56 protein-coding genes, 1 CRISPR repeat array and 1 riboswitch are annotated in these 57,531 nt (G+C 53.6%); of the genes, 32 read left to right on the top strand and 24 right to left on the bottom strand.

Annotation, left to right across the window (positions count from 1 at the left end; all coding sequences use genetic code 11):
- Positions 1-189 precede the first annotated feature (189 nt).
- Entirely contained in the window at positions 190-999 is an 810-nt protein-coding gene (locus K0B01_06655) for an inositol monophosphatase (GenBank protein ID MBW6485815.1), read from the top strand.
- 13 nt (positions 1,000-1,012) lie between these two features.
- Here the strand turns inward: K0B01_06655 and K0B01_06650 are convergent, their stop codons facing one another.
- The gene (locus K0B01_06650; protein ID MBW6485814.1) at positions 1,013-1,765 is read right to left on the bottom strand and encodes a hypothetical protein; all 753 of its coding nucleotides are present in this window, start codon (positions 1,763-1,765) and stop codon (positions 1,013-1,015) included.
- A 197-nt stretch (positions 1,766-1,962) separates the two neighbouring features.
- On the opposite strand from K0B01_06650, the gene K0B01_06645 reads away from it, so the two are divergent.
- From K0B01_06645 to K0B01_06575, 15 genes are all read left to right on the top strand, one after another.
- On the top strand, positions 1,963-2,934 hold the full coding sequence (locus K0B01_06645; protein ID MBW6485813.1) for a YafY family transcriptional regulator: 972 nt from the start codon (positions 1,963-1,965) through the stop codon (positions 2,932-2,934).
- Positions 2,935-3,037: 103 nt separating this feature from the next.
- The gene (locus K0B01_06640; GenBank protein ID MBW6485812.1) at positions 3,038-4,408 is read left to right on the top strand and encodes a helix-turn-helix domain-containing protein; all 1,371 of its coding nucleotides are present in this window, start codon (positions 3,038-3,040) and stop codon (positions 4,406-4,408) included.
- Between the two features lie 134 nt (positions 4,409-4,542).
- The gene (locus tag K0B01_06635) at positions 4,543-5,832 is read left to right on the top strand and encodes a transposase (GenBank protein ID MBW6485811.1); all 1,290 of its coding nucleotides are present in this window, start codon (positions 4,543-4,545) and stop codon (positions 5,830-5,832) included.
- A 156-nt stretch (positions 5,833-5,988) separates the two neighbouring features.
- Entirely contained in the window at positions 5,989-6,531 is a 543-nt protein-coding gene (locus K0B01_06630; GenBank protein ID MBW6485810.1) for a virulence RhuM family protein, read from the top strand.
- Positions 6,425-6,748 (top strand): virulence RhuM family protein, encoded by a 324-nt coding sequence (locus K0B01_06625; protein MBW6485809.1) that lies wholly within the window; start codon positions 6,425-6,427, stop codon positions 6,746-6,748. The genes K0B01_06630 and K0B01_06625 overlap by 107 nt, the downstream gene beginning before the upstream one ends.
- A gap of 65 nt (positions 6,749-6,813) precedes the next feature.
- Entirely contained in the window at positions 6,814-7,641 is an 828-nt protein-coding gene (locus K0B01_06620; GenBank protein MBW6485808.1) for a Bro-N domain-containing protein, read from the top strand.
- On the top strand, positions 7,638-9,962 hold the full coding sequence (gene cas3 / locus K0B01_06615) for a CRISPR-associated helicase Cas3' (GenBank protein ID MBW6485807.1): 2,325 nt from the start codon (positions 7,638-7,640) through the stop codon (positions 9,960-9,962). The genes K0B01_06620 and cas3 overlap by 4 nt, the downstream gene beginning before the upstream one ends.
- A gap of 79 nt (positions 9,963-10,041) precedes the next feature.
- Positions 10,042-10,746 carry a type I-C CRISPR-associated protein Cas5c gene (cas5c, locus tag K0B01_06610; protein ID MBW6485806.1) on the top strand — a complete coding sequence of 235 codons (705 nt, stop codon included), beginning with the start codon at positions 10,042-10,044 and terminating at the stop codon, positions 10,744-10,746.
- Positions 10,746-12,464, top strand: coding sequence for a type I-C CRISPR-associated protein Cas8c/Csd1 (cas8c, locus tag K0B01_06605; GenBank protein ID MBW6485805.1), 1,719 nt, complete (start codon positions 10,746-10,748; stop codon positions 12,462-12,464). Before cas5c ends, cas8c begins: the two co-directional genes overlap by 1 nt.
- Positions 12,461-13,477: a type I-C CRISPR-associated protein Cas7/Csd2 gene (cas7c, locus tag K0B01_06600; protein MBW6485804.1), complete on the top strand. Its 1,017-nt coding sequence runs from the start codon at positions 12,461-12,463 to the stop codon at positions 13,475-13,477. Before cas8c ends, cas7c begins: the two co-directional genes overlap by 4 nt.
- A complete protein-coding gene (cas4, locus tag K0B01_06595; protein MBW6485803.1) occupies positions 13,458-14,123 on the top strand; it encodes a CRISPR-associated protein Cas4 in 666 nt (221 codons plus the stop codon). Before cas7c ends, cas4 begins: the two co-directional genes overlap by 20 nt.
- Positions 14,124-14,221: 98 nt before the next feature.
- The gene (locus tag K0B01_06590) at positions 14,222-15,268 is read left to right on the top strand and encodes a Fic family protein (protein MBW6485802.1); all 1,047 of its coding nucleotides are present in this window, start codon (positions 14,222-14,224) and stop codon (positions 15,266-15,268) included.
- Positions 15,269-15,365: 97 nt separating this feature from the next.
- Positions 15,366-16,397, top strand: a complete 1,032-nt coding sequence (gene cas1c, locus K0B01_06585) for a type I-C CRISPR-associated endonuclease Cas1c (GenBank protein ID MBW6485801.1) — start codon at positions 15,366-15,368, stop codon at positions 16,395-16,397.
- Between the two features lie 54 nt (positions 16,398-16,451).
- Positions 16,452-16,742 carry a CRISPR-associated endonuclease Cas2 gene (cas2, locus tag K0B01_06580; protein MBW6485800.1) on the top strand — a complete coding sequence of 97 codons (291 nt, stop codon included), beginning with the start codon at positions 16,452-16,454 and terminating at the stop codon, positions 16,740-16,742.
- A 183-nt stretch (positions 16,743-16,925) separates the two neighbouring features.
- Positions 16,926-19,589: a CRISPR direct-repeat array (repeat unit 32 nt; unit sequence GTCGCCCCCCGCGCGGGGGCGTGGATTGAAAC).
- Positions 19,590-19,725: 136 nt separating this feature from the next.
- Positions 19,726-20,154, top strand: a complete 429-nt coding sequence (locus tag K0B01_06575) for a DUF853 domain-containing protein (GenBank protein ID MBW6485799.1) — start codon at positions 19,726-19,728, stop codon at positions 20,152-20,154.
- Between the two features lie 72 nt (positions 20,155-20,226).
- Here K0B01_06575 and K0B01_06570 read toward each other — a convergent pair whose 3' ends face one another.
- Complete coding sequence (locus K0B01_06570; protein MBW6485798.1) at positions 20,227-20,514, bottom strand: hypothetical protein; 288 nt, start codon at positions 20,512-20,514, stop codon at positions 20,227-20,229.
- A gap of 468 nt (positions 20,515-20,982) precedes the next feature.
- Here K0B01_06570 and K0B01_06565 point away from each other — a divergent pair, with 468 nt between their 5' ends.
- The 10 genes from K0B01_06565 to K0B01_06520 all read left to right on the top strand — a co-directional run bounded on the left by K0B01_06565 (position 20,983) and on the right by K0B01_06520 (position 29,844).
- Entirely contained in the window at positions 20,983-22,338 is a 1,356-nt protein-coding gene (locus tag K0B01_06565) for a chloride channel protein (protein ID MBW6485797.1), read from the top strand.
- A 495-nt stretch (positions 22,339-22,833) separates the two neighbouring features.
- Positions 22,834-23,295, top strand: a complete 462-nt coding sequence (locus tag K0B01_06560; GenBank protein ID MBW6485796.1) for a glycine/betaine/sarcosine/D-proline family reductase selenoprotein B — start codon at positions 22,834-22,836, stop codon at positions 23,293-23,295.
- Between the two features lie 123 nt (positions 23,296-23,418).
- Positions 23,419-24,066, top strand: a complete 648-nt coding sequence (locus K0B01_06555; protein MBW6485795.1) for a hypothetical protein — start codon at positions 23,419-23,421, stop codon at positions 24,064-24,066.
- Positions 24,067-24,139: 73 nt separating this feature from the next.
- A complete protein-coding gene (locus K0B01_06550) occupies positions 24,140-24,292 on the top strand; it encodes a hypothetical protein (GenBank protein MBW6485794.1) in 153 nt (50 codons plus the stop codon).
- 681 nt (positions 24,293-24,973) lie between these two features.
- On the top strand, positions 24,974-25,273 hold the full coding sequence (locus K0B01_06545; protein MBW6485793.1) for a hypothetical protein: 300 nt from the start codon (positions 24,974-24,976) through the stop codon (positions 25,271-25,273).
- Positions 25,231-25,896, top strand: coding sequence for a nucleotidyl transferase AbiEii/AbiGii toxin family protein (locus K0B01_06540; GenBank protein MBW6485792.1), 666 nt, complete (start codon positions 25,231-25,233; stop codon positions 25,894-25,896). The genes K0B01_06545 and K0B01_06540 overlap by 43 nt, the downstream gene beginning before the upstream one ends.
- A 125-nt stretch (positions 25,897-26,021) precedes the next feature.
- On the top strand, positions 26,022-26,570 hold the full coding sequence (sigZ, locus tag K0B01_06535; protein MBW6485791.1) for an RNA polymerase sigma factor SigZ: 549 nt from the start codon (positions 26,022-26,024) through the stop codon (positions 26,568-26,570).
- Between the two features lie 85 nt (positions 26,571-26,655).
- Positions 26,656-27,462 carry an arsenite methyltransferase gene (locus tag K0B01_06530; protein ID MBW6485790.1) on the top strand — a complete coding sequence of 269 codons (807 nt, stop codon included), beginning with the start codon at positions 26,656-26,658 and terminating at the stop codon, positions 27,460-27,462.
- A gap of 144 nt (positions 27,463-27,606) precedes the next feature.
- Positions 27,607-28,098 (top strand): DUF3795 domain-containing protein, encoded by a 492-nt coding sequence (locus tag K0B01_06525; GenBank protein MBW6485789.1) that lies wholly within the window; start codon positions 27,607-27,609, stop codon positions 28,096-28,098.
- Positions 28,099-28,152: 54 nt separating this feature from the next.
- Complete coding sequence (locus tag K0B01_06520) at positions 28,153-29,844, top strand: glutamine--tRNA ligase/YqeY domain fusion protein (GenBank protein MBW6485788.1); 1,692 nt, start codon at positions 28,153-28,155, stop codon at positions 29,842-29,844.
- Between the two features lie 7 nt (positions 29,845-29,851).
- Here K0B01_06520 and K0B01_06515 read toward each other — a convergent pair whose 3' ends face one another.
- The gene (locus K0B01_06515; protein ID MBW6485787.1) at positions 29,852-30,958 is read right to left on the bottom strand and encodes a phosphohydrolase; all 1,107 of its coding nucleotides are present in this window, start codon (positions 30,956-30,958) and stop codon (positions 29,852-29,854) included.
- Positions 30,959-30,961: 3 nt separating this feature from the next.
- Positions 30,962-31,564, bottom strand: coding sequence for a TetR/AcrR family transcriptional regulator (locus tag K0B01_06510; protein ID MBW6485786.1), 603 nt, complete (start codon positions 31,562-31,564; stop codon positions 30,962-30,964).
- Between the two features lie 162 nt (positions 31,565-31,726).
- Positions 31,727-31,834, top strand: a riboswitch (TPP riboswitch).
- Positions 31,835-31,899: 65 nt separating this feature from the next.
- Here K0B01_06510 and K0B01_06505 point away from each other — a divergent pair.
- Genes K0B01_06505 through K0B01_06485 form a run of 5 tightly spaced genes read left to right on the top strand, consistent with a single transcriptional unit; the run spans position 31,900 to position 35,595 of the window.
- Complete coding sequence (locus K0B01_06505; protein MBW6485785.1) at positions 31,900-32,451, top strand: phosphomethylpyrimidine synthase ThiC; 552 nt, start codon at positions 31,900-31,902, stop codon at positions 32,449-32,451.
- On the top strand, positions 32,436-32,705 hold the full coding sequence (locus tag K0B01_06500; protein MBW6485784.1) for a phosphomethylpyrimidine synthase ThiC: 270 nt from the start codon (positions 32,436-32,438) through the stop codon (positions 32,703-32,705). Before K0B01_06505 ends, K0B01_06500 begins: the two co-directional genes overlap by 16 nt.
- A gap of 54 nt (positions 32,706-32,759) precedes the next feature.
- Positions 32,760-33,269: an energy coupling factor transporter S component ThiW gene (thiW, locus tag K0B01_06495; GenBank protein MBW6485783.1), complete on the top strand. Its 510-nt coding sequence runs from the start codon at positions 32,760-32,762 to the stop codon at positions 33,267-33,269.
- A 3-nt stretch (positions 33,270-33,272) separates the two neighbouring features.
- Entirely contained in the window at positions 33,273-34,937 is a 1,665-nt protein-coding gene (locus K0B01_06490; protein MBW6485782.1) for an energy-coupling factor ABC transporter ATP-binding protein, read from the top strand.
- On the top strand, positions 34,930-35,595 hold the full coding sequence (locus K0B01_06485; protein ID MBW6485781.1) for an energy-coupling factor transporter transmembrane protein EcfT: 666 nt from the start codon (positions 34,930-34,932) through the stop codon (positions 35,593-35,595). Before K0B01_06490 ends, K0B01_06485 begins: the two co-directional genes overlap by 8 nt.
- A gap of 213 nt (positions 35,596-35,808) precedes the next feature.
- Here K0B01_06485 and recQ read toward each other — a convergent pair whose 3' ends face one another.
- The gene (gene recQ, locus K0B01_06480; protein ID MBW6485780.1) at positions 35,809-37,623 is read right to left on the bottom strand and encodes a DNA helicase RecQ; all 1,815 of its coding nucleotides are present in this window, start codon (positions 37,621-37,623) and stop codon (positions 35,809-35,811) included.
- Between the two features lie 200 nt (positions 37,624-37,823).
- Between recQ and K0B01_06475 the strand changes: the two genes are divergently transcribed.
- Positions 37,824-38,681, top strand: a complete 858-nt coding sequence (locus K0B01_06475; GenBank protein MBW6485779.1) for an amidohydrolase family protein — start codon at positions 37,824-37,826, stop codon at positions 38,679-38,681.
- 18 nt (positions 38,682-38,699) lie between these two features.
- Here K0B01_06475 and K0B01_06470 read toward each other — a convergent pair whose 3' ends face one another.
- The 19 genes from K0B01_06470 to lpxK form a co-directional block, all read right to left on the bottom strand.
- Positions 38,700-41,378, bottom strand: coding sequence for a GNAT family N-acetyltransferase (locus K0B01_06470; protein ID MBW6485778.1), 2,679 nt, complete (start codon positions 41,376-41,378; stop codon positions 38,700-38,702).
- A gap of 503 nt (positions 41,379-41,881) precedes the next feature.
- The gene (locus tag K0B01_06465) at positions 41,882-43,861 is read right to left on the bottom strand and encodes a TRAP transporter large permease subunit (GenBank protein MBW6485777.1); all 1,980 of its coding nucleotides are present in this window, start codon (positions 43,859-43,861) and stop codon (positions 41,882-41,884) included.
- On the bottom strand, positions 43,858-44,484 hold the full coding sequence (locus K0B01_06460) for a TRAP transporter small permease subunit (protein MBW6485776.1): 627 nt from the start codon (positions 44,482-44,484) through the stop codon (positions 43,858-43,860). Before K0B01_06460 ends, K0B01_06465 begins: the two co-directional genes overlap by 4 nt.
- A 71-nt stretch (positions 44,485-44,555) precedes the next feature.
- Positions 44,556-45,728: a twin-arginine translocation signal domain-containing protein gene (locus K0B01_06455; GenBank protein ID MBW6485775.1), complete on the bottom strand. Its 1,173-nt coding sequence runs from the start codon at positions 45,726-45,728 to the stop codon at positions 44,556-44,558.
- 395 nt (positions 45,729-46,123) lie between these two features.
- Complete coding sequence (gene btsR, locus K0B01_06450; protein ID MBW6485774.1) at positions 46,124-46,834, bottom strand: two-component system response regulator BtsR; 711 nt, start codon at positions 46,832-46,834, stop codon at positions 46,124-46,126.
- Positions 46,831-48,507: a sensor histidine kinase gene (locus tag K0B01_06445; GenBank protein ID MBW6485773.1), complete on the bottom strand. Its 1,677-nt coding sequence runs from the start codon at positions 48,505-48,507 to the stop codon at positions 46,831-46,833. Before K0B01_06445 ends, btsR begins: the two co-directional genes overlap by 4 nt.
- A 189-nt stretch (positions 48,508-48,696) precedes the next feature.
- Positions 48,697-48,873 carry a Trm112 family protein gene (locus tag K0B01_06440; protein ID MBW6485772.1) on the bottom strand — a complete coding sequence of 59 codons (177 nt, stop codon included), beginning with the start codon at positions 48,871-48,873 and terminating at the stop codon, positions 48,697-48,699.
- A gap of 92 nt (positions 48,874-48,965) precedes the next feature.
- Entirely contained in the window at positions 48,966-50,165 is a 1,200-nt protein-coding gene (locus tag K0B01_06435; GenBank protein MBW6485771.1) for a glycosyltransferase family 9 protein, read from the bottom strand.
- Positions 50,129-50,749: an HAD family hydrolase gene (locus K0B01_06430; protein ID MBW6485770.1), complete on the bottom strand. Its 621-nt coding sequence runs from the start codon at positions 50,747-50,749 to the stop codon at positions 50,129-50,131. The genes K0B01_06435 and K0B01_06430 overlap by 37 nt, the downstream gene beginning before the upstream one ends.
- Positions 50,746-51,903: a lipopolysaccharide heptosyltransferase II gene (waaF, locus tag K0B01_06425; GenBank protein ID MBW6485769.1), complete on the bottom strand. Its 1,158-nt coding sequence runs from the start codon at positions 51,901-51,903 to the stop codon at positions 50,746-50,748. The genes K0B01_06430 and waaF overlap by 4 nt, the downstream gene beginning before the upstream one ends.
- A 20-nt stretch (positions 51,904-51,923) precedes the next feature.
- Positions 51,924-52,817 carry a lysophospholipid acyltransferase family protein gene (locus tag K0B01_06420; protein ID MBW6485768.1) on the bottom strand — a complete coding sequence of 298 codons (894 nt, stop codon included), beginning with the start codon at positions 52,815-52,817 and terminating at the stop codon, positions 51,924-51,926.
- A 465-nt stretch (positions 52,818-53,282) separates the two neighbouring features.
- Entirely contained in the window at positions 53,283-53,576 is a 294-nt protein-coding gene (locus tag K0B01_06415) for a hypothetical protein (GenBank protein ID MBW6485767.1), read from the bottom strand.
- Positions 53,573-53,791 carry an addiction module protein gene (locus K0B01_06410; GenBank protein ID MBW6485766.1) on the bottom strand — a complete coding sequence of 73 codons (219 nt, stop codon included), beginning with the start codon at positions 53,789-53,791 and terminating at the stop codon, positions 53,573-53,575. The genes K0B01_06415 and K0B01_06410 overlap by 4 nt, the downstream gene beginning before the upstream one ends.
- Before the next feature lie 448 nt (positions 53,792-54,239).
- Positions 54,240-54,545 (bottom strand): hypothetical protein, encoded by a 306-nt coding sequence (locus K0B01_06405; protein ID MBW6485765.1) that lies wholly within the window; start codon positions 54,543-54,545, stop codon positions 54,240-54,242.
- Positions 54,532-54,699, bottom strand: coding sequence for a BrnT family toxin (locus K0B01_06400; GenBank protein MBW6485764.1), 168 nt, complete (start codon positions 54,697-54,699; stop codon positions 54,532-54,534). Before K0B01_06400 ends, K0B01_06405 begins: the two co-directional genes overlap by 14 nt.
- A 62-nt stretch (positions 54,700-54,761) precedes the next feature.
- Positions 54,762-54,947, bottom strand: a complete 186-nt coding sequence (locus K0B01_06395) for a BrnT family toxin (protein ID MBW6485763.1) — start codon at positions 54,945-54,947, stop codon at positions 54,762-54,764.
- A 247-nt stretch (positions 54,948-55,194) separates the two neighbouring features.
- Positions 55,195-55,581, bottom strand: coding sequence for a cation transporter (locus tag K0B01_06390; protein ID MBW6485762.1), 387 nt, complete (start codon positions 55,579-55,581; stop codon positions 55,195-55,197).
- A 250-nt stretch (positions 55,582-55,831) separates the two neighbouring features.
- Positions 55,832-56,074 carry a hypothetical protein gene (locus K0B01_06385; GenBank protein MBW6485761.1) on the bottom strand — a complete coding sequence of 81 codons (243 nt, stop codon included), beginning with the start codon at positions 56,072-56,074 and terminating at the stop codon, positions 55,832-55,834.
- A gap of 173 nt (positions 56,075-56,247) precedes the next feature.
- Complete coding sequence (lpxK, locus tag K0B01_06380) at positions 56,248-57,348, bottom strand: tetraacyldisaccharide 4'-kinase (GenBank protein MBW6485760.1); 1,101 nt, start codon at positions 57,346-57,348, stop codon at positions 56,248-56,250.
- Positions 57,349-57,531 lie beyond the last annotated feature (183 nt).

Genomic DNA, 57,531 nt, shown 5'->3' with positions numbered 1-57,531 from the left:
AAAGATTAGCATCATTAAATAGATAAATGCAATGAAATAAATATGCGCAACGAATCTAAAATCAGGGCGAGAGAAAATATTTTGTTCTGGCTATTCGTTCACCTTTGTGATGTGATTGACGTCGCGACGGCCCAGCCGGGCAGGTCGTTAATGAATTGTGACGCGGCGCAAAGCGCGGAGCGGCAGAGGATGAGATGCATGCAAAATAACGACGAGTTGAGAGAGTTTATCGAGGAGACTGCGCGTGCGGCAGGGGCGCTTCTGCGCGGCAGGCTTTATGACCGGCATGATGTTCAGTACAAGGGGGAGATAAATATCGTAACCGAGGCGGATCGCCTTTCTGAGGAACTGATAGTCGCGAGGATCAGCCACAGGTTTCCCGATCATGGCATAATGACGGAGGAATCGCCGGAAAAAATAAATATTTCGGAATCCCGCTGGATTATCGATCCCTTGGACGGAACCACCAATTATGCCCACGGCTACCCGGTTTTCGCGGTTTCCATCGCCCTGGAGGTTGAGGGAACGATCATTCTGGGCGCCGTTTACAATCCCATGTCCGACGAATTTTTTGCAGCGGAGAAGGGGGCAGGTTCATATCTCAACGGCCGGCGACTGAATGTATCATCTACCGCAGCGCTTTCCCGATCTCTTTTAGCAACAGGTTTTCCCTACGACATACGAACCGACCGAAACAATAATATAAATTACTTCAAGGCGATGGCGCTTCATGCCCAGGCAATCAGACGGGCGGGTTCGGCGGCGCTTGATCTGGCCTTTATCGCGGCGGGGCGGTTCGACGGCTTCTGGGAACTGAAGCTGGCCCCGTGGGACACCGCCGCCGGCTGGCTGATCGTGGAAGAGGCCGGAGGCGTTGTCACCGATCTTGCCGGCGGCGCATACAATGTCCATTCTCCGCAGATCCTCGCCACCAACGGCCTGATTCACGCCGAGATGGTCCGCATCTTCGCCGCGACCAATCCCCTGGCCGAGCCCTGAAACTTCTGCATGCTCAGCAGCCGGTGGTCAAAATCGCATAAAGTCTGCGGCCGATCTCCAGGCCGCGCTCAATAAAATCAGGGCCATATCTGCGGCCGGTTGCCGTGCGGAAGCTTTCTTTAATCTTTTCAACGCCATGCATGCCGGCGGGGAACTTCGGCAAAAGTTCGCACAGGGGAATCGCGCGCGGCGCCGTCATCGCCCAGATGGTTTCGGTGAAATTGTCCGGCCCCCAGCGGAATTTGTCCGCATCGTAAAGGGAATCGGAAAGAAGCTGCACCGCAGGCGCGGTGTCCGTCTGAAAAGGCCGGAAGGCTTCATGGTTTTGTATCGCGCCGGCGATCGAGCGGCGCTCTTGATCGCTGAGGGGAAAGCCGGTCAGAATTTTGCATGCTTCGGCGGCGCCTTTTTCTGCATGTTTTTTTTCCCGACGGCAAATGTCGTGCAGAAGTCCTGCAAGATGCCCCAGTAAAACCATTCTTCTGACGGTAGGAGCGACCATTTCCTCGTCGTTTTCCGTTAAAATCAAGGCCCCGGCATCAATGGCGACTTTGCGGACGTGAATCAGGCCGTGTCCGAGATAGTCCCCCCGTGCTTCTATAATCTGCAAAATATCCCGCACCAGGGGCTCGGAAGAAAAGAGCTCTTCGGAAGCGGTTCGCTCAAGCGTTCGTTCGCGGTAGAACAGCGGCTCGCCCACTTCGGCAGCGAGCTTGCGGGCAAGGGACATGGCCCGCAGGTATTCCTTATTTGGTATTTGATCCATTGATTATCACGCCACAAATTGATGCTGAATCACGCTTTATTGATAACAAAATCATCTGAATAACTCAACAGGCTTTTACACAAAAAACTTGACAGTCCCAATAATTGTTGACACAACCGGCCTGAAAGATTCGCAGGGACAATCACCCTTTTCAAGCAGCGTACGGCGGTTGCTGTAACTATTATTCGGGAAATCGCATGACCCGAAAGCTCTCCTACGAACGATACGCCTGGTTTCACGGCAGGATCCGCGCCGGGACATTTCCGAACGCGGTGAAGCTGGCCGCCGAATTCGGCATCTCCCCCAGACAGGCCCAGCGCGATCTCGAATTCATGCAGGAGCGGCTGCATGCCCCGCTTCGCTACGACCCCGGCCGCCGGGGATTCGAATACGAAAACAACTGCTACGAGCTGCCCCCGGTATGGCTCACGGAGGAAGAACTTCAGGCGCTCAGCCTTTCGCTCCGGCTTGCTGCCGCGATTCCCGACCACAAAATCAAGACAGCGCTGCGCGAGCTCGTCGAACATATCCTGCCCGTCCGCAGCGCCTCCGTACCGCTTGATCTGGCGAAGATCGAGGAAAAGATTTCCATCAAAAATATCGCCTACTACCGTGTCCCGGAGGCAACCTTCCATGCGGTAACGGCCGCCCTGTTCGGGGAAACCGCGCTGAAGATCTCCTATCACACCCCGTACGCCGACGAGACGACCGAGCGGATCATCCGCCCGCTGCACCTGCTTTGCTATATGGGAAACTGGCATCTGATCGCCTTCTGCGGCCTGCGGCGCGAGATCCGGGATTTCGCCGTTTCCCGCATCCTTGCCGTCGAACCCTGTGCTGAAACACTGCCGCTCCCGCCCGACCTGCCCCCGCCCAAAGAGTTCATCCGCCGCAACTTCGGGGTGATTACGGGCGACAATTCGACCACCGCGACGTTGCGCTTTTCAGCGACGATCTCGCCGCTTGTCGCCGAACAGCAGTGGCACGAGGCGCAGCAAACCGTTCTTTCCCCTGACGGCTCTCTGACCCTGAGCTTTCCCGTATCGGGACTTTATGAAATCACAAGGGAAATCCTGAAATACGGCGCGGATGTCGAGGTCGTCGCCCCCGACGAGCTCCGCGAGGCGGTCAAACGGGAAATCGTCCGGATGGGGAAAATTTACCGGTAAAAATATTTTTTAAAAAATAATCTGGCCTGACATCATTTGTCGTACCGGAGGTGGTATAAGAAAATCAGAAGGGCACATAATAGGGAACTCACGGGACAATAACATGACCGATTGGAACAGCGTCGAAAACCTTTTGGCAAGGGAAGAGGGAAAGACGATTGAATTCAAGGAAAATTGCCGTTCTCTGCCCAGAATCGTTCAGTCTGTCGTCGCCTTTGCCAACACCGCAGGCGGCGTGCTCGTCATTGGCATAAGGGACCGAACGAAGGATGTCGTCGGTCTGCCGGATCCGCTCGCCGATGAGGAAAAGTTGGCGAATGCCTTTGCCGACAGCATACAGCCTCTGCTGATTCCCGACATCCAGATAAGCGCCTGGCGCGACCGGGAATTGATCATCGTCTCGATGCCCCATACCCCGGGGCCTTACTATGTCAAATCGGAAGGGATCGAAAAAGGGGTCTATATTCGGCTGGGGTCCACGAACCGGCGCGCCGGCCCGGAGATCATCGAAGAAATCCGGAGGCTTTCCAGAAATACTTTTTTTGATGAACAACCCTGCACGGAAGTCAACTCGGAAGCCATAGACTTCCGAGCCGCTTCCGAGTTTTTTGCCGAGGTATCGCGGCCGTTAAATGAAGCCAGAATGACAACCCTCGGTTTGTTGGTGAATCGAGGGGGCAAGAACATTCCCACCCGAGGGGGCATCCTTCTTTTCGGGAAAAACCGGCGTACGATATTCCCCGACGCGGTTATCCGCTGCGCCCGTTTTCAGGGGACCGGGACGGAGCGGTTCCTGGATCAAACGGAAATTGATGAATATCTTCCCAAGGCAATCGAGACCGCTATTTCCTTTATCGAACGCCATACCCGTCAATCCGCCGAAATCGGGCGGATACGACGGACGGATTTGCCCGAATATCCCATTCAGGCAGTGCGCGAGGCCATTATCAACGCAGTGGTTCATGCGGACTATGCCCTTGGGGGAATGGACATCAAGATAGCTATTTTCGACGGCCGCCTTGAGATCACCAATCCCGGTTTTCTCCCCTTCGGGCTGACTCTCGAAGCCGCCTTGTCCGGAGTGTCCCGACTTCGTAACCGGATTATCGGTCGGGTGTTTCGGGAACTTAAGCTGATTGAGCAATGGGGATCGGGGATAGGACGAATTATCGCCGCCTGCAAGGCTCAAGGCATTCAACCGCCGCGCTTCGAGGAAATCGGGGCCAGTTTTCGTGTGACCCTGTTTTCCGGGGTCGTTTCCGAACGGACAGCCCCGGATTGGCTTGCTCCGTTGATGGAGCACTTCACCGGTTGCGGGGAGATCACGACGAAGAACGCCGCGAAATTGTGGGAAACAACCGACAGAACGGCGCGGACAAGATTGCGCAGCCTCGTCGAGAAAGGGATTCTGGCCGAAGTCGGCACCAGCCGGAAAGACCCTAAGAAAACCTATGTCATGAAAACTCCTCGATGATTTCTTTTAAAAAGATTTTTAAAAAATAATCTGGCCTGACATCATTTGTCGTACCGGAGGTGGTATAAGGGGTTAGAACAGTTCAGGTCAAACATATCTAAACTTGAACAACTCTACACAAAAAGGATAAGTATATGATTCGTTCCCACAAAATAGCCTTGGCGCTGAATAACAGGCAGCACACCTATTTTCAAAAGGCTGCCGGGACAGCGAGGTTTTCCTACAACTGGGCATTGTGTGAGTGGGACAGACAGTATCAGGAACACAAAGCCAATCCGATGCTTCCTGCGCCTTCTGAAGGTGCGTTGAGAAGGCAGCTCAACAGCATCAAGCGGGAGCAGTTTCCGTGGATGCTGGAAGTGACGAAGAACGCCCCGCAGACGGCGATCATGCAGTTGGGGCAGGCATTCAGGAATTTCTTCAACGGGAGCGCAAAGCATCCACGGTTTCACAAGAAAGGTCTGCATGACAGTTTCACCATCACCAACGACCAGTTCGACGTCAAAGGCAAACGTATCCGCATCCCGAACCTTGGTTGGGTGAGGATGTGCGAATCACTCAGATTTGAAGGAAAAATCATGTCCGCCACGATTTCCCGGACGGCGGACAAATGGTTTGTCAGTATAACCGTAGAAACCGGGTCAATCCCGGCAGAAGCCAAAAACCACGGCTCTGTCGGAGTTGACCTCGGAATCTCGGCGCTGGCAACATTATCAACGGGAGAAAAGCTTGAAGGGCCGAAGGCGCACAAGGCTCTTCTTCATCGCCAACGCCGGTTATCCCGTTTACTGAGCCGGAAGATGGAAGCGGCAAAGGCTGAAGCGGGGCTGCGCCCCCGGCAGGCAATCCCGAAGGGCGTAAGGATTCCCCTGTCGCAGAATGCGTTAAAGACCAAGACAAAACTGGGGAAACTTCACGCGAGGATTGCCAATATCCGGAATGACGCCATGCACAAGCTGACCACGGGACTATCGCGCCGTTTTGACTTGATTGGAATCGAAGACCTGAATGTTTCCGGCATGATGAAAAACAGCAGGTTAGCCCGGTCAATCGCCGACATGAGCTTTTTCGAGTTCAGGCGACAGCTTGACTACAAAGCTGCCATGTACGGAGGAATCGTCGTGGTTGCCGACCAGTGGCATCCAAGCAGTAAAACTTGTTCTTTCTGCGGTCACAAACTGGACAAGTTGCCGCTGAGTTGCCGTACATGGAGTTGTCCCGAATGCGGAAGCGTCCACGACCGGGACATAAACGCCGCGATAAACCTTGAGGCATACGCAAAGATGGTCGTAGGCGACCTCGCCGGGAGTTCCCCGGTGACAGCCTGTGGAGAGAAAGGCTCTGACTCTGGTCGCAAGACCGGAACGAAACCGGTCTCTATGAAGCAGGAATTCAACTGCACAGCTATAGGCATGTATGTATAACTATGCGTAAGTTTGAAAGAACGGAATCATGGGGCGAAAAGATGGAAGCAAAATGTGCGGTTTTTGAATGATCGGGCCAGGGGGTATTCCGATGAAAAATGACGCCGAAAATATCCGCATCACATTTCCCGCAAGTATTAGGGAGGTTGACACAACATGAGCAAATCGAAAAAACTGCCTGACAACGAGATAACGGTTTACCAGACGCCCGACGGCAATATCAATATCGAGGTGCTGTACGCAAACGAAAACATCTGGTTATCGCAAAAGCGAATGGCGGAGCTCTTTGATTGCACCCCGGATAACGTATCGCTCCACTTGAAAAACATATACAGGGAAAAAGAACTGAGTGAAGCGGCAACTGCCGAGGAATTCTCGGTAGTTCAAAAAGAGGGCGGCCGTGCAGTGACCAGGAGAATCATCTGCTATTCCCTTGAGGCCATTATTGCCGTTGGTTATCGCGTCAATTCCGAACGGGGCACTCAATTCCGCCAGTGGGCCATCGCTATTCTCAAACAGTATATTCACAAAGGGTTTGCCATCGACAGCGATCGTTTCAAATATGGTTCCCGTTTCAGTGCGCGGTTTTTTGATGATTTGCTCGAACAAAAACTACCTGGGAAAAGAGGAACTGGATCATCTGAACCGAATCGTGAGCATGTACCTGGATTTTGCGGAACTGCAGGCGGTGCGGAATAAACCTATGTTCATGAAAGACTGGATAGAAAAACTCAATGCATTCTTGCAGTTCTCCGAGTACGAGATTCTTCTTGACGCAGGAAAAGTAAGCCATGAAGTCGCCCGGAGTCTTGCCCTCAAGGAGTATTCAGAGTTTAAACGAAAACAAGATCAGCTATATGAATCAGATTTTGACAAGATCATAAAAAATCTGAATAAACCACAGGAAGTCATCTGAATGGGGAAAATGTGCTGGCGGCAATATTGTTGGACAAATTCCGTGCGATATCATGGGTTGAATTTATGGAAACAAAACTGGCAGTTTTTCATAGCGCCGAAGTCAGAAAAGTAGTTCATAACAACGAATGGTGGTTTTCTGTTGTTGATGTATGCGCCTTACTGACGGGGAGCGCCGATCCCGGCGCCTACTGGAGAAAATTGAAGCAAAGGCTCAAGACGGAGGGAAGCGGGGTGGTGGCATTTTGTCACGGGTTGAAATTGACCGCGCCGGACGGAAAACAGCGCGAAACGGATTGCGCCAACACCGAAGGGCTTTTCCGTATCATCCAGTCGCTTCCGTCGCCCAAGGCTGAACCCTTCAAACGCTGGCTGGCAAAGGTCGGCTATGACCGCGTACAGGAAATCGCAGACCCAGAGCTATCCACGAAACGGACAAAAGCCCTCTACCAGGCCAAGGGATATTCCGACGACTGGATTGGAAAGCGGATGCGCGGCATTGCCATCCGGGACGAGCTGACTGGCGAATGGAAGAAACGGCAGGTCGGCCAGAAAAAAGAACACGCTATTCTGACGGCCGAAATTACCAGAGCCACCTTCGGCCTTACCCCGTCTGAGTATAAGGATTTGAAGGGGCTGCAACGCGAAAATCTGCGGGATCACATGAACGATCTGGAACTGATCTTTTCGATGCTGGGCGAGGCTGCCACAACAGAGATCACCAAAGCGCAAGACGCCGAGGGTTTTACGGAAAACCGCGCCGCCGCCAGAAAAGGCGGACGGATTGCCGGGGATGCCCGCGAAGGACTGGAAAAAGAGACGAAGAAAATGGTTGTCTCAAAAGAAAACTATCTGGCTGTGCCGGAAAAGCGAAAGCGGTTGGAAAAAAAATGACGGAACGTTTCTACGCACATAGTGCAAATACGGAAGGAATAAAGCACCCGTTGGCAGATCATTTGTCTGAAGTTTCTGAAAAAGCCAAAAATTTTTGTGGTGACGTACCTTGGATTGACGAGGCAGTGCTTGCCGGACAATTGCATGATATAGGAAAGTATGCAGATCTTTTCCAAGCTCGCTTGCGTGGTGAGGTAAGCGGCTTAGATCACTGGTCATTAGGAGCTTGGATTGCACTTAAACAGCATGCCGTCGCAGCAGCTTTGGCTATTCAGGGGCATCATGTGGGATTACAGCAAGGAGGAAAGAGCGCGCTCAGTGCTTTAAACCCGGAAACGCTTGACAAGCATCATCCCCTCAATCTGAGACTTAGCGATACGGATGAAAATCTCCTGAATAATAGATTTTCAGAAGATAATCTAAAGTATTCAAAACCTTCGGAACCCATCATTGATATTCAAAAGGGATTTAAAAATCCGATCGCTGCCATGCTTAATGTAAGAATGCTCTTCTCTTGTTTAACGGATGCCGATTTCCTGGATACGGAAGCCCATTTTAAAGCGGATAAAGAGGGGAAAAAATGTCGCAACCCTGGTCCTGAACTTAAAGCCAAGGAATCACTTAATGCCTTGGAGCTATTCATGGATACTAAAATTCGTGGAATCAATGAGGCTGATAAAACCGTGCTTAATGCCAGAAACGCCCTTTGGGAAATGGCCACTTTCTCTGCAACTGCGAAGTCCGGACTCTTCACGTTTACCGCGCCAACCGGCAGCGGCAAGACTTTAGCCATGCTTAAATTTGCGTTAGAGCACGCATCTAATAATACTCACATAAAGAGAATCATCCTTGCTGTACCTTATTTGTCAATCATCGAACAGACAGCGGCAATCTACCGGGCCGTGTTCCAGCTATTCCCTGAACACTACGTTCTAGAGCATCATAGCCTTGCCGGCCTGGGCAGTGAAGAGGCGAAAGGTGACGCGGAGTTTGCCGCCGAACGAGCTCGTCGGCTTCTCTCGGAGAATTGGGATGCTCCGATTATCATCACCACCAATGTGCAACTACTCGAATCGCTTTTTTCCAATCGGCCGTCAGCTTGCCGTAAACTTCATAATCTTATGGAATCGGTCATTATGTTTGATGAGGCGCAGACATTGCCACAATCATTGACTGTGCCGACACTTGCAGCCTTGTCGCATCTGTCCAAAACATACCGGACCACCGTTCTTTTTGCTACCGCAACCCAACCGGCATTCGACACCTTGAATCAAGCGGTACAGTCCTACGTTCCCAGTGGATGGCAACCAACAGAGACAGTTCCGGATTACCCGCGCCTCTATAAAATGCTCAGGCGGCATAATATCCATTGGCCGAGTAAAGATGAAGTTACTGAATGGCCCAAGCTGGCGGAGGAACTTCGGAACGAGAAACAAGTGCTTTGTGTCGTAAATCTCAAGAGCCATGCGGCAACGCTCCTTGACGAAATGAAGGATGATGAAGCGATCATTCATCTTTCAACCAATCTCTGTGCCTATCACCGCCAAGCCGTTCTGGACGATGTTCACAACAAATTGAGGCAAGGCAGACCTTGTCGATTGATTTCAACCCAGTGCGTCGAAGCCGGAGTAGATATTGATTTTCCCGTTGTCTATCGCGCAATCGCACCCTTGGATTCCATTGCTCAGGCCGCCGGTCGCTGCAACAGGGAAGGGAAACTTACGGACAAAGCAGGCAAGCGGATATTTGGGGAAGTAAGAGTATTCGAGCCGGATATCGAAGGAGACTATCGGAGGCGTTATCCGACACGAGCCTATTTTCAGGCAGCAGAGGTAACCCGTACAATGCTGACCCTGTCTGGTAAGGACGGTATTGATTTAAACGACCCTGCGGTGTTTCGCGACTACTATCACCGGCTGTATGATCTGAGCAAACCTGAGACCCAAAGTAAAGAGCTCTTAGAGGCGATGACTGCCGTCGACTTCGCTCGTGTCGCTAAGGAATATCGGTTGATAGACCAGTCAGCCATTCAGGTGCTGGTTCCCTACGAAAAGAAATTTGATCAGTTCAATGATTTACAGAGAAGACAGGACAAACAAGGGATAAACGCTCAATGGATGCGGCAAGCGCAAGGTCTTACTGTCAGCGTCTTCCGGCCTGAGCAAGGTCACGCTGCCTGGGAAGTGTTAATTCCAGCCAAGCTTCGCTATGGCAAGGGAAGTTCTGACGAGTGGTACATATTGGAAGACCCCGACCGCAAATTTTATGATGAAATTTTGGGACTGCGCCTGCCGCAATCACAACAAATTATGATTGCATAAAGAAAGGAGGAAAAATGTGAATAGCAAGATCCACACCCTGGAAGTATGGGGAGACTTGGCCTGCTTCACAAGGCCGGAAATGAAGGTTGAACGATTCAGCTACCCCATTATCACGCCGTCCGCCGCACGGGGGATCTTTGATGCTATCTACTGGGAAGGAATTCGTGACGATAATGGCATACGTCCCTATTTCCACTGGCAGGTAGAACGGATCGAAATCCTTGAGATGCCCCGCTACATCGCCCTGCGACGAAATGAGGTCAAGGACAAAGTACCGTCAGACAGGACCATCAAGGCTTGGATGGAAGGGCGCGAACAGCCGGTACCTCTTTGGGCTGATGGCGGTAAGGATGAGTTGGGCACCGACCAGAAAGGTAGAACACAGCGACAAACTATGGCGCTGAAAAATGTCCGTTACCTCATGACCGCTCGGATCATCTCGAAACCGAAGTTTTCTGCCTCGGATCAAATTGCCAAGTTCGATAGCATATTCGAACGTCGTGCAAAACAAGGGAAGTGCTTCCAGCAGCCCTTCTTTGGTTGCAGCGAATTCCCGGCTTTCTTTGAATATGTACATGCCAGCGACTTATCGTCAAAGCAGGCGATTCCTTTTGATCAACACATTGGCTGGATGCTCTACGATGTCTTTGATTTACGGCGAGATGTCGTCCGGGACGATGAGCCATTCATCACCCTCTTCGATGCAACCGTGAAGGGGGGCGTTTTAGCGGTTCCACCCTTTGAGAGCGAAAAAGTTCGGAAACCGGAAAGGGGGAGAAGCTGATGCTGCATCATGTGGCTGACTTTGCTACGAAAAATATATCAACTTTACAACCTGGTTTCGGGCCGAAAAGGGTAAAATGGAGGGTTGACATTAGTAATAGAGGGACCGCTGTTGTCCAACCCTATGGCAGTGATGATGGTGGTGAACTGGAAAAGTGCCCTGAATACCCATCGAACCTTCTCCAGGGCGGAGGACGATGTCATTTCCTGGTAGAAACATTACAGGTAATGCTTTTGCTGCTCGATAAGAAGGATGACAAAGAAAAGTATCACGCGAAAAACCAGTATTTTGTTGAATTACTGAAGATGGCTGCCGAGGTAGCTCCTGAGTTGCTTATGGCAGCACATTTTTTAAACGATTCAGAAAAAGTTGAGTTGTTAAGGGAACATCTTGTCAGACAAGGGGCCAAGCCAACCGATAAGGCTTTTTTCACAATTGCTGGCCTGGACCCCCTCAAGCATCTTCCCTGTCTTACATGGTGGTCAGATTTCCGTAATTCTCTGACAAATGAAGGGAAAGGCACTGCGAGCATGCTCTGCTTTTTAAGCGGAGAGAATGTCAACCCCGAAGCAACTCATCCTAAAATTTCCGGCCTTAAAACTGTAGGAGGGAGAGGTCAGGATATTCTGATTGGGTTTGACAAGAAAGCTTTCGAATCATTCCGGCTTGAACAGTCGGCGAACTGCTCCATGTCTGAAGGTGCAGTGAATAGTTATTCAAAGGGGCTTAACTTCCTCATTGCCAACCACTCAAGAATGTTGGCTGGTGCAAAAGTTGTCCACTGGTTCAAGGAAGCTGTCAGGACTGAGAACGACCCGTTGGCGTTTCTGTTTGAGCCACCTGAACAGACTGAAGCGGCGGCACAGAGCACAGCCGGAAAGATCCTCGGCTCCCTGCGTACCGGAGAGCGACCGATCCCGGCCAATAACCGTTACTTTGCCATGACAGTATCGGGCGCGGCCGGACGGGTTATGGTGCGTGACTGGATGGAGGGGAGTTTTGAGGAACTGGTTGCCAGAATCGGACAATGGTTCTCCGACCTGGAGATTGTTGCCCGAAACGGCGGCAAACTTGCCCCTGATCCGAAATTTATGGCGGTGTGCGGTGCAATCGTACGAGATTTAAAAGACCTTCCTGCGCCAACGGCAACAACGCTTTGGCGTGTCGCCCTGGCCGAGTTGCCGATTCCCCAGCCGTTCATCGCCCAGGCACTGGCCCGTTTCCGCACTGACCTTATTGACGACAAACCGTTCAACCATGCCCGTATGGGTTTAATCAAAGCATACTTCATTCGCAAAGGAGGAAATCACGGTATGAGTGCCTATCTGAACAAAGAACACCCCGAACCCGCGTACCATTGTGGGCGTATCCTGGCAATGCTGGCGAGCCTGCAAAGGGCGGCGTTGGGGGATGTCGGTGCCGGTGTCGTGCAACGCTACTATGTGGCGGCCAGCCAGACGCCGGGTCTTACAATTGGCCGTCTGATGGGAAACGCGAAAAACCATCTTGGCAAAGTCGCGTCGGAAAGGCCAAAGCTTGCTTTCCGGTACGAAGAGCAGATTGCCGAAGTCATGAGCAGTATTAAAGACTACATTCCAAGGACACTTGACCTTGAACAACAGACCATCTTTGCGCTCGGCTATTACCAGCAGATTGCCGCCAATCGGGCTGGGAAGAATAACGACGCCAACGAATCCAGCAAAGGAGAAATACAATGAACGTTCAGAATCGCTACGAATTTCTTTATCTATTCGACTGTGAAAACGGCAACCCCAACGGCGACCCGGACGCTGGCAACAGTCCGCGCATAGACCCGGAGGACATGCACGGACTTGTCTCCGACGTAGCACTAAAACGGCGAGTGCGGAACTTCATCATGGAACGATTTGAGAATAAATCACCAAATGCCATCTATGTTGAACACGCTACCAATCTGAACAAGCCGATTGCTCTTGCACATGAAAAGACCAATGGTGCTGTGCCTAAAGAAAGCAAGTCAACAAAAGACCAGTCTCTCAAGGCTCGAAAATGGATGTGCGAAAACTTCTTTGATGTCAGAACGTTTGGGGCGGTTCTCAGCACCGGCGCAAATGCCGGACAGGTGCGCGGCCCGGTTCAGTTTGCGTTTGCCCGATCCCTCGATCCGATAATGCCACTTGACCTTTCCATTACCAGAGTTGCCAAAACGCCTACAGATAGGGAGATCAAGAGTGATTCCTCTTATCAGCAGCATGCTGAATGGGAGGCAAAGGCTCCGGAGGATTCTCTTCGCACGATGGGCCGTAAGGCATTGATACCTTATGGTCTCTATGTGGCCAAAGGCTTCATAAGCGCCAACCTTGCCAAAGGAACCGGCTTTTCCGAAGACGATCTCAAAAATCTCTGGGAAGCACTTTACAACATGTACGATCACGACCGTTCCGCCAGCAAAGGAATGATGTCCTGCCGAGGGCTATATGTGTTCAAACATGTGGGTACCGATACCAATCCTGAGCAGAAAGTTAGACAGGCTATGCTCGGGTGCGCGCCAGCTCATACACTTCTGGATCTCGGGAACGTGATAGATATTTGCAAAGCTGATGAAACAATGAGCAGGGACAAAGAGACAACCCCCCGCATATTTGCTCATTATAAAGTAACGATAAGCAAAGATAAAATCCCTGCTGGTGTTGAACTGTGGATGTGGGATGACGGCATAGGTGCTTTAACCAATGTGCAAACGGATGTCTGAAAATGGTTTCCGGGGGGATTCAGAGCGGGAATTGATTCCTATTTCCGCTCTGAATCAATATGCTTACTGCCCGCGGCGTTGCGCCTTAATCCATATTGAGCAAATATGGAATGAGAACAGGTTTACCGCCGAGGGACGAATCATGCACGAGCATGTGCATGAAGAAAACCGTGCCGTCAGGGGTGAGATCAGAATTGATTACGGGGTGTCTCTTCGTTCACTAAGCCTGGCTCTGATTGGAAAGGCTGATGTTGTGGAGTTTCACCGCCAGCCGGACGGCTCCTGGCTTCCTTTCTCGGTGGAATACAAGCGGGGAAAGCCTAAGAAGGATAATTCCGACAAGGTGCAGCTCTGCGCGCAGGCAATCTGTCTGGAAGAAATGCTCTCCATTAAAATTCCCACAGGGGCTCTCTTCTACGGCGAGACCAGACGTCGGCTTGATGTTTTTTTCGACGAGCCGCTACGCCGGGAAACAGAGGAAATTGCCCGCCTAGTACACGAGCTGATCGCCGCCGGGATAACGCCCCCGCCGGTTTATTCGAAGCGGTGCGAGAGCTGTTCGCTGGTGGCGGAATGTATGCCGAAGGCCCTGCAGAAAGACCGTTCGGTAAAAAATTATTTGGCACTGATCAGGGCAGCGCAATAGAAAATATCTTTTAGATGGACCCGTTGGAACGGAAACGGTTGTTTGCCAAGATGGAAGGAACTGCCAAGGACAGAAAACAAAAGGAGTGACCCCGTGCTATGATGACTCTAAAATTGTTCATATCGAGTCTCGACACAATCCCGGTATCGACATCGTGGTATCTGGCCGATATAAGCGAGGCGAAGGGCAGACAGGAACTTTATAAAAAGCAGTCGCCGCAGAGGCTGAAATCCCTTAAAGAACATGCCCTTATTGAAAGCGCTGTTTCATCCAATCGTATTGAAGGCGTTGAAGTTGATACGAAGCGCATCGGTACGATTCTGTTTGGAAAATCCCTACTTCAAGACCGTTCCGAGGAAGAAGTGCGCGGCTATCGTGAGGCGCTCAAACTTATACATGATTCAGCGTTAACCTTGCCCCTCACGGAAGATACCTGCAAGAAACTTCACTCTCAGATGCGGGGAGAAATATGGGATGCCGGCAAATACAAGGAAAAAGACAGCGACATTATAGAAACACGCCATGACGGTACTTCCAGTATAAGGTTCCGAACCGTTCCGGCTGTGAAAACCGCATCGTCCATGAATGAACTGATAGCCTCGTGGCAGGAATGTCTGCGCGATACGAAAATTCCTCCCCTGGTGACAATGGCGGCATTCAATCTCGATTTTCTGTGCATACACCCATTCCGCGACGGAAATGGAAGGGTCTCAAGGTTGCTGATGCTTCTGATGTGCTATCATCTCGGAATGGAGGTCGGGCGGTTTATAAGCCTCGAACGTCTCATCGAACAGAACAAGGAACGATATTATGAAACATTGAAAATGAGTTCGGAGGGATGGCACGAAGGCAGGCATAACCCGTGGCATTATATAAATTTTGTTTGTTTCGTAATTAAAAAGGCTTATGAAGAATTCGAAAACAGATTGAGTGGATCTCCGCAGCCAAAGGGTGAGAAAACGACAATAATTCACAAGGCGGTTGAGAGTTTTAGCGGCAATTTCAGTGTCGCTGACCTGCAAAGAGAATGTCCTGGCGTCGGCATTGATATGATACGCAGGGTTCTTAAAGACCTTCAGATTCAAGGGGCTATTGAATGTCTTGGCCGTGGCAGGAACGCAAAATGGAACAAGCGAGAAAATTAGGTAATAACGCCCGATATGGGTAATAAATTAGGTATTGTGGGTGATATGGGAAGCAATGAATAAGCTCTGAATCTCTGAAGCTTGTATTGGGAGAGCGATGAAGAAATACCTCAATACCCTGTTTGTCACAACCCAGGGCGCGTATCTCGCCAAAGAGGGTGAGACCATCGTTGTGAAGGTCGAGAAGGAAATTCGCCTTCGGCTTCCCGTTCATACGATCGGCGGGATTGTCTGTTTTGGAAATGTTTCGTGTAGCCCTTTTCTAATGGGATTTTGCGCGGAAAACGGCGTTGGCGTCAGTTTCCTGACTGAGCACGGGCGCTTTCTTGCGCGCGTTCAGGGGCCGGTTTCCGGAAATGTTCTCTTGCGGCGGGAGCAGTACCGAAAAGCCGATGACATGAACGTCTCCGCCGAAATTGCACGGGCAGTTCTGACCGGTAAGATTGCCAACAGCCGGACAGTCCTTCAACGTGCGCTTCGAGATCATGCGGACAAGATCGCTGCGGAAGAGGTTGGATTTGCCGTCAAGCGCCTGAGCAATCAACTGGAGCAGTTGAATAAAAAAAGGCCGCTGGATGAAGTCAGAGGTTGTGAGGGGGATGCGGCACATACCTACTTCGGCGTTTTCGATCATCTGATTGTGGTACAGAAAGAGGCTTTTTCATTTCAGGAGCGCAACCGCCGCCCGCCTCTGGACAATGTCAATGCCCTGCTTTCTTTTATTTATACGCTTCTTGTGCATGATGTCCGTTCGGCTTTGGAGGTGGTTGGACTCGATCCCGCGGTAGGATTTCTCCACCGGGATCGTCCGGGAAGACCAAGCTTGGCCCTCGATATGATGGAAGAATTTCGTTCGTTTCTGGCGGACCGGTTGGCCCTTTCGCTGATCAACCTGCGCCAGGTGCAGGGAAAGGGGTTTAAAAAAAGTGAGTCTGGGGCGGTATTGATGACGGACGATACCAGAAAGACAGTGCTGGTGGCTTATCAGGAGCGAAAGCAGGAGGAAATCGTGCATCCTTTTCTGGATGAAAAGGTCACGATAGGGACGCTTTTTCATATACAGGCAATGTTAATGGCAAGGTATTTACGGGGCGATATGGATGGTTACCCGCCATTTATATGGAAATAAGGAGAAAATGCTCCGACAGGAGAGGCATCAATTGAGAAGAGTTGAGGGAGTGTCATGCTTGTTCTTGTCAGCTATGATGTAGCAACGGTTGCCCCGGCCGGGCAGAGACGGTTGCATCGCGTGGCAAAGACTTGCCAGAATTATGGCCAGCGCGTGCAGTACTCTGTTTTTGAGTGCATTGTTGATCCTGCGCAGTGGACTGTACTGCGAAACAAACTGATCAAGGAGATCAATCCAGAGGAAGACAGCCTGCGTTTCTATTTTCTCGGGTCGAACTGGAAACACCGGATAGAACATGTTGGCGCAAAGAAATCGCTGGACCAGGAAGGTCCGTTGATAGTCTGAAAGACGGGTGCGAACCCCAAGCGGTTACTATTTCTCCGGGGAGTTCGCGCTATCTGCAAGCAATCGATTCTATAAGCTATTATGAGATAGGCTCTTTGACAATTGAATACAACAACTTTTTTTGCACAGGTTCGCGAAACAGTAAGTGAAGTATTAATGGTATCGAAGTGTTATGGAAAGTGAGTCGCCCCCCGCGCGGGGGCGTGGATTGAAACTGTTCAGCACTCAACAACACCGACGTCTTATGAGTCGCCCCCCGCGCGGGGGCGTGGATTGAAACTATCCTCGACGACCACCCTACCGCCCAGATGACGTCGCCCCCCGCGCGGGGGCGTGGATTGAAACTTTCACCCTCCCTTTCGTTGTTGGTCGAACAATTGTCGCCCCCCGCGCGGGGGCGTGGATTGAAACTTTTATTTATTTTTATGTTGGAAAAGGTTTGTAGTCGCCCCCCGCGCGGGGGCGTGGATTGAAACCAGTATCAGCCGCAGATTGCACTAATCCCGGTACGTCGCCCCCCGCGCGGGGGCGTGGATTGAAACTATTATCAATTCAAACTACAATGTCGTCAAAAGGGTCGCCCCCCGCGCGGGGGCGTGGATTGAAACTCTTTGTCGCCGGGGTTCGCTCCGAGGCCGATTCGTCGCCCCCCGCGCGGGGGCGTGGATTGAAACGCAGTATAAGGGACGAATATTTACGAAATGAATGTCGCCCCCCGCGCGGGGGCGTGGATTGAAACATTGGTGTTGGTATTGGGTTGATTATTAGGGTGGTCGCCCCCCGCGCGGGGGCGTGGATTGAAACGTGTCCGATATGTGGCGGTAAAGGCGGGCGTGTTCGTCGCCCCCCGCGCGGGGGCGTGGATTGAAACTTACAAAACGTAAAAATAACATGGGTAGGGTCAAGTCGCCCCCCGCGCGGGGGCGTGGATTGAAACTTTTTACGACCTGCTCGGGCTATTGTGGGCGTTGGTCGCCCCCCGCGCGGGGGCGTGGATTGAAACTGTCCATAGTTAGAGCGGCATTGGCTGAATTGAGTCGCCCCCCGCGCGGGGGCGTGGATTGAAACGCGAGCGTTGCATGTTACCTGTTCTGGGTCATCGTCGCCCCCCGCGCGGGGGCGTGGATTGAAACAAAGGTTGTTTCTCCGGCAGATGCACGAGTGCAGTCGCCCCCCGCGCGGGGGCGTGGATTGAAACCCTGTAGTATCTGTACCATCCGCGTCCTGGGGGGTCGCCCCCCGCGCGGGGGCGTGGATTGAAACGCAGCCCTTGGGGAAATTGCTGCCAGCCAGGAACGTCGCCCCCCGCGCGGGGGCGTGGATTGAAACAGCATGATCGCTCTGCCGGACGCGGGGACATATGTCGCCCCCCGCGCGGGGGCGTGGATTGAAACTCGATCATTGCGTTTCCGTTTGTCCACTCCCCGGGTCGCCCCCCGCGCGGGGGCGTGGATTGAAACAATTTGGCCGGCATCCTGAGCGAGGCGCCAACGGTCGCCCCCCGCGCGGGGGCGTGGATTGAAACAATCTGCGCCAGCATTTCCTTGTCAAAGAGTTGGTCGCCCCCCGCGCGGGGGCGTGGATTGAAACGGCTACGATGCGAGTCGCAGCCTCCCTCCCTTTGTCGCCCCCCGCGCGGGGGCGTGGATTGAAACATCATCCCGCAGGTCTTTGAGGATTTCGCTGTCGGGTCGCCCCCCGCGCGGGGGCGTGGATTGAAACAACCTTTCAATTCACATCTAATTTCATCCAATCCATGTCGCCCCCCGCGCGGGGGCGTGGATTGAAACCCACCAGGTGCTGTTCAGTTTTTTGCTGTTCTAGTCGCCCCCCGCGCGGGGGCGTGGATTGAAACATTCTATTTATGCTTTACCATCGACGATCATCCTGTCGCCCCCCGCGCGGGGGCGTGGATTGAAACCCGTGATATTGCATCTTCTTGATGGTTGCCCGGTGTCGCCCCCCGCGCGGGGGCGTGGATTGAAACTCAAAAAGCCTATGGCAACGCCGAAAGCTACGGCGGTCGCCCCCCGCGCGGGGGCGTGGATTGAAACCGCCCGATGTCGCACATAGCGGAGCCGCAGGCGCAGTCGCCCCCCGCGCGGGGGCGTGGATTGAAACGACGGCTGCTATGGAGGCCATGAATTTGATCCTGGTCGCCCCCCGCGCGGGGGCGTGGATTGAAACTCAAAAAACCTATGGCAACGCCGAAAGCTACGGCGTCGCCCCCCGCGCGGGGGCGTGGATTGAAACTTAGGCATCATCAAAACGGCAGGGGTTTTGCGACGTCGCCCCCCGCGCGGGGGCGTGGATTGAAACCAGTTCCAAGGCTCATGTCTCAACATCCTCTTCCTGTCGCCCCCCGCGCGGGGGCGTGGATTGAAACGTACTCGAACTACCTCATCGGCTTTCGCGCGGCGTCGCCCCCCGCGCGGGGGCGTGGATTGAAACATTGATTTCCTCCCGAGGTTGTTCAGGGCCAACAGTCGCCCCCCGCGCGGGGGCGTGGATTGAAACTGTCGGTGACGATTACCGGCTCGACCGCAACAAAGTCGCCCCCCGCGCGGGGGCGTGGATTGAAACCCGCTTGTATCTGTACCGTCTGCGTCCTTGGGAAGTCGCCCCCCGCGCGGGGGCGTGGATTGAAACATCGTAAACGATCTTTGCTTTCCCGGCCACAGCCGTCGCCCCCCGCGCGGGGGCGTGGATTGAAACGCCTGGGGGTTAATCCTGTTTGCCGGGGGAGCCCCGTCGCCCCCCGCGCGGGGGCGTGGATTGAAACGCAACAGACGAACCCGAACGTCACGGGTACGGGGTCGCCCCCCGCGCGGGGGTGTGGATTGAAACCTGCGGTGACCGGCCGGTCTCATTAACGAAAGTTGTTCCCCGTTGACTTCTATGCGGCTTCTTCTTATAGCCTCACCAGGCTTGGCCAAAGGGTTTATAAAAAGCTGGATAAACAATACTGCACGAGGGAGTTTTTATGAACGAACCTTTAATTATTGCAATGTCGCAGGGCAAAGAAATTGCCCTGCTGCCGGGCATGTCCAACCGGCACGGGCTCATTACCGGCGCCACCGGCACGGGTAAAACTGTCACGCTGCAAAAGATGGCCGAGTCTTTTGCCTCCATCGGCGTCCCGGTCTTTATGGCGGACGTCAAGGGTGACCTCGCCGGCATCGGCGCAGCGGGCAGTGCCTCCGAGAAAATCCTCAAGCGTTTGGAATCAATCGGCATTAAAGAATTTAAACCGCGCGCCAACACATCCGTGTTCTGGGATGTTTTCGGCGAATCCGGGCACCAGGTGCGGGCAACAGTATCCGATATGGGACCATTGCTTTTATCGCGACTATTGAATCTCAACGAGACGCAAGCCGGCTTTATGCTTCCGCTTGCAGGATTGATGCGATAATTGTTTGTTTTAAAGCGCTCTCTTTTGCGTCTTGGTTTTGCGGTCGGACCGACCGCGTGCTCAGCTCTACCCTCAGCAGCCCACCATCATGATATGCACCGTATCCCCCTCATCCAGGGTTTCATGCATCCGCTGGCCATAGGAAAGATGCCGGATCATATTAACAACCACCCGGTAATGAATATCGATCTCGTCATTCTGGTCCAGCAGGATCGAGTTCACCGTGGGACCGAATCTGCTTCTCAGGCCGTCCACAAGATCCCGGAGGGTGTTTCCCTGAAAGACAATATCTATTTTTTTCTGTCTTTTCATTAGCTTATAAAGATCAGGCAAGCCCTCGATCCTCAAGTGAATTTTCATGAATATTCCTCCTCGCACCAGACTCCCGCTTCTTATCAAGGCGGGCGAGCCGGATTCCGGCCCTCGCTGTGTCCGTCTGTCCAATTATCGTTGCGGATCTATCACTTTTCGACGATGGAAGTATAGGGGGGCGTTTTGGCCTGTCAATAAATATTTCGCGTCTGTTTCCCCCGGGTTTTTGGTTGACTTTTGATGAAGCGTTGCCTATTACGATACCCAATTCATAATTATGGGAGGGATCGTCCGCATGGGAATCGGCAGAACGCCCGCTGGAAGGCATATCAGATATTTTCCGCGCCGCAAGACTGCTTGCGACGGGCCGATCCCCGTCGCTGGGAAGCAAAGGCTGGAGCACCGGGTCGTCATAGAGGAACACTTGGGAAGGCCGCTCCTCAGAAGTGAGGTTGCCAATCATATTGATGGGAACTGCCTCACTCCGCGGCGGGAAAAAGGTTTCTGTGTTGTATTATGAAGAAGCGCATCGCGGAAGAGTCCATCCTATTTATCAGCGTCATCAAGTGGGTCGTGCTTGCGACCGGCGTGGGCGCCCTGATCGGGCTGGTGGTTACCTTCTTTCTTAAACTGCTGGCATGGGGAACGGCTGCCGGCCAAAGTCACCCCTACACGTTTTTGCTGCTGCCGGCGGCCCTGTTTCTGAGCGCACTGTTGACCAGGATAGCGCCGGACGCGAAGGGGCACGGGACGGAAAAGGTCATTGAGGCCATCCACAAGCGTGCCGGCAAGATAAACGCTACGGTGGTTCCCGTCAAGCTTGTGGCAACGCTCATCACGCTGTGCATCGGGGGATCCGCCGGAAAGGAGGGACCTTGCGCGCAGATCGGCGCCGGAGTGTCATCTATCCTGGCCGATCTCCTAAGGTTCGACGAGCACGACCACAAGAAACTGGTCATTTGCGGCATCAGTGCGGGATTCGCGACGGTGTTCGGAACGCCGATCGCCGGTTCCATCTTCGGAGTGGAGGTGCTCTTCGTCGGCGCGATTCTCTACGATGTCCTTCTGCCTTCGTTCATCGCGGGCATTACCGCCTACCAGGTTTCCTCAGCGCTGGGAATTCAGTATTTCTACCATCCGGTTAACGTGGTCCCCGGCTTCAGCGAGGTCTTTTTCCTCAAGGTTATCCTGGCGGGCATGTTCTTTGGACTGTGCTCAATGATGCTCATCGAGATTCTGAAGCTGGGAGAAAAGATCTCTGGGCGGCTTCGCGTCTGGGATCCGTTGAAGGGGCTGATCGGCGGCGCGGCTCTGGTGATTCTTACAGTCCTGTTCTCGAGCCGCTATCTGGGGCTGGGCCTGGACACCATCGAAGCGTGTCTCCGCGGAGACAAGGTTTCCTGGTACGCCTTCCTGCTGAAGCCGCTATTCACGTCGATCACGCTGAATTTTGGAGGCAGCGGCGGCATTGTGACGCCGATCTTCTACGTGGGCGCAACTTCCGGAGTTTTGTACGCCACCCTTATGGGACTCAATACGATAACCTTTTCCGCCATAGGCTTTACCAGTCTCCTGGCCGGTGCGGCGAATACCCCCATCGCGGCGAGCATCCTCGCAATCGAATTATTTGGCCCTGCTGTCGCACCCTATGCCACAGTGGCGTGCGTCATTAGTTTCCTGATGACGGGACATCGCAGCGTCTATCATTCCCAAATCCTCTCCATGCATAAGTCTGAGTCGATTCAGGTGGCGATCGGGAAGGAAATGGAGAATCTCGAGACGACATACGCCCCCCGGAAGAAGGGCCTGTTGACGCAACTGCTCCGGCTGTTCCGGGCGGTGGAACGTGTGCTGAAGCGGAAAGGCGAATAGCGTGACTCAATTGCTGATAATTCCGGCAATAACAATCACGGTCTCAGTATTGCCCGGTTAGACTTTTACATAACGCGCTTGCCTTACAAAATTGCCCCTTTTAAACTCACTCCCCCGGCCCGAGGGGCCAGAAAATGCTCCCTCCCCGGCCCGAGAGGCCAGAAAATACTCCCTCCCCGGCCCGAGAGGCCAGAAAATACTCCCTCTCCCCCCGGGAGAGGGTTGGGGTGAGGGCAGGCCTTGCAATTCCTTAACATGGCAACACTGTCGCCGGCCGTTTATAAACCGTTCTAAAAAAGACAAACGAGAATGGCGGTTTTTCAGTTTACGCCCGTTGTCCATTTACCCCCGTTTTATGGCTTCTGAGCCAATTACTTTGTCGTACGATGGGGTTTGCAGTGATGAAATAATATTACTCCTTTCCTTTTGGGGTTAAAAAGATTTATATGGGCGCTCAACTCGCACGTTTGGTTACAGAAAAAGGAGAAAGACGGAATGACACGATTGGATCGTTTGCCATCTTACGAGAGAGAGCATTTGTTGGCGCTTCGCTGCCCCGATTATAAAGAGACTCCCCTGGTTAAGGGCCCTCCGCTAAATGAACGAAGAGTGGCCATTCTCTCCACCGCCGGTCTTCAGAGAAGAAATGACCTCCCCTTTGGAGTTGGAGCTAACGATTATCGGATTATTGCCTTCGACACACCCTCATCGGAGATCGTGATGAGCCACGTCTCCAGCAATTTCGATCGCACCGGCTACCAGCAGGATATCAATATCGTTTTTCCGCTCCAGCGCCTGAAGGAACTTGTCGAAGCAGGTGAAATAGGCAGCGTCGCCCAGTACCATTACTCCTTTATGGGGGCAACAGACCCGACAGCCATGGAAAAGCGGGCCAGAGAGCTTGCCCATATAATGAAAGCCGAGGGGGTTGATGCAGTTCTGCTTGTACCGGTCTGACCAAACTGCACGCGCGCCGTGGGCGGGCTTAGTCATTACATAGAAAGCGAAGGAGTTCCCACCACCCAAATAAGCTTGGTTCGCGACCACACAGAACGTATAAATCCGCCGCGGGCTCTTTGGGTGCCTTTCGATTTCGGCAGGCCGCTGGGAGCGCCGGATGAGCCTGAGTTCCAAAAAAAGGTCTTGCTGGCCGCGCTGAGTTTGCTTGAAAAATCCGGGCGCCCAATCATCGAGGATTTTTTAGAGGATGCGCCCGTTTCGGAAAATGAGTTCACGCCCACCGCGTGCCCCGTAAGCTTTCGCGCTCAAACTGGGCAAGGCGAAGAAATTGACGATATCGGTAAACTGTTGGCGGATTTTCGAGAAGAGGCGGAAGGATTGCAAAACTGGTTTGATATAGGGTTAAAAAAAAGAGGGCGGACTACCACCGGCACGTCAAATCTCTCCCTGAAAGAAATAGTGGAATTATTTTCGGTCTTTATAAAAGGGGATATGCCCGAAAGCCCGGTTAGCAGCATGCCTGTCGATATTACTATGAAGCTTGCCAGTGAAGACCTCAAGGCCTATTACACCGAGGCCTTGTCGGCACAGCCCGGAGGCCCTACCAGTCCCGACGCCCTGGCAAATTGGTTCTGGGGTGAAACAGCGGCTTCCAGGGTTCTTGGGAAGATGCGCGACCGTGCCCTTTTGTGTGAAGATAAGGGGCTAAAAATCCTGGGCTCGTTATTGCTCATTCCCAGAAATCAGCTCCACAGATTCACCAATTAGCTTTTTTGGGGGTCATTTCTTTAGTGCGGCCGGGCAAGGTCGCGTAATCGAGCGGGAGGAAAGGAAGCTACACATGTCAGCGCGTTGTGAGGAAACATTGGCCGTTCACGGAAGCGGGGAGCCGGTGGAGGACAAGCCGATCAACCACATCGTGGAGGCCGATATCAAAGGCTTTTTCGATAATGTGAATCAGGATGTTCGGATTTTCTGCGAATTGACGATGTGAGGAGCCGTGTGCGTAAATAGCGCAAGCACGGTTCTGAGAGGGGTCAGCGACAACTGATGTATGGTTGAGGAGAACACAAACATTGACCTACAGCGTTGGGAGAAGCTGATCTGCTCGACTTTTTAGCGTTTTTGCGGGGGTGAGACCGGAGTGAAGGTAAGCGGGCGTGAGCTGAAGACGGTTGGCCGAGAGAAAAACGCGGCGGTGTGCCTGTGGTGGGGCCGTGTTTATGTTTATCCGGCAGTTCTTTGTGTAGAGTAAAGCCACGGTTTGTGGCGGCATCTTAACGGACTTGCAAAACTATCGCTGGCTCAGGGCGAAAACGCATGCGCAAACGCTTCTGATCCTACCCTTGCGGTACCCGCTGCTTTCTGGCGGAAACGGTGCAGATCCGGGAAAACGCCTCGGAGATAAACAGGACCGGGAGGCTGCGTCCAGCGCTATCAAGGCGACAAGGATTGGCTGTTCCTGCGGCCAAGAAGCTTTCATTAGGCAGATAGAAGGCTTCTCAACCGGCGATGGACGGCCTCACTCTGCGTAGAAAAATAGGTTTCTGTCCCTCCTACAAATTAAAAATTGACAAATATTTCCGGATTTTATACAGTTGAAGGCACGAAAACGTCCCGTGATCTGCGGGGGCGTACACTGCGTGATGGATCATTGATTGAGACAGGTTATCGAATGAACGGTTTTCTTCAGGAAGTGCTTGCTTTCCGTAAAGAGCTTTTCTGGGATAAAGCTGCCTTGGATCCCGAGAAAGACAGATTCGTCATCGTCGAAAGGATTCTTGAGTTTGGAACGGAGCGTGAAGCCCGGGAGGTTGTCTCCCGCTTCGGCGAGGAATTCGTCCGGGAGGTTGTATGCACCAGTCGGAATCTGAGTCCAAAAACCGTCAACTATTTTTGCTTGTTATTTGATATCCCCCGGGAGGCTGCACGATGTTTTTCCGATGCATCACAGCGGACATGGCAACCATTCTGAAAAACCCGGTCATTAGGGAACTTCCGCCACAAACCTATCTGGCGGGCGGCACCGCCGTGGCTCTTCATCTTGGCCACCGACTGTCCGTGGATTTTGACTTTTTTACCCTCCAAGACATGGACAGTTTGCAATGGTTTCATGAACTGCAAAAGGCGTTTTCGGGTATTTTCAGACTCTCTGCCGTAAAAATCGAGAAGAATACGCTGGTTGCAAACATGAACAGCACGGGATTCAGTATTTTTACCTATCCCTATCCCCTCATCGAAGAACCGGGGGCGGATACTGCCCTGCCTGTTTTGCTGGCATCCCTCCGCGATCTGGCGCTTATGAAACTCATCGCCATCAATCAGCGCGGCGCGTGCAAGGATTTTATAGATCTGAAATGCATTATGGAAAAGACCGGCCTGACCATGGATGCTCTCATGCGTGACATCCGCCGGAAATACTCGGTCGGAGAAGAGATGCTTTTTCAACTGAAGAAGAGCCTGCTCTACTTCGACGATGCGGAAAGGGATTTGAATGTGAACATGTTTTCGGCAAAAAGCGGCCGTTTCGAACCCCTGGCCGATGATGCATGGATTGCCGTGAAACGATATTTCGAGCACATGTTGAAAAAAGGATGATGGTGTATTCCGGGTATTCCGGGAACAGCGCTTTGACTTTGACGGCGAGTCACTGCACTGAATTTCTCCTTTGCGGCGCCCCGTAAAAACCAGTTAGTTCATCGTTATGCCTTCGGAGCTTCGTGATGGAAAAATCGGAAAAAGTGTGGAAGGAATATCATTCAAGGCTGCGCGCCTTTATTAAAAACAAAATGTCCGACGACACGGCGGCGGATGACGTTCTGCAGGACGTATTTCTGAAAATGCATGCAGGATTGGACTCTTTGCAGGACGCGACAAAGCTGCAAGGCTGGCTCTACCAGATTGCAAGAAACGCCATCGTCGATTATTATCGTTTGCAAAGGCCCACCGAAGATATTCCTGAGTGGTTTGCGCATCCCGAACCTGATTCCGGCGAAAGGACCACTCAAGAGTTGGCGGAATGTTTGCGGCCCATGATCCAATTACTGCCCGAAATATATCGGGAAGCAGTCATTCTATCGGAATTAAAAGGATTGAAGCATAAGGAAATCGCACAGATGCAAGGCACATCGCTTTCCGGCGCCAAATCCCGCGTACAACGCGGACGCGCCTTGCTCAAAGAAATGCTGGCCGACTGCTGCCGACTCGAGTTCGATCACAAAGGGCGGCTCAGTGATTATGAACGAAAAAACAAGGCCTGTAATGTTTGTTGACCAGTGAACGCGGGCGTGCGTCTTTTTCGGGCTTTTTCCGTCTTTAGGGTGAGCAATGCTCATAAATCCTAAGGAGGAGATTGACATGGAGAAGCAAGATAATGAAGAGATTCGCAGCGCGGTTCGGGAAAATTACGGAAAGATTGCTTTAGCAGGGGACGCAGTAGGCTGTTGTTCTGCCTCATCGTGTTGCGGAGCGGCAAACGATGTATCGGCAGCGGAAATTTCAATCGGCCTGGGTTACTCCGGCGGGGATGTGACGGCTGTTCCGGAGGGGGCGAATATGGGGCTTGGGTGCGGCAATCCACAGGCGATTGCCTCTTTGCAGCCCGGCGAAACGGTGCTCGATTTGGGCAGCGGCGGAGGGTTCGATTGTTTCCTCGCGGCGCGGGCCGTTGGAGACAGCGGACATGTTATTGGCGTTGACATGACGCCGGAGATGATCACCAAGGCCCGCCTGAATGCGGAGAAAGTCGGGTTCGGGAATGTCGATTTTCGTCTGGGAGAGCTGGAAAACCTTCCGGTTGCAGACGGGATTGTTGACGTCGTCATTTCGAACTGCGTGGTCAATCTTTCTCCCGAAAAAGAAAAGGTATTCAGCGGGGCTTTCCGCGTGTTGAAGGCGGGTGGACGGCTGGCAATTTCCGATGTTGTTGCCACCGCCGAGATGCCCGACGCCGTGAAGAAAGATATGGCCATGTACGCCGGCTGCATAGCGGGCGCATCTTTCATCCCCGAACTCGAAACCATGCTGAAGCGAACTGGTTTTGAGGACATCCGGATCAGGCCGAAGGATGAAAGCAGAACCTTTATCCGCGAGTGGGCGCCGGGAAGCAAGGTCGAGGAATATGTGGTTTCGGCGACGATTGAGGCCGTAAAACCAAAGGCATAACCTATAAGGATTGAGGCGACCCGCAAAGCAATTAAATTTACGGCACGAACAAAGTTGCGGGTCGAACTCAATCAGGAATATGCATTTCATGCGATTGATGATATGCTCAGAGGCGTTAAAAGTTAAACAGGAGGGGCAAACATTATGACAGCAAATTCCGATTTACTTTCTCCGTGCGGTCTTTATTGCGGCGTCTGTGCCATTTACATTGCCCATCGCGACGGCAACGACAGACTAAAGGAAGGGCTGGCAAAACTCTACAGGGGAGGAACTCCGGGCAAGGGCGCTCTGCCGGGCAGCGAGTTTCTTTCGGCAGAAGACATTCACTGTCGCGGCTGCTTGTCCGATGAGCGATTTATGCATTGTCAGCAATGTGAGATCAGAAATTGCACAAAAGAAAAAGGTTACGACGGGTGTCATCAATGCGATGAATTTCCGTGTCGTCACATTGACAATTTCCCCATGGCCGTCGGGAAGAAGGTCATCCTCCGGGCTGTCCCGTATCGGCGGGAGTTTGGCGACGAAAAATGGGCAAGGGACGAAGAGGCACGTTATATTTGTCCGGAATGCGGCAATAAAGTTTTTCGCGGCGCGATGAGATGCAATCAATGCAAGGCGCCTTTGGATCTGGATTGAAAAAAATGTTGAGACAGAATTTGTAATTTACTGAAAAAAAAGGGATTTAACTATATGGAAATGACACCCTCCCCTTCTCCTTCTGATTTTATCAGAGACAGCATTGATGACGATATCAAATCCGGCAAGTGTGCGGGGCCGGTGGCGACCCGCTTCCCGCCTGAGCCCAACGGCTATCCCCATATAGGCCATGCCAAGTCGATCTGCCTGAATTTCGGGATTGCCGCCCAGTACGGAGGGACGTGCAATCTGCGGCTCGACGACACCGATCCGAGCGGGGAAAGTATGGAGTATGTAGAGTCGATTATCCGCGATGTAAAATGGCTCGGATTCGATTGGGGAAACAGGCTCTATTTCGCCTCCGATTATTACGAAAGATTGTATCAGTATGCGGTTGAGCTGATCCAGAAGGGCCATGCCTATGTATGCGATCTGAACGCGGACGAGACGCGCGCGTACCGGGGAACGCTGACTGAGCCGGGGAAGGAAAGCCCTTTTAGCAGCCGGTCAGTAGCGGAAAATATGAATCTTTTTGAGAGGATGAGGGCGGGAGAATTTGCCGAGGGGGCGCGTGTTCTGCGAGCCAGGATAGATATGGCTTCTCCCAATATGGTTATGCGCGATCCGGTTATCTACCGAATCAAGAGAAGCAGCCACTATCGCACCGGAGAGAAGTGGTGCATCTATCCAATGTATGACTTCGCCCATTGCCTTTCCGACTACAGCGAAGGCATTACCCATTCCCTTTGCACCCTCGAATTTGAAAACAACCGGCCCCTTTATGAGTGGTTTCTGGAGAAACTGGTAGTAAAACCGCATCCGCGGCAGATCGAGTTTGCCCGTCTGAACCTGAGCTACACGGTGATGAGCAAACGCAAGCTTATGGAATTGGTTGAGAAAAATATGGTGAGCGGGTGGGACGACCCCCGGATGCCGACCCTTTCCGGAATGCGCCGCCGGGGCTATACCCCGGAGGCGATCCGGAATTTTTGCGAGATAATCGGCGTTTCTAAAAACGACAGCCTGATCGACATGTCGCTTCTGGAAAATTGCGTCCGGGAGGATCTGAACGAGCGGGCGCCGCGGGTAATGGCGGTGCTGCGCCCGCTGCGCGTTGTGATTAATAACTATCCGGAAGACCTTGTCGAGGAGTTTGATTGTCCGTACCATCCGAAGAACCCCGCGATGGGCTCGCGGAAGGTAACATTTTCACGAGTGCTGTTTATAGAACGGGATGATTTTATGGAGAATCCACCCAAGAAATTCTTCCGGCTTGCCCCCGGCAAAGAGGTGAGGCTGCGCTATGGCTATTTCATCCGCTGCGTTGATGTTGTCAAGAACAACGCGACCGGCGAGGTGATCGAGGTCCACTGCACCTACGATCCGGCAACGAGGAGCGGTTTTGCGCCGGACGGAAGGAAGGTCGAGGCAACGATTCACTGGGTGTCGGCAGCTCACTCCGTGGCGGCGGAGGTAAGACTCTATGATCGGCTGTTTAAGGTCGCCGAGCCGCTTGCGCAGGAGGGCGACTTCATCAGCTACATGAATCCCGGGTCAAAGGAGGTTGTCACTTCCTGCCGCCTGGAGCGAAGCCTTGCCGATGGAAAAGCGGGGGAACATCTCCAGTTTGAGCGCCTGGGCTATTTCATTGCCGACCCGGAAGATTCCGCGCAAGGGGCGCTTGTCTTCAATCGAACGGTTACCCTGAGAGACTCCTGGACCAGGCTTGCCGGCAAAAATAAGTAAACCGTTTCTACCGGAGGAAATTGACGATGCGGGCAAAGATCGCACTCTTCAGCGTCATGGCAATGCCGAAAAGATAATCTTTTGTGCCGTAATACTTGTCAACCGCTGAAACGATCCACGCCTCCGGATAAAGCGGGGGGATGATGGTCAGCGGCCACATGTGCCTAAGGATGATGTCTTCCTCTTTCTTCGTTAAAGTTATTACTTTTCTTGCATTTTCGAGGGCGATGCGGGGATGTCTGAAACCGTGCCAGCGCGGCCCCTCACGCAGCCAGTCGTAGTAAAAAAGGTCGTGCAGAAGTGCTCCCCTCGCAATCATCCGGGTGTCAAGATTAAATTTTCTGCCGATTCGGAAGCTCAACCACGCCACGTCTATGCAGTGTTCCAGGCGGTTTTTCTGGTAGTGGTGAAGGTGCTTTTCCAAAGCGCCGACAAGGGGATCACTCAGAAGTGGTTCTATGATGTTCAAAAATTCGCGTTCGCTTGCCATTGTTTCGCTGCGCCTTTTCTCTCCTGCCTCGGCGCCCAATTGGTCGCCCTTTATCAGGAAATCCACCATGATAATCTCCAGCAGCAACAGGGCAAAAATGGTCGTCGGCATGGTGAATTCACGATAAAGGAGCAGCGAAGGCGGAAGCAGAAAATATTCCAGAAGAAAGGCCAGGGCCACCCAGTACAGTGAAAACTTCAGGCACACATAGCCGCGTATCGACCAGGGGCCGTCGCTATAGTTCCACAGGCGAATGTTAAAAAACCGATCCAGCGACCAGCCGGCGAATAACTCCAGCAGCGTCGTGGTCGCTATGTAGATGATGGCCTTGACTGCTATATGGATGGCGAGCAGAAGCGGTTTCAGCAGCACTGCCTGCTCCTCTCCCGGTAAATAGGATAAAAATCCAAGAATGATAAAAACAAATGAATAATCCATTATTTGAGGTTTGACCAGACTGATCAGGACTGCCCCGAGACCGTATATTGGCAGATAGGGCCCGGTCAGAAATCCTGGATTGATCAGACGCCGCATCTTCAGCGACCGGTAAACGCTTTCGAGAAGCCAGCCGGCAACGGAGAACAGGGCAAATACGAACACTATCTCGATTAGTTGGATCTGCATGGATCAGGTTTTCCCTTCTTTGGATGATAAAAGGCCATGACACAGTATTTCGAAAAGGGACGCCGCTTCTGAGTCTGTATCTGCCAGCTTTGCCGGCAGGTCTGGATGGTTATCGGCGGGTGAGGAGAACCCCCGCATAAGGTAGCCGATGAGTTTTGAAGCCTTAGCCGTATCCTGGGGGGGAAATAAACCTTCCGTCGCCCCTTGCTCGAGGATTCCGCTCAGCAGCCGCTCCTGCGCGGAGAAAAAATTCTCCCTGGCGGCGGCTATTCTGGACACAAAACGGTAAGATTGGCTATGTTCGTCGGCAAACAGCAGGGATTCTTCCCTGACCATTTTCAGGCTTTCCTTGATGAAGGCATTGAGTTTTTCGAGCGGCGAAGGCAGAGCTGCAACCGCCTGGCTTACCCGTTCCGCCATAAGACCGATTTTTCTGTCGAGCGCCTCTGTGTAAACCTGGTCCTTGCTGCCGAAATAGTTGTAAATGGTCGCCTTGGCAACCATTGCGGCGCGGGCGATGTCGTCTATGTTGGTCTTATTTATGCCGTGCCGGCGGATCATCTTCCAGGCCGTTTCCAAAATGGCTTCTTTTATGTTGGTTTTCATGGTTTATGTCTCGGCATTACAATATTGTACTTTTTACGTCTAAAAGTATAAACGCCGGAGATGAGAATGTCAAGGATTTTTGCGGACACTTTCATACAAAATTCTGTCATACAAAATTCATACAAAATTCTTGACAATCGAAAATCTGTACCGCATAATCAAACCGCTCGTTAGGGGTGTCCTTTAGGGGACTGAGATGCCGAATTTTTGGCGACCCTTTACCGACCTGATCAGGGTAATGCCTGCGTAGGGAAATGAGCCGATTGCGCAACATGCAAAAAGGCCGCTTCCCCCCGCGAGGCGGCCTTTTTGCGTTTTGAACGGAGGGGAATGAAATGACGCAGCTCGATGCGGCCAAAGAGGGTAAAATCACAAAGGAAATGGAACAGGCGGCGAAACACGATGGGGTGGCGCCGGAGGAGCTCTGCGGGAGGGTGGCGGCCGGTTCCGTCGTGATCCCGAAAAACCGTTTGCGTGCCTTCAAGGCGAGGGCAATCGGCCGGGGGCTCTCGACCAAAATCAACGCCAACATCGGAACCTCGGCAAGCCATGCCAATCTCCCGGAGGAGATCGAAAAATTGCGCACGGCCATTGAGGCCGGGGCGGACGCCGTGATGGATCTCTCGACCGGAGGCGATATCGATGCGATCCTTAGAGGGATGATAGAACACTCCTCCATAATGATCGGAACGGTGCCCATCTATCGCTCCATCAGCCGCCTGTTCGCCGGCGGTCAAACCTGCGGGGATCTAACCGAGGATGCCCTCTTTGCGGATATCGAACACGAGGCGCAAATGGGCGTAGATTTTATGACCCTCCACTGCGGCATCACAACCCGGCCGAGCATCTGGGACTGCCCACCGTCCAGGACGTGCGCGAAGGGGTGATCGCGTCGCGCATCGCAGCGCACATCGGGGATTTGGAGAAGGGGGTCGCCGGGGCGTGGCAGAGAAACGAAAGCATGTCCCGGGCCAGGAGAGGCTTCGACTGGGAAACGATGTTCCAGCTTTCCATCGATCCGGTGAAGGCAAGACGGGTCCGCTGCATGACCGAAGACAAGGACCGGGATGTCTGCACCATGTGCGGCGAGCTGTGTGCAATTAAAACGTACAGCCGCTTCATAGACGGCAACGCCGCATGAATATCCATTCGCGGAGGAAGCGGAGGCGATTAAATGAGTGAGGAGGTCAAAAATTTGAATTCTTTGAATGGAACATACACCCGTAAAGCGGCCTATGCTGTGGTGTTGGTGGCCCTTGGGGTAGCGCTGGCGCCCTATACGTCATTCCCTGTAGGCATCGCCAAGGTCAATCCGACCCAGCACTTTGTCAATGTGGTTGCAGCGTTGTTGCTGGGACCTTGGTGGGCAGTGGCGATCGCGACTATCATCGCCGCGCTGCGCAACGCGATGGGGCTGGGAACCTTGCTGGCCTTTCCCGGCGGCATGATCGGCGCCCTTCTGGCGGGTCTCTTCTATCGTTATACCCGCAACATTTACGCAGGCGCCGTCGGCGAAATCGTCGGCACCGGATTAATCGCGCCTCTGGTCTGCGCGCTGCTTGTGGCTCCCGTGTTGATGGGGAAAGTCATTCCCCTGTTGGCCTTGATCCCCTCATTTTTGGCAAGCACACTTGCGGGCGCCGTTTTGGGGGTGCTGGCCATAAAGCTGCTGGAACGGGCCGACATCGTCCATCTCAAGATTTAACCGATGACGTCGCCTTTATGGGTGGTGGAAACCGACCGACTTGGGTACGCCTATCGGCAAGAGGATGCGAACCTTGCCCTGGACGGCGTGGACTTGCGCATTGCGCCTGGGGAGTATCTGCTCGTTTGCGGCGCCAGCGGCTCCGGAAAATCGACGCTTTGCCGCACTTTTAACGGCCTGATCCCCCACTTTTACGGCGGACGTCTGTATGGGGAGGTACGCATCGCCGGTAAACCCACCTCCGGGCAATCCGTCACGGATCTTTTCGAGCGGGTAGGAATGGTATTTCAGAACCCTGAAGTCCAGTTGTTCAATTCCAGCGTCGCTCGGGAAATCGCCTTTGGCCTGGAAAGCCTGGGACTTCCCCGAGCCGACATTCGGGAACGGATTTTTGCAACCGCGCAAATGCTTGATATTTCGGACCTGCTGGAGCGCAACCCCCAGGAATTGTCGGGTGGAGAGCAGCAATTGTCGGCGATTGCCGCGGTGTTGGCGATCGCCCCCCAACTGCTGGTACTGGATGAACCCTATGCCAATCTTGATTCCGTAAGCGTTCGGCGGGTACGGGCGGCGCTGCAAGCGATTCAACGAAAGGGCGTGGGGGTGGTGATCAGCGAGCATCGGCTGCCCTATACCGTGCCGGACGTTCGGCGAATGGTGGTGCTTCACCGGGGACGTATCGTGCTGGACGGAGCGCCTGAGCGGCAGCTTGCCCAAAACCTGGAGCCTTTCGGACTGGAATCGCCGCTGCCGGTCCGCGTCGGCCGGCGATTGGGACTGCCCCGGTTGCCTCTCAGTGTTGAGGCGCTCCAATCGCTGGAGTTGACTTCCCCGCTGCCTGCCGACTTGAAGATCGTTTCGCCGACCCTCCCGTCAACTGCGGCGGAACTTGTACTGGAAGTCGAGCGCGTTTCCTTTGACTTAAACGGCGCATCCATTCTGCGCGACGTCAGTTTCACGCTGCGCAGAGGAGAATCTTTGGCGATTGTAGGGGCCAACGGCGCCGGAAAAACCGTATTGCTCAAACATCTCAATGGCCTGTATCGCCCAACCCGGGGGCGTGTCCGCTTGCTGGGGCAAGAGACCGGCCAGGTCAAAGTCTCCCAACTGGCCCGACAGGTGGGCATCGCTTTTCAAAATCCCAACAGCCAGTTTTTCAAGCTGACGGTATGGGATGAACTGCTCGTGGGCCCCAGGGCTTTGGGGCTCTATGATGAGGCTTGGCTCCGGAAGCTTATCAGGTTGTTCCGCCTTGAGTCGTTGCTGAAGCGCGCCCCGTATCGGTTAAGCGACGGCGAAAAAAAGCGGGTGGCGTTTGCCGCGGCATTGGCCCACCGCCCGGCGATCCTGGCGCTGGACGAACCGACCGCCGGCCAGGACTGGTATTTTCGGAGTATCCTGGGGACCCTGTTGGCCGAATTGCGTGCGCAGGGACAGGCCATCCTGCTGGTCACGCATGACCTCGCCTTTGCCGAACAGCACGCCCACCGCTGGCTCCTGCTGGCCCATGGGCAGGTAGTTGCCGACGACGCCCCCTGGAAGGTGATGGCAGACAAGGCCGTCATGGAGCGCGCCCATCTCGAACCGACCGACTCTTTTCGACTGTTTTCGGCAGATAACCGCAGCCTTGCGCAAACAGCTCAGTCTGGAGGAGAGAATCATGCTTGATCCGCGCACCAAGCTGTTATTGGCCATGGGGTATGCCGCCCTCACCGTGGCGTCAACCAGTCTGCTCTGGTCGCTCGCCGCAGGGGGAATTCTGTTGTTCTTCGTCATTGTCATCGGTAAAACAAGATTATACCTGCCTTGGCTGCGGATGGCGCTGCCCATGTCGCTGTTCTTCGGCGCGGTCGTCTGGTGGACGGCGGATGCGCGGATTGCAGCGCAGGCGGCGCTGAAACTGCTGACGCTCGCTACGGTTTTTTTTGTCTTCTTCAGCATCACGCTCCCCGACGATTTGGGAAACTCGCTGGTTGAAGCCGGAATGCCGTATGTCGTCGCCTTTGTTCTGAGCACCTCCTTGCAGTTCGTGCCGATCATGAAAAGAAGGATAAGAAACGTCATGGACGCCCAGCGGGCCAGGGGAATCCCGCTGGAACCGGGATGGTCGGCACTGCGGCATTACCCGGCGTTTTTGGGACCGATCCTGATTCAGGCGTTTCAGATGGCCGAGGCGTTGGCCGAAGCGATGGAGGCGAGAGGATTTGGCCGCTCGGGGCGGACCTTTCTCAAAGAGTACCGGATGGGTATTCGGGATGGGCTGGCATTGGCCGGCGGCCTGTTTGTTTTGATCGCCTGCATTCTGGGACGGCATGGATGGGGATAGATGATATTCAGCCACGATTTTTGCGTCAGCGCCGAAACGGAAAAGCTCAAGGGCTATTTTGAACATAACGGGCGAGTGCTGATTTTAGAGGCCCGTCAACGTTGACGGAAGCGGGCGTCAAAATGGCAGGCTTCGACTGGTCACAATCTTCTGTCCGCACGCCCGGGCGGCTCCCGATCCTCATCACAATTTGGTGAAGAGCCGGCTCTGCTATCAGCTTCCTGATGACGCGTATTGATTGATAATATCAAGGAAAACGGCGCCGTACTGTTCCTGTTTCGCGGCGCCGACACCGGAAATCGTGGAGAACTGCGCCAGGGTTTTGGGCTTGCGCTGCGCCATCTCCTTGAGGCTCTTGTCGCTGAAAATCATATAAGCGGGAATCCCCTTGCTCCTTGCCAGTTCCGCACGAAGGGTTCGCAATAGCTCGAACAGTTTTTCATCAACATTTTCCCATTGTTCCGCACGTCGTGATTTTCGTTTCGCTTCGATTTCCTTCTTCTTCCCGGCAACGAGCGGCTTCGCCAGCAGCGGCATCGCCTTTCCCCGCAGCAGTTCCCAGCCCGCCTCGGTGATCGCGATCGTCATGAATTCGCCCTCGCGGCGCAGAAACCCCTGGCCGATCAGTTGCTCCAGCATGTAGCGGATATAATTCTTCGTTTCCCCCTGCAGCAAGGCAAAGGTGGAAAGCTTGTCGTGCTCCCATTTTTCTATTGCCGGGGTTATGTTTCCTTTGAGAATTTCGACGATATGGGCCGCACCGAACCGCTCCTTGACCCGGGCAACGCACGAGAGAACTTTCTGGCCGACGATCAGCGGCTCCTCGACTGCCTCCACCTCCTCGAGGCAGTAATCACAGGCGCCGCAGTTCGCTTGCAGATATTCCTGAGCAAAGTAACGGGAGAGATAGCGGTGCCGGCATTCAGGACGTACGCAAAATCCATACATCGCCCCCAATTTTGCGAGCATTACCTCCTTCTCCGGCGAGTCGCGGAGCATGTACTCCCAAATCCGGTAATCGCTTCCCGCATAGAACAGGGTGCAGTCGGCGGGCAGGCCGTCGCGGCCGGCGCGGCCAGTCTCCTGTTGATAATGTTCGATCGATTTCGGCATCGCCGCATGAATTACATAGCGGATGTTGGAGCGATCCACCCCCATGCCGAAGGCGATTGTCGCCACGATAATATTGATCCGCTCCGACGAAAATTCTTCCTGATTCTTCCTGCGCTCCTTATCCGACAAACCCGCGTGATAGGGGCAGTTTATATATCCATGTTCATTGAGTTTTCCGGAAATTTCATCCACATCGGTTCGCTTCAGGCAGTAGATGATCCCCGGTTCTCCCGGATGCTTTCGGATCGCCTCCGTAATTTGTCCCAGCAGGTTTCCGGAGCGGGGGAAAACGCGATAGGTCAGATTGGGGCGATCCACGCTTCCCATATAGATTGCCGGGTCTTGCAGCTTTAACTGCGCGACGATATCCCTTTTGACCTCCGCGGTCGCCGTCGCGGTAAAGGCATGAACCCCGGTTGCGGGGAATTCCCTTTTTATCATCTTCAGATGCCGGTAGTCTTCGCGAAAATCGTGTCCCCAGTGGCTGATGCAGTGCGCCTCGTCAATGACAAAGAAGGAGATTTTCACTCCTTTGAAAAGAGCAATGGTATGTTCCATCAGCAGTCTCTCCGGGGAAAGGTAGAGGAGCCGCACGCGGCCGGCGCTAATTTTCCCGAGCACAGCAGCCTGCTGCGCCCCGGTCAGGGAGGAGTTCAGGCATTCCGCGGGGATTTTCAGTTCCTTCAGATAATCGACCTGATCCTTCATCAGCGAAATGAGGGGGGAGATGACCACGGCCATTCCTTCGGCAATCAGCGCGGGCAATTGAAAACAGACCGATTTACCGCCGCCGGTGGGCAGGATCGTCACGGTATCCCGGTTTTCCAGGATTGAGAGAATCACCTCTTCCTGGAAGAGGCGAAAACTTTGATACCCCCAATATTTGTTCAGGGTTTGAAGGATCCTGTTTTTCATGTTTCCAGTAATATCTTGTGGTCAATAGCGCCTGCAATATCTCGTTGACAGGCAAGTCCGTCCTGCCTATACTCCCTCGCCTGAAATACTTTGTTTTGTCAAACAAAATTACGGCGCCTGACTGCTTTCCCCATTTTTCAGGGGACGTCAGGCAATGTTGCAGCAAAGCATAATATTACAAATCGGGGAGAGCGAAGCCCATGATGGTTTTTGACAGCCACCTTCACCTTTTCAATGCAAAAATAATTGACAATGTCTCGCACCGCCAGGATTTGGTCGGCCTGTTGAATCTGCAGGCCGCAGGCGCGCATGCCCGCCTGGATATCGCGACGCTGGCCGCTTCCATGAAATCCTCCGGCGTTGCCGCCGGGCTGATTCTGCCCACGGCTGCGGCCGCGGATGTGGAACGGATCAACACGATTTTCATCGAAAAGGCAGGGAAGACGGATTTTTTGCACACAGCAGGCACCCTGCACCCCGCTCATCCCCATAATCAGAAGGAAATTGACCGCCTCTGCCAAGAGGGAATCCGGGGAATCAAACTGTGCTCTTTTTCCCAGGGTTTTGTGCTGGACGGCCCGCCGGCTTTGGCCCTGTTCGACCTGATCGACCTCCATAACCGCAGCGGCGCAAAGTCCCTGTTCGTCGTGCTGGACACATTTTATCACGCCCATAGCTACTTTGGCACGGATCAGACCTGTACGACAAGACCCTCTCAGATCGCGGAACTGGCCCGGCGTTATCCGCACACGGTCTTCATCGGCGCTCACATGGGCGGCTTGAGCGCCCCTTTCGAGCAGTTGTGGACGGAGCTGCCCCCTTCTGACAATCTGCTGCTCGATACGTCCAATGCGGCCCACACCCTGACACAGGAGCAGTTTGTCGCCCTGCTCAAACGCTTCGGCCCCGGACATATCGTTTTTGGCACGGACTGGCCGTGGTTTGAGCACGAGGCCGAGATCGCCCGGATAAATGAATTGACCAGCGCGGCGGGGTTTAGCGCCAGGCAGAAAGCCGCTGTCTTTTATGACAACATGGCAGAACTGCTTTCGATATAGATCGGCCGGAGGCGGCCCTTACCCGTCCAAGGGCAGAGAGACCCGGACCAGTTCGTCGGCAGAACGGCTGCGGGTCATTCCGAGCTTTTCGCACAGATAAGTCATCCGGCCATTCGTCGGCTCCAGAAATCCATAGAATTCCTTCAGCCCCTTCTCCTCGGCGATGCCGATGAGCACATCGAGGAGCTTGGAGGCAAGCCCCCGCTTCTGAAAATCGTCGTGCACAATAATCGCAAATTCTCCCGCATTGCCGCCATTGACATCAACGGTCAGGCTGCCGATGCCGACAAGCCGCCTTTTTTTGTCGGCGCGCAGCTCAGCGACGATCGTCATGTCCCGACCGTAGTCTATATGACAGGAACGGACCAGCATCGCATGGCTGATGTTTTTGATGTTCTGATAATAGCGGGAACGGATGGTTTCCTGCGAGCAGGTAGAAAGCATCTCGAATTCAAGAGGCTCATCCTCAGGGCGGATGGGGCGGAGGATCAACTCCGTGCCGTCCTTCAGCCGCCAGGGGGTTACATGTCTTGTCGGATAAGGGGCAATGACCAGGTGGCTATAGGGCGGAGCTTTTGCCGCCAACGCCTCCCGATCCACCAGGATCCGGGCGTCCAGCACGACGGCCTTTCCCTGGCATACGGCCAGCGGGTTTATATCCATTTCCAGTATTTCGGGAAAATCGACGATCATTCGGGAAAAACCGACCAGTATCTGCTCGATCTGGCGTAAATCGGCTGGCTGCTTTCCCCGGAAGCCCTGAAGCATGCGGTAAACGCCCGTCTCCTCCATCAGCAACCGGGCGAGCATCTGGTTCAAGGGCGGCAGGCCGACGGAAAAATCCCGCAACATCTCGACCCCGGTGCCGCCGTGTCCGAAGAGGATGACGGCGCCAAAATGACCGTCCTTTCTTGCCCCGATAATAAGTTCGTAATCTATATGTTCCAGCATTTTCTGAACGACCACCCCGCGCACCAGCGCCTCGGGGGCAAAATGGCTTACCCCGTCCATGATTCGCTGAAAGGCGCTGCGGAGTGTTGTTTCGCTGTCGATCGCCGTTACCACCCCCCCGACATCCTGTCTGAAGACAATATCGGGCGAGGCAACTTTGAGCACCACCGGATATCCTATTTCCCGGGCTGCGTCGATGGCCGCATCGATGGTTCCCGCTGTTCGTGTGGCAATCACAGGAATACCGTAGTTGCGGAGAAACTTTTGCGATTCATCCTCCGCCAGAATCAACGAATCTCCCCGCCCGGAGCGCCTGATAATCGCCTTGAGATGATTTTTCGGCGGCGTCTCATCGAGGGGGAGTTCCGCCGGCGTTTCATGCAGGATCTGCAGATTACGCTCGTACTGATTCATATAGATATAAGCGCGAACGGCGGCCTCCGCCGACTCGTATGAGGGAATCCCCTTTTCTCGCATCAGCTCGCGCCCGCGCTGAACATCGTTTCCACCCATCCAGGCCGCAAGCAGCGGCTTGTCCGTTTTTGCGCAAAGCAGGACCAGCGCCTCCGCCAGCTCTTCCGAGTTGGTAAAATCCTGAGGCGTATATATCGTCAAAAGCCCGTCCACCTCCGGATCCTTGATGACAACCTCCACTGCCGCCACATAGCGGGAAACATCCGCGTCGCGGAGCAGATGAACGGGATTGCCCCTGTTCCACCAGGACGGAAGAACGCCATCGAGAGTCTGGATTGTTGTTTCGGACAGTTCTGCCAGTTTTCCGCCATCAGCAAGGAGCTGTCTGGCAGCGATAAAGCCGATGCCCACGGCGTTTGTCAGGATTGCCAGACGCGGTCCCCGGGGACGATTCCCGGAAGAAAGGATGCTTGCCGCGTTAAAGAGATCGTGCGCCTCGCGTACTCTTACTACGCCAATGCGGCGGAAGAGGGCGTTCAGAACATCTTCATGGCCGGCCATCATTCCGGTGTGGGTCGCTCCCTGACAGTTTCCTTCCTTCAAGCCCGGAGGTTTAAGCAGAATAATCGGTTTGACGCGGGCAAAGCAGCGCGCGGCGCTGACAAAACGCTTAACATCGCCCCGAATATCCTCCATGTAGAGAATAATGCTCTTCGTGTGCTGATCTTCAAAGAGAAAATCGATAACGTCCCAGAATGTTACATCGATCGCCGAACCAAGGGAAACAACCGCGCTGAAGCCTATATGAGAACTGAGCCCCCAGTCGAATAGGGTTCTGCCGAAGCTCCCCGCATCCGAGATAAACGCGATGCCGCCGCTTTCCGTATTCCCCTTGAGGAAGGTGGCATTGAGATTCTCCGCCGGCCTGATGATTCCCAGACAATTGGGACCCACAATCCTCATTTTATAGGTCTGGTTGATGCGGATTATCTCCTCCTCGAGGCAAGCCCCCGCCTCTCCCGTTTCCCGAAAACCGGCTGAAATGATGATCAGCCCACCGACGCCGGCCCGCCCGCAGGCATCCACCACGTCCGGAACGGTTGGCGCCGGGGTTGCGACTATTGCCAGATCAACCTCTTTGGGCACAGAGCCAATATCCGGCCAGCAGGTTTGATCGAGCACCGTTTCGCGATGCGGGTTGACCGGATAAATGACGCGGTTGGAGGGAGCAAGAACGTTTTCCAGAATAGCCCGCCCGAACGAGCCTGCCTCATCGGTCGCGCCGATTACGGCAATTGACCGCGGATTGAAGATTTTGTGCAAATCTCCCATACCTTTTCTCCTTTGATTGCGCTGCGGCAGAGGCGGACAAGCGACCTCGCGTTTCTGCGCTGCCCTTTTCCGGAAGAAACCGTCTGCTGATCATTAACAAATCATCAAGATGAAGATTGGCGGATAATAACGATGTTCCCCCGGAAATGCAATATATTTCCGATGAATAGACTATGGGCCTGCCCAACCGCCTTTAACGGTCTTCGCCATTTTAAGAGATCAGGTATGAATAGAATTAACGGACAATACTGAGCCAATTGCAAAACTATTTGTCATTCCCGAAAGCGGAGCTTAATGTACACAATGCTTCTATCGGGAATACGGTTTTTCAAGCAGTTAGAACCAGATTATGAACATTAAACTTCGTTTTCCCGCTTAAAATCATTGCGGGAATGACAGAATGTGAGAGTTTTGTAATTACCTCTACTGTAAGAAATAAAAAGCGAAAGAGGGCAACCCTCTTTCGCTTTATTATTAACTCTTCCCAATGCTTGTCTGATCCGTTAATGCCCGTACAGCAAAGACGGCAGCCACAGCCCGATCGCCGGAAACATGTACAGCAAAAAGATCGCGAAGACCTGAATCGCCATGAAAGGCAGCATCCCGAGAAATATCTGGTTGAGCGTCACATGCGGCGGCGAGACGCCCTTCAAATAGAACGCGGCCATCGCCACCGGCGGTGAGAGGAACGCCGTCTGGAGGTTCAGCGCAACCAGGATACCAAAGAACAGCGGATCGACGTTAAAATGCGTCAACAGCGGCAGGAAAATCGGCAGGAAGATGATGATGATCTCGGTCCATTCCAGCGGCCAGCCCAGCAGAAAAATAATGACCTGCGCAAGCAACATGAACTGCACGGGCGACATGTTAAGCGACTGCACCCAGGTATTGATGATCTCCTGCCCGCCGAGGAGCGCGAACGCCCCGGCAAAGATCCCCGAACCGACAAACAGCCAGCAGACCATCGCCGAGGTCTTCGCCGTGAGGAAGACCGCCTCTTTGAAGATTTTCACGTTGAACCGCCCATAGGCAATCGCCATAATCAGGGCGCCGGAGGAGCCCATCGCCGCCGCCTCGGTCGGAGTCGCAAGCCCGGCAATGATGGAGCCGAGCACCCCGACAATCAGGATGGACAAAGGGAAAAACGAGGTAAGCATCATCTTGAATATCTCGAGACGAACAAACGTGAATATTGCATAGAAAACTGCAAGCGAAACCACGCAAAGTCCCAGTGTCAGCCAGAAGCCCAGCGGAGCGGGCAGACGTGAGGCGGCAGCCTCGGGAACCGGCGCCGCATCCGGGGCAGATGCAGCCGGCGCGGCGGCAGCCTCGGCGCTCTCCGGCGCCGCTTCCTGTGCAACCGGTTCCGCCAGTCCTGATTCGGCGGGAGGTTCCTGAAAACCAGCTTCGGCAGGGGGTTCCTGAAGGCCGCCGACATCTTCCGGTTCCTGCAGGCCGCCCTCTTGCGGTGCGGCAATATCCGTTGTGTCAACAGACCCCATTTCCTGCAAACCGGAGGTGTCCACCACATCCGGTTTTGTTACCATAAGATAGACGGACCCCATGATCAACGCTGACGCCAGCACCGGCAGAAACGCGATCAGGAGGTGGCTAAACAGCGTTTTCAGGGGCACATCGGCGTTGCGCTTGCCCATGATCGCGCCGATCAATCCCGTCACAACATTATTACCCCCCCCCTTGACGATCTTCTCGGCAAACAGGGGAAGGGGCACATATCGTTCCTCTTCGGAAAGCGGCGGCGCAACTTCGGGATTGATCATCGAGTAAATGATGATGTAGGAGATATAAAGCGTGGCCAGCATCAGACCGGGGAAGAAGGCCCCGGCATAGAGCTGCATTACCGAAACGCCGGCGGTGGCGCCGTAGAGGATCAGCAGTACAGACGGCGGGATCAGAATGCCGAGCGTACCGCCGGCGGTGATGGCGCCTGCCGCAAGCCGGACGTTGTATCCGGACTTGAGCATTACCGGAAAGGCGAGCAGTCCCATCAGCGTCACCACCGCGCCGATGATCCCCGAGGCGGTGGCAAAAATCGCGCAGGTAACAACAGTGGCAACGGCAAGCGATCCGGGAATGCGCGTGGTCGCCAGATGCAGGCTCTTGAAGAGATCCTGGATCAGGCTGGCCCGCTCGACCAGATAGCCCATGAAAACGAAAAGGGGAACCGAGATCAAAACGTCGTTGCTCATCACCCAGTAGGCCCGCTGCACCATCAAATCAAGAGTCTGCTGGACCGCCAAATTTGGATCTACGCTGCGGTAGGCAAACCAGGCAAACATCGTCCCGAGCCCCATCAGGGTGAACGCCGTCGGGAACCCGAGCATAATTGCCACAACGATCAAGGCCAGCATCAAAAGCCCCAGATGACCGTTCGTTATCTGTCCGACAGGCGGCATCAGAACGAAAAGGGCGATCAAAACGAGGGCAATCAGAGAGATTCCAAACCATGCTCCTTTTTTCATTTACCGCTCCCTTTCTTCGCCGTCACGAACTCATCCAACTTGGCAATATCCTCGTCCTTGACATGCAACTGTTCTTTCAGCTCTTCGACATTGACCTCCTCGACATCCTCCTGCCGCGACGGCCAGGCGCCGGTCTTCAGGCAGAGGGCACAGCGGACCATTTCCACAATGCCCTGCAAAAGCAGAAAGGCGCCGGCAACCGGGATGACCGTCTTGAATTGGTAAACGGGCGGGCCATCGGCGGTCATCCCCGAGTGCTCCAGGATTCGCCAGGATTCTCCGGCATAGTTGTAGCCGGCCCAGCAGAGGGCGACCACCCCGGGCAGGAAAAAGAAAAAATAGAGCGTAAGATCGAGACCGGCCTGTACGCGCGGCGGGAAGAAGCCGTAGAGGACATCGCCCCGGACGTGGCCGTTCTTCGCGAGGGTGTAGGCGCCCGCCATCATGAAAAGCATCCCGTACATCTGGATCATCCCGTCGAAAGCCCAATCGTGCGGTTGGTCAAGGGCATAGCGGGAGAACACCTCCCAGGTGATAAGCACCGTGAGCGACACAATGAGCCAGGCGAAGATTTTCCCGACAAAGGTGCTGATTTTGTCAACGGTAAGCAAAATTTTCTGCATAGTCACACCTTTATCAAAAGCCGGCTATCCGGATCACTCCCGGACGGCCGGCCGTTGTCAGTAAAAACTGGTTACTTCTTCGTTGCCGCCTTGGGAGCAGCAGCCTTTTTGCCGAAATAGTGGTTATATGCCATGCGCCGATTGACATTGGTGTCCATATCCCACTTCACCACGCGTGCGGCGAATTTCTTCTGCGACGCCTCTATATCCTTGAACATCTGATTTCCGGCCGCCTTCTTCGCCGCCGCCGCATCATAGGAGGTAAGCTCCGTCCTCAGGATCGAGTCGGGGGTTTTGTAGAACTTTACCTTGTCCTTGGTCTGCAACTCAAGGTAATCCTGTGAGTAACGATCGCATGACTTCCACCACATATCTGCCGAAGCCGCCTCGACGGCGTTTTCGATGATCGCCTTCATCTTGTCGGGCAGGGCGTCGAACTTGGTCTTGTTGAAGAGAATCTCGAAACTCTCGGCGTTCTGATGGTAGCTCTGGAGCATGCAAACCTTCGAAACATCGGGGAAACCGAGGAGACGGTCGGAAGAGGCGTTGTTGAACTCCGCCCCATCCAGCAGGCCGCGATCCAGGGCCGGAACAATCTCGCCACCGGGGAGCGCATTGACCGCCGCGCCCAGACCGTTAAAAACGTCAATGGAAATGCCGACGGTGCGGAACTTCATTCCCTTGAAATCGGTAAGCTTGGTGATCGGTTTTTTGAACCAGCCGAGCGGCTGGGTCGCCATCGGGCCGTAGGGGAAGGAGACGACATTCGCGCCCAGTGAAGCGTAGAGTTTGGCCGCCAGTTCCTTGCCGCCGCCGTACTTGTTCCAGGCAAGGAGCATGTTTGCATCCATGCCGAAAGCGGGGCCTGATCCCCAGAGCGCCAAGGCGTTCTGTTTTCCATAATGATAAACCATCACGCCATGACCGCCGTCAAGCGTTCCCTTGGAGACCGCATCCAGCAGGTTAAAGGCAGGAACAACGGAACCAGCGGGCAGAACTTCGATCTTCAGATCCCCGCCGGTCATGTCGTTTACCTTCTTTGCATAATCAAGGGCATACTCGTGAAAGATGTCCTTGGTGGGCCAGGTGCTCTGCCACCGCATATTGATTGGCCCCTGCGCCTTCAGTATAGACGGGAAACCCAGGGTTGCCGCGCCGGCAGTAACCGCGGCCGCTGTGGTCAGAAAATTACGTCGTGATACGCCAGTCGCCTTTGCTTCTTTGTTCAGTTCTTTCTTCTTCATAATAAACCCCTCCTTAGTGTTATGGAAAAAAACCGTCCGCTTGAAGAACAATTCAAACCACACGCAACACCACCGGGAACCGCACTTACCCCGGGCACTTGATGAATTTTCCTGTCCTGAAATTATGAAATATTTTTATACTGAACGGGAGAAAAAAGGCGACCACCCCCGCAATCGCCTGTCTTACGCCCCCAACCAATCCTTTAGAGGCAAAACTGCATGCTTCCCTTATAAACCTTGCCAATTCTCTGTCAAGAAATATTTATGCCTGAATGATACGCAAATTTAACTGATTTTACCCGTATCAACAATGGTAAATAATTCGCAACAAATAACTTGTCAAGCGGCCAACTGCAGCATTTAAAGGTCGAAACCCGGTAGTGAGCGGTAAACAGCTAAAAGAGCAGCTTCTCCCGCAGGAGTTTCAGGTATCTCCGGCTCACCGGGACAAACCGACCGGATTTTGTCCTGATTTCCGCCCCGCCGTTCTCACGAAGGGCGATTTCGTCCACCTGATCGATGTTGATCAGGAACTGCTTGTGGCACCGGACAAGTTCCGTTTTATCCTCAAGAACCTGAAGGGTAATATCCGTATAGAAATCTCCCTGACCGCAGATCACATAAACCCCTGCCTCGCCGGATCTGACCTGCTCGACATCGGCCAGTTTGATCAACTTGATTCGGGAGGAATGGAGGCAGGGAATTTTTTCGATATTCGGCAGCGCAAATACCGGTTTGATCCCGGCGCCGAGGCGTTTTTTGAGTTTTTCGACGGTTTTTGCAAGTCTCCCCTTTTCGATCGGTTTAAGCAGGTAATCGAGGGCGTTTTCCTCAAAGGCCTTAAGGGCATACGCATCATGGGCGGTTACGAAGACAACGGCCGGCATCAGCGACTCATCGATCATACCCAGCAGTTCAAACCCATCTATGACCGGCATCTGCACATCCAGGAACAAAACATCGGGTTTTTCCCGATTGATGGCCCTGATCGCTTCCGGCGCATTGGCGCACTTCCCCACGACAATAAACTCCCCTGTTTCGCCCAGCAGCGACTCCAACTCCTCGCGGGAATAGATTTCGTCATCAACGATCAGGGCGCGCATCATGATGTTTTCGTCTCCAGCGGCAACATAACCGTCGCCCGAGTGAATTTATCAGGTTCGCATGAGATGCTAACCCCCGCATCGTCGCCAAACTGACACTTAAGCCGCTTGTCAACAATCTTTATCCCGTAGCCGTCGCCCGTTTTCTGTTCGGGAAAAATGCCGGCATTATCCTCTATTTCGATGATCGCCCGGCCGTTCCTGCGAAAGGCCCTGATTCTGGCTATTCCCTGTCCGATTGTGTTGGAAATGCCATGTTTGAAGGCGTTTTCGACAAGGGGCTGGAGGGTGAAAGTGGGAAGGATTACCTGCAGCAGCGCAGGGTCAATGTCGATCTCGATGGTCAGCCGGTCGTCAAAGCGGGCTTTTTCGATCTGCAGATAGGAATTTACCTGGTCGAGCTCCTCCTCAAGGGTTGACAGATCGCTTGCGCGCTTCAGATTTTTCCGGAAAAAATTGGAGAGATGGATCAGCAGCTCCTTGCAGCGCGACGAATCGATCCTGAGAATGGCGATGATGGTGTTGAGCGCATTGAACAGAAAATGCGGGTTTACCTGCGCCTGCAGGAGCTTGAGTTCCGACTGCACCAGCAGGCGTTTCTGCAGCTCATAACGGGCCAGCAAAAGCTGATTCGACAGGAGGCGGGTAATCCCCTCGCCAAGCGTCTTGTTCATATTGAGGAATTTTTTGTCTTTGGTCTCAAAGAGCTGGATCGTACCGATGACATCATTATCGATATGGAGGGGAACGACCAGGACGGAGTGCAGGGGACACTCCCCGGAAAGCGAACAGCGGTACCTCTGCGTTACACCGTCTGCAAAAACGACCTTGTTCTCATTGATGGCCTTTTTCGTAAAATGCGTGGCAATGGGGTCGCCGGGCCGGTGATGATCGGAACCATGGCCGGTAAAGGCAATGACCTTCTCCCGGTCGGTTATGGCAACCGACCCGACGCCCGTCTCTTCGTGGATGATCCTCGCCAGCTCTACGGACGAAGCGTCGTTTATGCCCCCCGCAAGAATATTCAACGACCGTTCCGCAATTTTAAAGGCCTTTTCGTAAGAGGAGGCGGCAATCCGGTCAAGCATATTCCTCTGGTCGCGGAGGATATTTACAAACAGGGCGGCGCCGATTGCATTCGACAAGATCATCGGGAGCGCAATCACCTGCACCAGGGCGACTGCATTGGCGTAGGGACGGGAAACGAGCAGAATGATGATCATCTGCGTTATCTCCGCGCCGAACGCCGTCATAAAGGCTATCTTCGGATTCAATGTCTGGCCGGAATGGTTCTTCCGGTAGAGATAGAGATGCACGATCCCCCCGATTCCCCCCTCGATTGTTGTGGAAAGGCCACAGGAAAACGCGGTGAAACCCCCCAGTAAAAATCGGTGGAGTCCGCCTGTAAACCCGACGGCCAGTCCCAGAACTGGTCCCCCGAGGAGGCCCGCCAATACCGGACCGATCGCCCGCGTATTGGCGATGGCGTCCTGGACGGGGACCCCCAGATAGGTGCCCATAACCGACAGGGCGGAAAAAACTAAATAGAGGTAGATTCTGTCGCGTCCGCGGATAGGCGCGGTCGTCAGCGATTTGAAAAGCGGGGATTTGGAGTAGATGTAGGCAATAACTACAAAGACCGCCATCTCCTGCGTCAAACTGAGGAGAATTTCCATCAGTCGCGACCCGGCCCTGCTGCCGTGCGGCGGCAGGACTGATCGTAAACAAAAAACAGTCGCATCATTTCAACAACCCACTTTAATTAAACTTTTTCCCGATGTGCGGGGGTAGCATTCGTTGCCGGCATTTGTCAACGGGAAAGAAAAACAGCGGATAATTATTTTTTCCGGCAGGCAATGTTTCAATTACGGCTCCGGCAGCGACCTGGCCTTTTCGCTCAGCATGATCGGGATATCGTCTTTTATCTCATAGAGCAGCCGGCATTTTTCGCAGATGAGGCCGTCTTCCCCCTTCGCCGGCTTCAGCGGCCCCTTGCACCGGGGGCATGCCAGAATGTCCAGCAATTCCTTCCTTATTCCCATTTTTCCCTCCCCAAATTATTTGTATTAATCACCCAATAAATCCTGCCTCTACCATCCTTGCAGCAGGGGAATTGCCTGTAGATTACGAAGTGTTAATTACTCGCTGTCGGCAAAGTTCCTGTTTCCCCCAGTATCCTGCGCACAGCGTTAAAAACCTCTTCGACTGAAATCTCCGTCATGCAGCGGGGCTGAGGGCATTTCTTCCTAAAGCAGGGGCTGCAGTTGATCCCGGTGCGGATAACGCGATGACCCGGGCCATAGGGACCCGTGCGGACGGGATCGGTCGGGCCGAAGAGGGCAACCGTCGGCGTTCCAACCGCGGCGGCCAGGTGCATCGGCCCGGAGTCGGTTGTCACCACGATTTTTGCCCTTTTGTAGAGCGCCGCGAGCTCCCGGAGGGAGGTTTGGCCGCCGAGGTTCAGCGCCTTTGTTTTCATAAGTTTCATAATTTTTTCCAGTGGTTTTGCGTCTCCCCCGGTCAGAACGACGGTAATTCCCAGCTCCTGCCAGAGCCGGTCGCCCAGAAGTGCAAACTTTTCGTCTTCCCAGAGCTTCGTTTCCCAGAAGGCAACCGGACTTACGGCGATAAAAGGCCGATCCGCATGTTGTAAAGCAGCGTTTTCATCATTGGTTCCCACTGTTTGCGGCAAGGCTGGCATTCTGTTTTCGGAGTTCCCCGGCGGGAGGGGGGGAACTCCGAAAATCTTTTTAGCGAGCAACTCACTTACTTTCCTTTTTTCGTTTTCGCCGATGGCGATCCCGAATTCCGGGGTTCCGGAAAGGCAGGTTTTCTCATCCCCGCGGGCAATGTAGTGGACAAAATCGAGATAGCGCTCGACGGCGTGTTTTTCCATCGCTTCCGTTATCTTTTCGTTGTAGAAAAGCCCGCTTCCCTCCTGGAGGCTTGCATATCCCAGCTTTCGTTTGCCGCCGCTCAAAAAAACGATCACGGCGCTTTTGAACAGGCCGTGAAAATCTACCACCAGATCGTATTGGCGCGAGCGCAGTTCTGCAAGAAATGCACGCATTTCCCCAAACGGCTGGACGATCATTCCCTGGCGCAATTCCCGGAGCCAGCGCTTCCGGCCCGAGACGATCACCCGGTTCAGCGCGGGGTGGTCCTGGAGCAGATCGGCTGCCGCCTCCTCGACCACCCAGGTGATGTCGGCCTCCGGCCATAAGCAGCGCAACGCAGCCAGCGAGGGCAGCGTGTGGATGACGTCGCCGATCGCACTCAACTTGACAATCAGGATGTTCACAGTTTCTGCCCACCCCGGTCGGCGATTATCCACCGGACCGCCTCCTCAAGGGTTTTCGCTACATACACCGGATGGCACACCCCGGCTTTTTCCCGGTCGAAACCGGCGAGCGCCGCGGCGGATTCCGCGCCGTAGCCTGTCTGCACCAGCACCCCCGGAACGCCGGCCCGCCCGCCCGCCTCGATATCCCTCAGCGTGTCGCCGATGATATAGGAATCATTCAGGGAAAGGGCCAGCTCCTCTGCCGCACGGAGCAGCATCCCCGGCGCCGGCTTCCGGCAGGGGCAATCCTGCAGATAATCCCCCAGTCCGTCCGTCGGGTGATGCGGACAGTAGTAGAAGCGGTCAATCCAGGCCCCCTGCTCTTTCAGGTTCTTCTGCAATTTCTGGTGAATCTCCAAGACGGTCGCCTCGTCAAATAAACCGCGGGCAACCCCCGACTGGTTCGTGACAACTATCGCCTTCAGGCCGCTTTCATTGATCAAACGGATCGCCCAGGCCGCGCCGGGGATCAGACAAAGCTTCTCCGGCCGGTCCAGATAGCCGACCTCTTCGTTGATCGTCCCGTCGCGATCGAGAAACACCGCAGCCTGTGTTTTTCCCTTTTTTTGCGTCATCCCGGCTCCGTTGGGTTCGTAAAATTGGGGAAACACGCCTTGTCGCGTCCGGCTGGTCGGGACGCGGGGTTTCCCTGAAGGAGTTTCCTCGCCGTTTCAAGAACTTCAGCGATTGTTATCAGCTTCATGCACCCAAAATCGGTCGGGCAGACCGGCTTCAGGCAGGGGCTGCAAGGAACATCGTGGTGAATGACAACGCTCTTTGCGCCGGCCGGCGACGTCGTCGCGGGATTGGTCGAGCCGAAGATCGCCACTGTCGGGATTCCAAGCGCCCCGGCAACGTGCATCAATCCGGAATCATTGGAGAGAAAGATGTCGCAGCGGGCAATGAGGGCGATCGCCTCCTGGAGATTTGTCTTTCCCGCAACGTCGATCAGTTGGTGGTGAGCGCTCTTCTGAACTTCCGCGGCGCTCGGCTGGTCCGCCTTGCTTCCGAAGACAATTGCCTGCGCCTTAAATTCCTCGTTCAGGGAATCGGCGACGGCGGCAAACCGGTCGGGAAACCACCTTTTGGCGGGGCCATAAGCGGCGCCCGGGGAAATACCAATCAGTTTGCCACTTTCGGCGATACCGAAGCGGGAAAATAGTGATTCCGCAAGAACGGCGTAATCCTCTCCCGTCTGGAGCCGGGGTTCCCGTTCTACCGGGCGGCAACCGAGCGCCCGGACCATCTCGAGATAGTACTCGCTCTGGCGCACCCGGCGGACTGCCGCGGTCCGACGGACGGAGTGGGTAAGCAGGAAACCCCGGCCGTCGGAGTTATAACCGGCGCGCCGGGGAATCGCCGCCAGCTTCGCGAGAAGCGCCGCTTCGATCGCGTTTTGCAGCAGGATGGCGCAGTCGAAACCTTTTCCCCGCAGTTCTTTGGCCAGGCGCAGCTTCCCGAGCGCCCCCGCATGTCGCCCCGGCTCCTCGAAAATGATGACCTCGTCGATCTGGTTCGAAAGCCGGTAAACCTCGGCCACCCAGGGCTTCGCAAGAACCGCTATTCGTGCCTGCGGCCACCTGGCGCGGATCGCCGCAAGCGCAGGAAGGGTCATCACCACATCCCCGATCCAGTTCGTCCCCCGGATCAGCAGTCGTTCGATCCCGCCTTCCGGCAGTTTTTTATCGCCCCGGACCTTCAGGGGCATATTTTTGTCAGGGGCTTCCATCTATAATTTCCGTTATAACTTCACCTGCTTTCCAGCGGAACCTGGCAGAGCTGAGTCTTCCAGCGCTGATGAATCCAGAGCCACTGCTCGGGATATTTCCGCACCGTATCCTCAATAACCTTCGTGAAGCGCTGCGTGTTGGCGATTACATCCGCGTCGCGCTCCCCGGTGTCGATAATCTCGATCTCCGGTTCGATAACGAGACGATAACGCCCATCCGGCAACCTGATCAGGTAAGCAGGCAGCACCGGGGCGCCGCTGTGCAGGGTCAGAAGAGCGAGGCCGTTCGTCGTGCAGGCGGGTCTGCCGAAGTAATCGACGAACACGCCCTCGTACCAGTCCGTGTTCTGGTCGATCAGGATTCCGAGCATCCCGTTTTTCCGCAGCGTGCGGAGCATCGACAGCATCGCGTTTTCCTTTGGTATTGGTTTGTTGCCGGACGCCGAGCGCACCCGGAAGACGAGCCTGTCGAGAAGCGGACTGTCGAGGGGGCGGTAGATGACGACCGCCGGCTTGATAAGCAGGGCGATCGCTGCAGCCTCCAGCTCCCAGTTGCCGAAATGGGCGCTGAACAGCAGGACGCCGCGCCCCTTGGCAAGCGCCTGTTCGCAGTTCGAAAGCCCCTCCGTCTCGACAATTTCCCGAACATTTTCGCTGGTAAGCTTCGGGATATCAAAGAATTCCGCTGCCACGATGCCCATTGTGCGATAGACGCCGCGGGCAATCGTCAGTATTTCCCCATTCGTTTTTTCCGGGAAGGCGCACCGGAGGTTGTGCAAGGCGATCATCCGCTGACGGGGAACGAGGTGGTAGAACAGCTTCGCAAGCCCTATAAACAGCCTCCTGCGCAACGATACAGGAATTGCCTGAAAAAAGGCCAGCAGGATGCCGGCAAGTTGATTCTTGTTCACCATTTATGCCTTATAGTGTTCGCTGAAGCGACTTTGTTTGCCAGTCACTTCCTCATTATGGATTAGTTTCCTTTGAAATAACTGTGTCAATCATGTCTTTATCATTCTTATTGGTGAATTTCCTTATTGCAATCTGCTCACTAATGGCAGCCCGAGCATTGGCAACTACTTTACTGTATGGCACAAAACTTGTGAAGTGCCTAAAATTTGTATGAGTATTAAGCAAATCCGTTATTTTCGAGTAATTATTTTCAAATTTATTAAGGCTCTGAGACAACTCCAGTTTCTTAAATAATCACCATTTCGGTCTTTCAGAGAGAGTGTTTCAACAGCTGTGGAACCGCATAAATTGCAGGGAATGGAACACTCTTCTCTTCTCTTCTCTTCTCTGGTGCCATGGTTTGCCACTGCTCCTGAATATTCAAATACGTAATTTCATTTTTTATATTGGCGAAAACATCAATATATTTAGTTAATTCTCTTTCTTATCCATGCTGGATTCCGTCGACAATCAAGGATCGCATATACAAGTGCTGTATTATTTTCTACGCGATAATAAATAGCAAAAGGAAAGCGTTTTGATAATGCACGGTTGTACTTATCAAAATATATGGGATGAATCCCACCATGAATTGTCAATGAATCAATATCTGAATAAAGGGAATCCAAAAAATATGCACCAAGGCCTTCCGATTGTTTTTCATAAAATTGATAGCCATCAACTAAATCCTGGCTTGCAGATGAAAGGATTCTGATTTTCATGATATTGATTTTTCTATTTTTTTCTTGGCATTATTCCAATCAATAAAAACATCCTCTCCACTAATAATTCCTTTTTCCCTATAATTCAAAACTTCCTTGTGCCAAGGCGCTGACAATCGACTTTCTGCTTTCTCAGATAAATCATCCCAAAGAGCTTCCATAGCTTGGATTTTCTCTTCAATCGACATTTTCTCTACAGATAAAGCAACTCCCATTTCCTTTTCTCCTTTCCACCTACCCCAATAATAAAGTGAAGCTTTTGTCCTGGGCAGCTTACCTGGTCGGGATGATCAGTTATTTCCCATATATCATCCCGCGAAAGATTAATTACTGCTTGTTCGAAAAATACATTCCTTTCTACCTTTAACCATTCTTTTTTTTCAGGATTCCACGCGTATTTTATGGTTTTATCGTACATTATTTGTGTGTGTGTTTCAAATGATATTATGCCCTTTTGATATTATGCCCTTTTTACTTTCAGGAATTATCCCTGAATCCGTGGCACAGAGAGCGCCGACTGGCTAAAACGGTCAAAAACGATCCTTAGCCCAAGTTTGCCAGTCACTTCCTCATTATGGATAAGTTTCCGTTGAAATAACTGCGTCAATCATGCCTTTGTCATTTTTATTGGTGAATTTCCTTATTGCAATCTGCTCACTATTATTATTTTCGCAGAGCGGATGCAGACCTCTTTGTCGGAATAATCTCGATCAGCGAGCGGAGGGCCTTATTGACCGATTCAGTGGTTGGGAAGTACTGCATTACGTCCGGTTCCAACATAACTGCGCCGTCTTCGATCTTGAAGTATTGAACCGATTCGGCGCCGTCTTTTTTGTGTACGACGACCTTATGGCCCTCCCGGCAGGCTTGACAGTATTTGCCCCGCACTCCTCCTTTCATCGTGGAGAAGTCGTATTCCGGTCTCATTTCGTCTATCGTTGTCGGTTTCCTGGTTTCAACCTTCTTCATAACTTCTCCTTTCGCGTGCCGTTGCTTTACGGCAACTAATAATGCGTATTCGGCCTTGTCTCTCCGTATGAATTAGAACCAGAAACCAGCCTCGATAGGACAGACCGATGCTGATATAACGCTTTTCTGTTTCCGGATTGAGAGCTTTGCACAACTACATAAAACCAGCAATTATGTCATGCCGGCGAAGGCCGGTATCCAGTATTATCAAGGACTTCACTGATTCCGGTTTTCACCTGAATGACGAATAAGGGAGTTGTGCAAAGGTCTCGAATTGTCAATCCCCGGAAACGTAAGCAGGAAAGGATCATTAAAGATCGTCTTTCCTGCTTCAAAGAACACGCTGTGCTTTTTGAAGTTTGCGCTTGCCTTAACTTCATCCCATTCAAATGTCAGTTTCATTTGAGCCTTCCGGGGTTGTTTTCGTTCTCCATCCCCTGCTTGTCGAATGTGACACAATAGCCGGCAGAAGGCAAGGCTAATGAAGGGCGCTGCATTCTACATGTTTTCAGGATTTTCTATATTTATACCATTTTTTCTTGGCCGTCTCTCAATGGCAGTCGTCACAAACCTCACCATGCAAGCCTTCAAAACCCCCTCTGGCGATGATCGGCGCCATGATCAGCGCGGCTACGGGGTCAGCCCACCATCAGCCTAATAGTGCATTGAGCGCAAGCCCGCCCAGAAGGATGGCCGAAAGATAGGCACAAAGATCAGTCTGACGGGAATCTGCCTTCATGGCCCGGCTTTCCAGGTTCGCGGCCGACCGGCGTTTGGCGCGAGCGAGAAGGGGCAGGACGATGAGCGAGACGACAGCTAACCCGATACCGACAAGGCTGGTTTGCGGCGGCTCATGGCCGAGAAGGGACTTGATGGCCTCAAAGGCGACGTATGCCGAAAGGATAAGGAAGCTGACACCCACAAGCTTGAGGGCAAGCTTCTCGCGGCTCTCGTCATGAGCGGGAGAGAATAGTCTCCAGAGGAGAACCGAGGCGGAAAGACTTTCAATAAGAGAATCAACACCGAAGCCTACCAAGGCGATACTGCCGGCATATCATCCAGCGCCGATCGCGACGCCAGCCTCTACCACATTCCAGCCGAGGGTAAAGTATTCAAGCTTTCGGCCCTGCCGTAAATGCCCTGTACGCTCAGCTAAAGAGCAATGAGAACACCCATCCGTCATCCCTTCCTCCCATTTTTGATGTGACATAACGGTACGGCTGAGCGGCTTGCCATACACACTTGTTTGAACCGGTTAGTCCCAGTCTTTGCTGGATGCTCATTTTTTATCCGACAATCAGCAGAGCCACATAGGGCACGACATTGAAGACCAAAAAAACGATCTTGAACAACCCGAGAAACGAGTACATGACCACGTTGTAGGTTTCCCGGGGAATGGGGAACAGTTTGTTTTGCAGGCGATACAGGAAATCAGGGGCAAACATGAAAAACACTGTCCACAAAATGAAGATGCCCCCATTTATGATAGTGCACCACATAAAGAATGTTGTCATTGTCTGGATATCCATGATGTTCCTCCTTTATTTTTTGGATCTAACGCCAAAGCTCACCAGGAGGTGTGCTTGCTTTCGCGTATATCACTGATCTTCCGACTTGTATATTCTGAATTTCGAAAATCATTTTTTCCAATGAACCGGCCGAATCAGCCCGGATGGTTGGTGAGGGGGCTGGGGACCAGGGACTACCGGGGGGGGAACCGGGAGAAAAGCAGCTCGGTAAACGGCAGGAGGGGGGTAATTTCCATCGAGATCCGCAGAAGCGAAATTTCTGCCAGAAAAGCGGGAAAATCGGCAAGCCTGACCCCGTCCTTTTCGGTGGTGACAAGCAGGGATGCCCCGCTTTGGGCGGCGAGACGCCGAAGCGCTGCAATATCCGAGTCACTGTACGGATGGTGATCGGGAAAATCGCGGTACGAAACCACAGCCGCGCCCAGAGCGGCAAGGCCCCGCCGGAAGGCTTCCGGAGAGCCGATTCCGGAGAAGGCCATGATTTTTTGTCCCCGCAGCGTCTCGGGAGGATCGATATTTCCCTTCTTACCAGAGACGATCCCCGTCGGTTTGTGTATTCCCCGGAATGACGGATGTTCGAGATCCACGGGCAGCGGTTCGCCCTTTTCGGCAACGCCTGTTCTGAGCAGCATATCCGCGCGGAGGAGAGCGTGGGGCTCTTCGCGCAGAGGCCCCCGGGGCAGGAGAAAGCCGTTTCCGAAGGGACGGGCACTATCGAGAAGGACGAGGTCGAGATCACGAAAGAGCTGCCGGTGCTGAAAGGCGTCGTCGAGAAGCAGGATATCGGCGCCGAATTTCTCCACTGCCGCACTGCCTGTGAGAAATCGCTCAGCCCCGGTAAGAACCGGAATCCCCGGCAGGGAATTTGCCATCAACACCGGCTCATCCCCGGCCTCCTTCCACCCCATCAGAACTGTTTTTCCGTCGGAGACAACATTGACCGGGCTTCCGGATTTGCCCCCATAGCCGCGGCTCAGCACGGCAGGGCGATAACCGTGTTGTTTCAGCAAATCAGCGATCCAAATTACCGCCGGCGTCTTGCCCGTTCCCCCGACGGTAAGATTGCCGACGCTGATAACCGGGCAGGGCAGTCGTTTTTGACGACTGATGTGCCGATCGTAGAGGGTGTTCCTGAGCCAGACGGCGCCGCCGTAGGGAAACGAGAGCATCCGCAACAGCGCCCGCGGGAGAATATCTCCGGTTTTGGCTTCATCATCGTTCCACAGGTGCTGAAAACGAAGTTTAATGTTCATAAAACGGAGTTTAATGTTCATAATCATTTCACTTATGGAGAATTGGCGTCAGAGTAGCATTGTTAAGTCGAGTAGAGCAGCTTCTCCCGACGCTGTAGGCTGATGTTTGTGTTCTCCGTTTCCGCCTGGTTTCCCGGCGGTGCCACATCATCTCAACCATACATCAGTTGTCGCTGACCCCTCTCAGAACCGTGCTTGCGCTAT

The sequence above is a fragment of the Syntrophobacterales bacterium genome, assembly GCA_019429105.1.
Classification (GTDB): domain Bacteria; phylum Desulfobacterota; class Syntrophia; order Syntrophales; family UBA5619; genus DYTH01.
Note: the sequence above shows the minus strand (reverse complement) of the source record. Positions and strands in the feature narration are given on the sequence as shown.

Coding starts and splice junctions, on each gene's coding strand:
- K0B01_06655 (MBW6485815.1), top strand. CDS start 190: ATGAGATGCATGCAAAATAACGACGAGTTGAGAGAGTTTATCGAGGAG.
- K0B01_06650 (MBW6485814.1), bottom strand. CDS start 1,765: ATGGATCAAATACCAAATAAGGAATACCTGCGGGCCATGTCCCTTGCC.
- K0B01_06645 (MBW6485813.1), top strand. CDS start 1,963: ATGACCCGAAAGCTCTCCTACGAACGATACGCCTGGTTTCACGGCAGG.
- K0B01_06640 (MBW6485812.1), top strand. CDS start 3,038: ATGACCGATTGGAACAGCGTCGAAAACCTTTTGGCAAGGGAAGAGGGA.
- K0B01_06635 (MBW6485811.1), top strand. CDS start 4,543: ATGATTCGTTCCCACAAAATAGCCTTGGCGCTGAATAACAGGCAGCAC.
- K0B01_06630 (MBW6485810.1), top strand. CDS start 5,989: ATGAGCAAATCGAAAAAACTGCCTGACAACGAGATAACGGTTTACCAG.
- K0B01_06625 (MBW6485809.1), top strand. CDS start 6,425: ATGATTTGCTCGAACAAAAACTACCTGGGAAAAGAGGAACTGGATCAT.
- K0B01_06620 (MBW6485808.1), top strand. CDS start 6,814: ATGGAAACAAAACTGGCAGTTTTTCATAGCGCCGAAGTCAGAAAAGTA.
- cas3 (MBW6485807.1), top strand. CDS start 7,638: ATGACGGAACGTTTCTACGCACATAGTGCAAATACGGAAGGAATAAAG.
- cas5c (MBW6485806.1), top strand. CDS start 10,042: ATGAAGGTTGAACGATTCAGCTACCCCATTATCACGCCGTCCGCCGCA.
- cas8c (MBW6485805.1), top strand. CDS start 10,746: ATGCTGCATCATGTGGCTGACTTTGCTACGAAAAATATATCAACTTTA.
- cas7c (MBW6485804.1), top strand. CDS start 12,461: ATGAACGTTCAGAATCGCTACGAATTTCTTTATCTATTCGACTGTGAA.
- cas4 (MBW6485803.1), top strand. CDS start 13,458: ATGTGCAAACGGATGTCTGAAAATGGTTTCCGGGGGGATTCAGAGCGG.
- K0B01_06590 (MBW6485802.1), top strand. CDS start 14,222: ATGATGACTCTAAAATTGTTCATATCGAGTCTCGACACAATCCCGGTA.
- cas1c (MBW6485801.1), top strand. CDS start 15,366: ATGAAGAAATACCTCAATACCCTGTTTGTCACAACCCAGGGCGCGTAT.
- cas2 (MBW6485800.1), top strand. CDS start 16,452: ATGCTTGTTCTTGTCAGCTATGATGTAGCAACGGTTGCCCCGGCCGGG.
- K0B01_06575 (MBW6485799.1), top strand. CDS start 19,726: ATGAACGAACCTTTAATTATTGCAATGTCGCAGGGCAAAGAAATTGCC.
- K0B01_06570 (MBW6485798.1), bottom strand. CDS start 20,514: ATGAAAATTCACTTGAGGATCGAGGGCTTGCCTGATCTTTATAAGCTA.
- K0B01_06565 (MBW6485797.1), top strand. CDS start 20,983: ATGAAGAAGCGCATCGCGGAAGAGTCCATCCTATTTATCAGCGTCATC.
- K0B01_06560 (MBW6485796.1), top strand. CDS start 22,834: ATGACACGATTGGATCGTTTGCCATCTTACGAGAGAGAGCATTTGTTG.
- K0B01_06550 (MBW6485794.1), top strand. CDS start 24,140: ATGTCAGCGCGTTGTGAGGAAACATTGGCCGTTCACGGAAGCGGGGAG.
- K0B01_06545 (MBW6485793.1), top strand. CDS start 24,974: ATGAACGGTTTTCTTCAGGAAGTGCTTGCTTTCCGTAAAGAGCTTTTC.
- K0B01_06540 (MBW6485792.1), top strand. CDS start 25,231: ATGTTTTTCCGATGCATCACAGCGGACATGGCAACCATTCTGAAAAAC.
- sigZ (MBW6485791.1), top strand. CDS start 26,022: ATGGAAAAATCGGAAAAAGTGTGGAAGGAATATCATTCAAGGCTGCGC.
- K0B01_06530 (MBW6485790.1), top strand. CDS start 26,656: ATGGAGAAGCAAGATAATGAAGAGATTCGCAGCGCGGTTCGGGAAAAT.
- K0B01_06525 (MBW6485789.1), top strand. CDS start 27,607: ATGACAGCAAATTCCGATTTACTTTCTCCGTGCGGTCTTTATTGCGGC.
- K0B01_06520 (MBW6485788.1), top strand. CDS start 28,153: ATGGAAATGACACCCTCCCCTTCTCCTTCTGATTTTATCAGAGACAGC.
- K0B01_06515 (MBW6485787.1), bottom strand. CDS start 30,958: ATGCAGATCCAACTAATCGAGATAGTGTTCGTATTTGCCCTGTTCTCC.
- K0B01_06510 (MBW6485786.1), bottom strand. CDS start 31,564: ATGAAAACCAACATAAAAGAAGCCATTTTGGAAACGGCCTGGAAGATG.
- K0B01_06505 (MBW6485785.1), top strand. CDS start 31,900: ATGACGCAGCTCGATGCGGCCAAAGAGGGTAAAATCACAAAGGAAATG.
- K0B01_06490 (MBW6485782.1), top strand. CDS start 33,273: ATGACGTCGCCTTTATGGGTGGTGGAAACCGACCGACTTGGGTACGCC.
- K0B01_06485 (MBW6485781.1), top strand. CDS start 34,930: ATGCTTGATCCGCGCACCAAGCTGTTATTGGCCATGGGGTATGCCGCC.
- recQ (MBW6485780.1), bottom strand. CDS start 37,623: ATGAAAAACAGGATCCTTCAAACCCTGAACAAATATTGGGGGTATCAA.
- K0B01_06475 (MBW6485779.1), top strand. CDS start 37,824: ATGATGGTTTTTGACAGCCACCTTCACCTTTTCAATGCAAAAATAATT.
- K0B01_06470 (MBW6485778.1), bottom strand. CDS start 41,378: ATGGGAGATTTGCACAAAATCTTCAATCCGCGGTCAATTGCCGTAATC.
- K0B01_06465 (MBW6485777.1), bottom strand. CDS start 43,861: ATGAAAAAAGGAGCATGGTTTGGAATCTCTCTGATTGCCCTCGTTTTG.
- K0B01_06460 (MBW6485776.1), bottom strand. CDS start 44,484: ATGCAGAAAATTTTGCTTACCGTTGACAAAATCAGCACCTTTGTCGGG.
- K0B01_06455 (MBW6485775.1), bottom strand. CDS start 45,728: ATGAAGAAGAAAGAACTGAACAAAGAAGCAAAGGCGACTGGCGTATCA.
- btsR (MBW6485774.1), bottom strand. CDS start 46,834: ATGATGCGCGCCCTGATCGTTGATGACGAAATCTATTCCCGCGAGGAG.
- K0B01_06445 (MBW6485773.1), bottom strand. CDS start 48,507: ATGGAAATTCTCCTCAGTTTGACGCAGGAGATGGCGGTCTTTGTAGTT.
- K0B01_06440 (MBW6485772.1), bottom strand. CDS start 48,873: ATGGGAATAAGGAAGGAATTGCTGGACATTCTGGCATGCCCCCGGTGC.
- K0B01_06430 (MBW6485770.1), bottom strand. CDS start 50,749: ATGACGCAAAAAAAGGGAAAAACACAGGCTGCGGTGTTTCTCGATCGC.
- waaF (MBW6485769.1), bottom strand. CDS start 51,903: ATGGAAGCCCCTGACAAAAATATGCCCCTGAAGGTCCGGGGCGATAAA.
- K0B01_06420 (MBW6485768.1), bottom strand. CDS start 52,817: ATGGTGAACAAGAATCAACTTGCCGGCATCCTGCTGGCCTTTTTTCAG.
- K0B01_06415 (MBW6485767.1), bottom strand. CDS start 53,576: ATGAAAATCAGAATCCTTTCATCTGCAAGCCAGGATTTAGTTGATGGC.
- K0B01_06410 (MBW6485766.1), bottom strand. CDS start 53,791: ATGGGAGTTGCTTTATCTGTAGAGAAAATGTCGATTGAAGAGAAAATC.
- K0B01_06405 (MBW6485765.1), bottom strand. CDS start 54,545: ATGAAGAAGGTTGAAACCAGGAAACCGACAACGATAGACGAAATGAGA.
- K0B01_06395 (MBW6485763.1), bottom strand. CDS start 54,947: ATGAAACTGACATTTGAATGGGATGAAGTTAAGGCAAGCGCAAACTTC.
- K0B01_06385 (MBW6485761.1), bottom strand. CDS start 56,074: ATGGATATCCAGACAATGACAACATTCTTTATGTGGTGCACTATCATA.
- lpxK (MBW6485760.1), bottom strand. CDS start 57,348: ATGAACATTAAACTCCGTTTTATGAACATTAAACTTCGTTTTCAGCAC.